Raw genomic sequence first — 46,824 nt, forward strand, 5'->3', positions numbered from 1 at the left:
GTAAATAGAAAGCGCTTTACTGAGGAGTGGTGGGCTTAACCGATGACCAATGGAGATTATTTCAACTTGCTTTCAGGTCAGTATTACCCATATTCTGACTTTAGGGATGATGGTATAAAATGTTTAAAAATTGATAATATAAGCTATGGAAAAATAATTTGGGAAAATATTACATTTTTACCAAATACCTATTTGACCCTATTTAAGGATCTGGTTTTGAACGAAGGAGACATGGTAATTGCGTTAAATAGACCAATTACAAACGGACGACTAAAAATTGGATTGTTAAAAGAATCTGATACCCCGGCGCTTCTGTATCAAAGAGTTGGTAAGTTTATTTCTAAAAATGATAAAGCTGATAAAAAATTTATTTTTTTACTGTTTAACGGCGCTTATTTTAAAGATAGTATTTTAAAATCTCTTGTTGGGTCTGATCAACCATACATTCGAAATTCACAATTACTGAAAACCCAAATACCTCTTCCGCCCCTCCCCGAACAGCGCAGGATCGCCACCATTCTCTCCTCAGTGGATGCTGCAATCCAGGAGACCGACACCATCATCGCCCAGGCAGAGCAATTGAAACAGGAGATGATGCAGGAACTGTTCACCGGAAAGAAACGTCTGCCAGGTTTTTTTGAGGAGTGGTCTAGCAAAAAAATGTTAGATATAGGTATTACTTATAGTGGCCTAACAGGCAAGAAAAAGAGCGATTTTTTAGATGGTCAATATCCATATATTCCATTTCTAAATGTGCTGAAAGGGCCCGTAATCGATACAACGATGTTTGACTTCGTTAATATTGGGTCTGATGAATCACAAAATCGAGTAAGAAAAGGCGATCTCTTATTTAATGGTTCATCTGAGACTCCTGAAGAGGTAGGTATGTGCTCTGTCTTATTAGAAGATGTGCACGATCTTTATCTTAACAGCTTCTGTTTTGGCTTCAGACTTTCGGATGAAGTTGCAGCAAGCCCTTTGTTCCTGACTTACTGGTTCAGAAGCCCCTATGGAAGAAAAGCACTATATCCTCTTGCTCAAGGTGTAACTCGATACAATATAGCAAAAAACAGCTTTATGCAGTTAGACATCCCTTACCCTTCTCATGATGAACAACAAGCCATTGCAGCTATCCTCTCGACCGTGGACAAGAAACTCGAAGCCGAGAGAGATCACCGCGCCCGGCTGGAGACGGTAAAGCGGGGGCTGATGCAGGACCTGCTTACAGGCAGGGTGAGGGTGGAGGTGAACGGCCATGAGTGACCAGAAGGAGCTGATCGAGGTCGAAGACCCTGCGGTGTCGGTTCTGACCGAGCACCTCGGCTGGACCGAGATTGCGGCGGCTGATGCGAAACTGATGAAGGACTCGCTCCGGCAGCCTATACTCGTCTCGCTTTTCCTCGAAGCGGTGAAGAGGATCAACCCCTGGATTACCGAGGAGAACGCCCAGAGGGTCGTCCAATCGGTCGTCCAACTCCAGGCGACATCGGTCCTGGAGGCGAACGAGAAGATCCAGACGATGCTGGAGCTCTCCACCGTCGTCTTGCAGGACATGAACGACGGGATGGGCCAAAAGAGCCAGGACGTCTTTTTCATCGACTACCAGCACCCCGAAAACAACTCGTTCTCCGTCGTCCGGCAGTTCCAGGTCAAGCATTACAGGGAGAGGATACCCGATATCGTCCTCTTCATAAACGGCCTTCCCATCGTCGTCATCGAGTGCAAGAGCCCCGACCTTCAAAATCCTATGGGAGATGGGATTGATCAGATCTTCAGATACCAGGAGATGAAAGACGAGTACAAGAACCTCGGAATCCCCCAGCTCTTCAACACCGTCCAGATCGTCGCCTCAACCCACAGAGATCGGATGCAGTACGCCACCAACTACACCCCACGCCGCCACTGGTCGGAGTGGAGGGACCCCTACCCCCTCACCGTCGCCGAGGTGGAGGAGAGGCTCGGCAGAACGGCGACGCCTCAGGACCTCTTCCTCTTCGGCGTCTGCTCGAAGGAGAACCTCCTCGACCTCATCCAGAACTTCATCGTCTACGAGCGAGAAGGAGGAAAGGTGGTCAAGAAGCTGGCCAAGTACCTCCAGTTCCGAACCGTCAACAAGATCATCGAGAAGGTGACGGCCGAGGAGAGGGAGGGCGGTGTCGTCTGGCACTGGATGGGCAGCGGCAAAAGCCTCTCCATGCTCTGGACGGCGGTAAAACTCCGCCGCCTCCTCGAAAATCCCACCATCCTCGTGGTCACCGATCGGACCGACCTCGACTCCCAGATCCACGGAACCTTCAAACGTTGCGGCTTTTCAACCCCCATCAAGGCGGAGTCCGCAAAGAAGCTCCAGGAACACTTGACCGAGAATGCCGGAAAGACCGTCATGACTACGCTCCAGAAGTTCCAGGATGCTGCAGACGTTTATCCGACCTTGAGCGAAGACGAGAAGATCTTCGTCCTCGTCGACGAGGCCCACCGAAGCCAGTATCGAACCCTGGCCGGTAATATGCGAAAAGCCCTTCCCAACGCCTGCTTTTTGGCCTTCACCGGAACCCCCATCTTCAAAAAGGATCGGGACACCTTCAATACCTTCGGCCCATACATCGACCGATACGATCACAACCAGTCCGTTAAAGAGGGGATCACCGTACCAATCTTCTATGAAGGGCGGATGCCAGAACTTCAGATCACCGGAAAATCCATCGATCAGCTCTTGAGACGTATCTTCCCGGACGAGACCGATGAAGTGCTTGAGCTGATAAATAAGAAGTACGCGACCCTGGACACCATCGCCGAGTCCCGACCCCTGATCAAGGAGATCGCCCTCAACATCATCGACCACTACGAGAAACACATTCTCCCCGACGGCTTCAAGGCCCAGATCGTCGCTACAAGTCGCCTTGCCGCCATCCGATATAAGGAGATCCTCGACGAACTCAACGCCCCCTCGAGCGAAGTTTTGATCAGCGTCGGGCACGACGACGGAAACTTGTACCAGCCCTTCCGCCGGTCCAAAACCGAAGAAGAGGATCTCAAAGAGCGGTTTAAAAAAGAAAAAGATCCCAAGATTCTGATAGTCTGCGATATGCTCCTGGCGGGATTTGACGCGCCGGTCGAGCAGGTGATGTACCTTCATAAGCCTCTCAAGGAACACAACCTCCTCCAGGCCATGGGCCGGGTCAACCGCAAAAGCTCCAAAAAAGAATACGGCCTTGTCGTCGACTACTGGGGCGTCGCCGACGAGCTTCAGAAAACTCTCCGGATGTACAGCGAAGACGGCATCGAGAACTTGGTCCATACTGACTACCGAAAAGAGGTCCTCCCGAGGCTCCAGGCAGCCCACAGCGCCGCCATTAACTTCTTCCGAGAGGTACCGCCCCAAAAAGACAGGGAATCTTACAACGAGGCCTGCGTCCAGTACCTTGAACCTGAAGACAGAAGGGTCGCCCTCGACCAGCGTTTCAAGCTCTTCGCCCGTTACATGGACATGCTCCTCCCCGATCCTCGGGCTTTGAAGTACGTCCGGGATCTCAAATGGCTCGGCTACATCCGGGCTCGGGTCAGGAATCGATATAGGGATGGCGCGCCCCTCCCCGATGACTGCAGTGATAAGGTAAGAAAGCTGATCGAGGACTACCTCAAGGTCGAAGGGATAAACCAGATTCTGGAGCAGATATCAATCCATTCAGAGGAGTTCGACGAAGAGGTGAGCAAGCTGATCTCGCCAGAGGCCAAGGCCAGCGAGATCGAGCACGCCATAAAACACGAGATCAACATCAAGCTGGACGAAAACCCGGTTTTCTACGAATCTCTCCGCGAGCGGCTCGAACGGATCATCGAAGACTACAGACAGAGAAGAATCGATGAGGCGGAAAGATTGCGAGCCCTCCAGGAGATCCTCGAAGAGGCTAGATCTCCGGAGAAGCACGCAGAACGGCTGGGAGTGGATCCGGAAGTTGCTCCCTTCTACGAGCTGATACTCGCAAAATCTGACGCCGAAGCCGACCATCTTAAACCCGCGGCGCAGAAGATTCATTCAGCCCTCAAAGAGCGCGCCGTCGTGGACTGGCAGCAGAAGGAAGACACAAAGCGGGATATGAGGCGAAAGATCAAACGCATCCTCCGAGAGGTCGGCTATCCCCCTGAAGAGATTCAGGATACGACCGTCCGGATCATGGACCTCGCCGCCCGGAGGTTTGCCGGATGAACGCCTCCGACTGCATCAGGTTCGGGACGACAACGATAAGCTACGAGATCACCCGCAGCGACCGGCGAAAAAACGCCGCCATCGCTGTTTACCCAGACAAACGGGTCGAGGTCGCAGCTCCGCCCACCCTCAACCAAGAAGATATCCAAGACCTCGTGAGAAAGAAGGCTCAATGGGTGGTGGAAAAGCTCGAATGGTTCGACCATATTGGCCAGCTTGAAACCTCCAAAGAGTACGTAAGCGGTGAGACTTTTCTCTATCTCGGGCGGCAGTACCGGCTGAAGATTCGATTGGACGGAGACGAGCCGGTGGCAAAGCTCAAAGGCAGATACTTCGAGGTCTGCCTCCCAGAAAAGACACCAGAAGACGCAAAAAACGATGTCGTTAAAAAGGCGCTTTGGCAGTGGTACCTCGATCACGCCGAGAAGAAGATCGGCGAGGTAATAGAAGCCTACGCAAGACGGCTGCGTATCGATCCTCCTCAGTTCAAGGTGAAATACCAGGAAAAACGGTGGGGGAGCTGCCCAAAAGACGATCTGCTCCACATAAACATGCGAACGGTTATGGCTCCAATGAGCCAGGTCGAGTACGTAGTCGCCCACGAGCTCTGCCACCTGAAATACAAGAATCATTCGTCAGATTTCTGGCAGCTACTTCGCCTCATTATGCCAGATTACGAAGTCAGAAAAGAGAGTCTCAAGAACGACGGTTGGAAGTACTCGCTCTAACGGCGAACTTTCCCATCTGAACGTCTCGAAGGTAATAATGGCAAAGGCGAACTCGTCCTTCATTATTAATTGATATATTTTTATACCTAAACCGATAAATATCACCTCCGCCAATAAATATTCCAGCCAAAAGGCTGCAGACTATCGGTTTTTGCCGGGCCTTTTGATCAGACTTTTGGGGGGCTCAACTCCTTCTTCGTCGGGTCGCGGAGCAGGGGCGCCATCAACCGGGGCGACGCCGACTACACCCCGATCTTCCTCTCGGAGGTCCCAGCCCTCTTCCGAAAAGGGGCGATCCCCATCGACGTCGCCCTCGTCCAGACCTCGCCGCCCGACGACCACGGCCTGATGAACGAGGAGAGCGACATCGACATCCTGATCGAGTTCGAGGGAAGAAGGAGCCTCCTCGATCTCGCCCACCTCAAAAACGAGCTGGAAGACGCCACGAACAGGCGGGTGGACGTTCTCACCTACAGGTCGCTTCATCCTCGGCTGAGAGATCGAATCCTGGCCGAGCAGGTCCCAATATTAGGGCTAATCGAGGACCATTCTGAGAGGACCGAGGCCGTTCTGCAAAACTTGCCTTTCATCGCATGACCAAGGTATTTAAGATCTCAACGCAAAATAGTCGAGAGATGAAGGCCAAGTTCAACGTCCTCGTCGAACGGGACGAGGACGGATACTACGTCGCCACTGTCCCCTTCCTCCCCGGATGCCATACCCAGGCGAAGAGCCTGGATGAGCTCATCGAGCGGGCGAAAGAGGCGATAGAGCTGTACCTCGAAGTGGAGAAAGATATCGTGGCTGGGGAATTTGTGGGGGTACAGGTTGTCGAAGCTGAGACCGGTTGAGGCGGATAAGGTCGTCAAGGCCCTGAGCAAACTGGGCTTTGAAATCGCAAGACAAAAAGGGCAGCCATCTGGTGATGAAGCACCCAGACGGCAGGGTCACCGTGGTACCTATCCACGGGGGAGAAGAGCTGGGCAGAGGCATACTTAGGCAGATTGCCCACGATATCAAGATCGGAAAGGACGAGTTTGTAAAGATTTTAGATGAAATTTAAAATCGAACTCCTATGGTTCGAGTTCTTCACCTTAAGCTTAAGGTCCCGCTTTTATTCCTCAGACTTGTTCTTCGTGATTAATTAAGATGTTTTTATACCAACATCAATAAATATAACCTTCGCCAGTAATATTATTTCGGGCAGAAAGCCTTGTGCATCCGATTTCGGCCGAGGCCTTCATTCAGATCACAGGAGGCCGCGGGCGTTGGCGCTCTATCCGGACGATAATTGCTCAGATTTGAAGGCGATGAAGAAGAGGAGGAAGAAGAACTTCTGGCCGGAGAACGCCATCTTCGAGAAGATCCACCCCGGCGACCGGATCTTCGTGGGGACCGGACCGTCGAGCCTCAGTACCTGGAGGGAGCCCTGAAGCGCTGCGTCGAAAAGAAGCACAACTCCCTTTTCGGCGCCGAGATGATCCACCTATGGACCCTGGGGATCGCGCCCTGCACCGAGGAGAAGTTTCAGGAGAACTTCAGGCACAACTCCTGGTTCGTCGGGTCCCGAAGCAGAGGGGCCATCAACCGGGGGACGCCGACTACGCCCCGATCTTCTTATCAGGAGCCCCAGCCCTCTGGCTTCCGTCAAAAAACAAATATCTAGAGCGCTATTCATACTCTCCCATCCACCCTCAGCCCCAGCACTTCCCTCGCCCCGCCGTACACGTCCTCCGCGATCAGAGCGCAGCCCAGGGCCGCATCGCAGCTTGCAAGCGGCAGAACCTCGCCCCCAAGAAGCTGCGAGACCCTGCCCGCGATCCGGGAGGCGGGGTCTCCCGCCAGGTACAGCGCCGGTTTGGCCGCACCATGGTCCCGGAGGAGGACGGCCATGGCGGCGAGCTCCATGGCGGCATAGAGGGCGAGAGCCTCGAAGGCCGCCTCCTTCTCTTCTTCTGTACAGCCCTTGATGGTGAGACCGCGCTTTCGGAGGATCCCGCCCCGGGTGAAGGCCTCGTTGGCGGTCATCTTTCCGGCATCGACATTTCGGATCGCGGCGACGTCCAGGGGACCGTGGAGAAGGCCGGGGGCGAAGATGGGGGCGTCGATGGCCCCGGCTATGCGCCCATCGGCGACGCCGATGGTGACCACGTTGGAGCTGGCGTCCGAGATTATGAAGTCCTTTTCGCCATCCTTGAAGACCTTGTAGGCGAGGCCCACCTTCTCGGGGCTTGTGCCGTGGGAGAAGACCTTCATCCTCGGGTCGATATCGGAGCGGTCGTGAATTCCGGGCAGGAGGATGGCGGGCCATCCCGATTCTCTTACTGCATCGAAGACCTTCGTCCCGCCTCCGACGTGAAGCCCGGCCCCCTCCTGGCTTATGACGCCCCGGTTCTCGGCGTCCTCGATTCTGACGATCTCGGTCAGGCCGTCGCCCATGGAGTAGCAGAGGGCGATGAGATCGACCTCCCCGCCGGCGGAGAGATCGAAGGCCTCCCTGATCCGATCGATGATCTCCGATGGGTCGAGCCCTCCCGCCTCCTCCCTGGGGATGACGCGGCACTTTCCTTCGGAGTCTGCAAACCTTATCGCCCTCGTCCCGTGATCCACGCCCAGAAACACCTCAGACCCGCCCCCGCCTACGTTTCCGCTTCCGTCTCCGTCTCTTCATCCAGGATCTTCACGATCTCCTCCGCCAGCCTCAGGCTGTCCTCCTCGTCCCTCATCACGGTGTCCAGCCTGACCGAGTGGCCCTGGTAGTCGCTCTCGGGGCTCACCACCAAAAGGTCGACGCAGCCCAGGAGGTCTGCGACCCCCTGGTCGCTGACCGGATATCCCCAGGCCCGCATGAATTTGGCGGCGGGGCCGCTGAGAGGCTTTCCGCCCACCAGGGGACTTATGGCGACGACCCGGATTTTCTTCTTCCCCTTCTCCCCTTTTCCCTCCCCCGACCTTTTTCTTTTCCCCTCATTCAGGAGATTCCGAATCCCCCTCAAGGCCAGGATCGGCCCGATGCTGGAGACGGGGTTGCTTGGCCCGATCAGGACCGGCTCGCCGTCTTCCTTCGCCTTTTCCAGGGCGGCGAGAAATTCGAGAGCCGGGTGGGCGTCCTCCATCCCCCGGAAGCGGACGGCTTTGACCTCCGGTCGGCCGCCCCGGCCGACCCAAAACTCCTGAAGGTGCATCTCCCCCTCCGGGGTCGAGACCATGGTAGATACGGGATCGTCGGTCATGGGAAGGACTTTTTCCTCAATTTTCAGGACCTTGCAGAGCCTTTCGGTCGCCATGCTCAACGTCAGCCCCTCCCGGAGGAGCTCGGATCGGAATATGTGGACCGCCCGGTCGATGTCGCCTATGGCCAGGAGTTCTCGGAAGCCGAGGCGGCTGAGAAAGTCGTGGGTCTCAAAAGAGTCGTCTTCGATCCCCCACCACTTAGACCGGTCGATCATCCCCGCCAGGGTGTAGAGTACGGTGTCCAGGTCCGGGGAGACCAGGTTTCCCGAGACCCAGAGGTCGTCGGCGGTGTTGGCGACCACAGTCAGCTCCGACCAGGGGAGGACCTTCTTCAGCCCCAAGAGGAGCTTGGGCGTTCCGGTTCCGCCGCTGAGGACTATCAGTCTATCCGCCTCCCTGCGCCGCTGACGCTCCCGATCCCGCTCGCCGGATCAGGCGGCGGAGTCGAGGATGATCATCCCGGTCTTGAGATCCTCGCACTCTTCGGCGGTGAGCTTTGTTGAGACCGCCTTCCCGGAGACGATGGCGCTGTTTCCCAGGGGGTCTTCCAGGATTATGGTGAGGGGCCCCTCGCCCTCCATCGCCCTCTCGATCCGCCCCAGGATTGCCTCGCCCCTCCGGACGTTCTCCTCGACCCCGGCGTCCCGGGCAGATCGGGTGGCGAAGGCGACGATCCCCTTCACCTTCGAAAGGACGCCCTCGACGTTGGATATGTAGGCCTCGGAGGATGGTCCCGGCTCGACATCTATCCCCAGCTCCGGAAGCCTGATCGTCCCGCTGGTGGACCTGATCACCCTCGCGTTCAGGTCCTCGAGCTCCTCAATGGTGATGGTGTACCTGACCGGCTCGCCCTGGCTGAGGAGGATCGTGTCCGAGATCTTGAAGCCGCAACGCTCGCAGACGCCGGCGATGATCATCGCCTCGCCGAAGTGGGGGATATCCTTCGTCTCCCAGTCGAAGGTGATCTCGGCGGTGCAGACGGGGCAGCTGGAGGTCGTTTTCGTCTTCAATCCTCGGCCCCCAGAACGTTCTCCCGGTCTATCCTCATCATCTTGGGCACTACGATCACCAGGTTGTCGCCGAGCCCTGCGATGTCGCCGCTCAGATCCTCCACGGCCGCCTTCAGCTCGCCGATCGCCTCGTCCAGGAGGGCCTTCTCCCGTCTCAGGGGGGAGATGTCCACCAGGACCAGGTTTCCCCTCTTTATCTCCATCTTTATCTCGGGCAGAACGTCCAGGTCGTTCAGCTCTGCCATCTTCACCAGAATCTCCGAGGCCCCCCCTGCGGAGACCTCCTCGAACTGCCCCAGGTCTATGTTCACGTAATCCTCATCGCCAGACCTGCCCATCAACTTGTCCAAGATGCCCATATCTCGCCCTCTGCAAAGAGGTATGCTGCTCCTCGATCTTAATCTATCTATCCGGATCTCTCTATATTGACGTATCCGATTTTCAAGGCTCCATCTTCAAAAGCCCAAACCCCGCCCCGCCCATCAGCAGCATGAAGGCCAGAACCGCAACGACGAAGCCCGCCGGACGGAGGGGCTCGGGTGCCGCCGTCTGCACCAGGATCATGAGCGCGATCATCAGAAAGACGAGTCCGCAGCTTATGCCTATCTCCATAGACTTCTTGCTCATACCGCACCAGCTCTGCGCTGATCTGAGATATTATTTGCGATTCTGACCTTCGCCTCAATCTCGATCCTTCTCCTCTCTCGCCAGGCCGTCGGGTCCAGCCAACCTTTCAACCAGCGATCGGGTCTTCTTCCCGTACCATCCGAGGTCTATGTACCGGGGGTAGACCGGGAGCCTCTCTCTCAGCTCAAAGCCCGAAAGCCGGGACTCCATCTCTTGGGGGGTGGGCCACCTTCTCTCGGGGTTGATCCAGTCCACCGTCACCGGGCTGATCCCGCCCAGGTCGTCGGCTCCGGCTCTAACCAGGGGGAGGGGGTCTGCCAGGTTCGGGGGAACTTGGACCGCGACCGAAGGCGGTAGGATCGATCTCGCCATCCTCACCGTCTCCGCCAGGATCTCGGGATCGGGCGGGGCGATATGAGACATGGCCGTCCCCGGCTTGGGGTCGAAGGGCTGGACGATCACCTCCTGGATGTGGCCGTGAACCTCGTGGATCTCCTTCAAATCCTGGAGCGATTCTATCCGATCCGACCTGGTCTCGCCGATCCCCACCAGAATCCCCGTGGTGAAGGGTATCTTCAGCTCTCCTGCGGCCGCTATCGCCAAAAGCCTCAACTCGGGCTTCTTTCCGGGGGAGGATCGGTGAGCTTCCACCTCGGCCGTCGTCTCGAGCATCAGGCCCATGCTGGCGTTGTAGGGCGCAAGCCTTCTCATCTCCTCCTTTGAGAGGAGGCCCGCGTTGGTGTGGGGGAGGAGGTCCCTATCCAGGGCCAGCTCAGAGAGCTCGATGAGATGGTCTAGGAGGTCATCTTTTCCGATCTTTTTGAGGAGGTCGCCGAAGCCGGGAACCTCTCCGGGGGCCTCGCCGAGGGAGAAGAGGGCCTCGGTGCAGCCCGCCGACGCCGCCCGGTCCAGAAGCTCGGTCGCCTCTTTGAGGCCGATGATCTTGCCCTCATCCAGCCGATATCCGCAGTATAGGCACCGATTCCTGCAGACGTTGGTGACGGGGATGAAGACGTTCCGGGAGTAGGTCAAAAACTTTCTCATAACTGAGACACGACAATACAAAAAATAATTCAAAAGTTTAGTGCAAAAGGCGCTTCAGCGCCTCAGCTCCACCAACTTCAGCTTGTTTCCGAGCTCGCACTCCTCGGGGGCTTCGCCCACCAACTCCACGATGGTGCAACGGTCTCCCGACTTCAGGCCGACGGGGTGGCAGAGCTCGTACATGGTGCAGTCGTACTCGTCACATTTGGGCGGCTCGAGAACGGCCTTGGACCCTGCGAAGGCCTTCCTGGCGTCGATGGCCGCGATGATGGGGCTTTCTGTCACCTCCACCGCCCGGACTCCAGCCTCGTGGATGGGGCATTCGTGGATCAGCTCCCCACGAATCCCCAGGATCCTGTACCTCCTCCCAGACTCGAGATTGGTGCAAGTGTTTCTGAGCTTGCAGGTCTCGCATTCAGGCGATGGCGAGTTGAATATGAACTCCATCCCTATTGTCGCGAGCTTGGTTCCTATCAGGGTGATCTGTGTAGCTGCTTCGGACATGGTATTCGCCTCAGGTAGATAATTATATTATTTTTGTTTTTTTGGCGGCCGCTGTCGCCGCCTCTCTGGTGAGGCCCGATCCAAGGATGGTGTACCGCTCCGGGCGGATCGTGTGGGCTATGGTGAGGGCCTCGATCACCGCCTGATCGTCGAGGCCGATTTCAGCGGCAGAGGTGGGCGCCCCCACCTCTTTCAGGGCGGTTCTAATCATCTTCCAGTCGCCGCCGTGGAGGTACATCATGACGATGGTTCCCAGGCCGCAGAGCTCCCCATGTAGGGCTCTTCCAGGATCGATCTTGTTTATGGCGTGAGCGAACTTGTGCTCTGAGCCGCTGGCGGGTCGCGAGGAGCCCGCGATGCTCATGGCAACGCCGCTGGATATGAGGGCCTTGACGACGACTCTCGCCGACTCTTCGAGGCCGGGCTTGAGATCCGGGGCGGTCTCGACGATCATCCTCGCCGTCATCTCCGATAGGGCCGAGGCGTACTCGCTGTATTCCTCGCCCCGGAGCCTATGGGCGAGCTTCCAGTCCCTTATGGCGGTGTAGTTCGAGATTATGTCGCCGCACCCAGCTGCGAGAAGCCTCTCGGGGGCCGTTGAGATTATTGCGGTGTCGGCTATGATCCCCAGAGGGGCCTGGGCCGATACGGAGGTGGTCTCACCGTCGATGGTGAGGGAGGCCTGGGCAGAGCATATCCCGTCGTGGGAAGCGGCGGTGGGGATGGAGACGAAGTGGACCCCCGCCCTGACTGAGGCAAGCTTGGCGACGTCTATCGACCTTCCGCCGCCGACGCCTATGAGAAAGCCCGCATCGATCTCCGCCGCGAGCCGTTCTGCCCTCTCCACCTCTTCAAGTTTTGAAAATTTTGTGATCATGAGGCTCGTTTCAAAGCCGCGATCTTCCATCCGCTGAGAGATCTCTTCCCCTACCATCTCCGAGGTCTTGGGGCCCGTCACGATTAGGGAGCTGCCTTTCAGTTTGAGGTCTCTGCAGACGTCGGCCGCCTCCAATGCCACGCCGCTGCCGACCACCACCAGTCGTGGAAGCTCCATCCATTTGGATCTGCTCAACGGTCTCACCAGCTAGGACAAATTTCGTACCTCTACGAATATAAACGCTCCCTCGAGACCCCTCCGCCCCGGGCCCGGTCGGAGCCAGAGGGGGAGGCTCGACAAAATATAAGAAGAATTTCGATCAGTCCTTCCGCAGGCTTTTCAGGACGGAGAGGACCCTCTCACGGTACCGATTCACCTCGGCGCTCGTCCTGACCCGGGGCCTTGGAACCTCGATCTCTATGATCTCATTGATCTGGCCGGGGCGGGCGGACATGATCACCACCCGGTCGGCGAGGTAGATCGCCTCGTCGACGCTGTGGGTGACGAAGACTACGGTCTTCTGCTGCTCCTGCCAGATCCGCAAGAGCTCCGCCTGCATGACGTTTCGGGTCTGGGCGTCGAGGGCGCCGAAGGGCTCGTCCATGAAGAGCGCCCGGGGGTTGTTCACCAGGGCCCTCACGATCGCGACCCTCTGCTTCATCCCGCCCGAGAGCTCGTGAGGGTAGCTGGTCTCAAAGCCCTCCAGGCCCACCGTCTTCAGGTACCTTCTGGCCTTCTCGAACCGCTCCTCCCTGGAGACGCCGCGAAGCTCCAGGCCGAAGGCGACGTTGTCCAGGATCGTCCTCCAGGGGAAGAGGGAGTACTCCTGAAATACCATCCCCCTCTGGGGCCCCGGACCCTCGATCGGCTCGCCGTCGAGGAGGACCGCTCCGCTGGTGGGCCTCTCCAGGCCGGCCATGATCCGCAGAAGGGTCGTCTTGCCGCAGCCCGATGGGCCCAGGAGGCACATGAACTCCTTGTCTCCCACCGAGAGTTTGACGTCGTGGAGGGCCTCAACTCGCTTTCCCTTCACCGAGAAGCTCTTCGAGAGGCCCTTTATCTCCAGCAGAGCGGTCATAGGGTGGGAAAGTTGGATGGAAAAGTTATAGGCTTTTCTGTCGTTACGATAAAACCCCTCTTATCTGCCCATCTACACCCTCCAGGCGCCGAAGCGCCGACCTCACCCCTCCACTTCGCCCTCGATACCCAGAATGAAGCTCCTCAACGGCACCTCCTTTCCCGCCATCTTCAGCGCCTGCCGGACGAACGCCTCCAGATTCGAGCAGCAGGGAACCTCCATCTCCAGGACGGTTATATCCTCGATCTCGTGGGCGGCGAGGATCGCGGCCAGCCGCTCGACGAAGCTCTCCCTCTCGTCGAGCTTGGGGCAGCCGATGAGGGTCGTCCTCCCCCGGATGAAGTCTCTGTGGACCGCTGGGGACGCGAAGGCGGTGCAGTCGGCGGCGATCAGGAGGCGAGCGCCGTCGAAGTAGGGGGCGTCGACGTGAGCGAGCCTCATCTGGATCGGCCAGTTGGAGAGCTCCGGTTGGTCCGTGCCTGATGTTTTTTCATCCTCGACCTCGATCCCGGCCGACGGGCCCGAAACCCGAGCGCGCCTTCCGGCGAGCTTCGAGGAGCCGAGCCTTCCTGCGCCCGTCCCCCTCAGCGCCACAGGGCAACCGCCGCTTTGCACCTCGTCCCCGGCCTGGTGAGATTCTTTCAACGATTCGACGGCCTCCTTGACGGCCAGCTCATCGAACTCCTCCGCCTCCCGCTCCTCGACTGAGAGGGCGCCCGTCGGACAGTTGCCGATGCAGGCGCCAAGGCCGTCGCAGAAGCTCTCCCGGACGACCTTCGCCTTTCCGTCTCTGATCTCGATGGCGTTCTCGGGACAGGCGAGGACGCAGTTTCCGCACCCGTCGCATAGGAATTCGTCGATCTTTATGATCTTCCTTATGACCACCTTCAACCACCCCCAACCGACGTCAGTATTCGGCTCACCAGATTCATCTCCACAAGTATATACGTCGACGATTCAAATATGCTTCGAAGAATGCTTCGAAGAAGATTTCGATAGCTTTCGTGGAGGCTGAAAAGATGAAGATCGTCGAGGTGGATAAGGCCGAGAGGACGCCAAACCCTCACGGGGTCGATGCGAGGAAGATGAGCGATAATGAATGGGCCCAGGTGATTCACATCACTTTGGAACCTGGTGAATCCCTGAAAAAGCACGTCACCCCCGTCGACGTCGTCTTCTACGTCCTGGAGGGACGGGGGTTGGTGGAGATCGGAGATGAGAGGAGGGAGGTCGGAGCCGACGCCCTGGTGGAGAGTCCCGCCAAAATTCCCCACCGCTGGGCGAACGAGAGCGACGGTCGACTACGGGTCCTCGTCGTCAAGACGCCGAGGCCCGCCGAGCCCACCAGGATTCTCTGAGACAGGTGCCCTCTGGTTTTGGAGGAGGTCGTCGAGGAGTTCGTTGGGGCATATCAGATTCTCACAGCTTAAGTTCCAAAGGCCGATCCCGCAGAGCTCGATCTCTCTTACCTGCCGGGCCCATCGCCCGAGCCTCTGAGCTCAAACTTTGGAGGTGGCGACTCCCGCCCGAAACGACGGAGGTGTATCCCTCAGCATGGCGGGAGGACGATCTCTGCACTGCTCTCCACCAGCTCGCCGAGGGAGTTGGTCCCCGATACTGTGACGCTCTTCTTCAGAGGAGCGGAGAGGTCCTCCTCGGTGATCGTGCCGTTGGCGGTGATGTTCAGCCACCCTCTGGGGGGGAGGGTCAAGTTGATGGCGATCGGCCCGCCGTCGAGCGAGTCGGTCAGATTGAGCCCGAAGATGGGAAGATCGCCGACGTTCTCGATTTTATAAATGTAAGTGACGACCTCCCCCTCCCTGGCGCACTGCTGGAGGGGGACGACGGTCAGGTTGAGGCCAAGGGGGCCGATCAGCTCGACGGTGACGATGGATTCGGCGGCGGCGAGGTTGCCCCGGTAATCGACGCCCGTTACCTGGACCGAGTCGTTGAGAGGGCCGGGGAGGTCCTCCACCAGGACGGCGAAGCTGGCGGCGGCCGAGGCCACCTCTCCGGGGTTGAGGTCGCTCTTGCTCAGGGCCACGGGTCCGACCCTCGAATCGACGAGGGTGAGCCCCTGGATCGGAAGGTTCCCGGTGTTGGCGACCTCGTAGTTCCGGGTCACCAGGGCACCGACCTCGGCGGAGCTCACCGTTGGGCTGACGGCGAGGGTGATGGCGGGCCTGCGGTCGGTGAGCCCGCCGAAGCTGATCATCTTATCGATCTCGAATTTTCCGGTGAACCTCTGATGAGAGCTGACGTCGGTGGAGAAGGGCTGGTGCATGGTGGAGCTCGTCGTATAGGTGCCGTTGAAGCTCAGCTTGGTATCGCTTCCGACGAGCTGGGCGTCTCCTGAGCCGACGTGGGTGGTCTCCTCCTTCTCGATCTCGGTGGCGCTGAAGGCCTCCTCGATGGAGGTCCTGGTCCCGCTCAATAGAGACCTACTCTCGACCCGCTTCAGCCCCACCAGGGGCACATCTCCTGAGTAGGAGAGCCTGCTGGTCCTGGCCGGTTCGCCATCCCCGAGCTTCGATAATCCTTTTGCGCCGCCCATATCGAAGCTGCCGTTTCCGGCCATGGAGTTATAGTACTCGAAGTCGTCCATCCTGTTCACGACCGATCGACTGATATCGACGGCCCCGGTTCCGCTAACCCATCCGCCGGCCGGACCGGATGCCAATAACAGGCCTACTCCCAATAAAACGAAGATCAGACCCCTTCCCTTCATGATTCATTCTCCTTCCTCGATCCCTTAAGATGGTGGCGGTGGCAGGATCTGCCGGTCGGAAAGTCGCTTCTATCCCGTCAAAAGAGACCGAGAAAAAAATGGTGGGCGATCGATCGAAAAGGCGAGATCGATCCTGCGATATGCCCGCTACATCCCGCCGTAGAGGTAGACGGTGGTGGCGGGCTCGAACCTCAGGACGTAGGTTCCGCGCCGCTCGTAGAACTTGGGCTTTCCGTAGAACCACTCGCCGTCCCAGACCTTGATGGTGTGCCACTGGTCGCCGACGACTTTGAGCTTGTACATCCCGTCGAGGGAGTCGCCTCCTTGACCCTCGGTCCCGACGTAGTTCTCGTCGACGTAGACGTCATAGCCCCTCATGTTCTGGGACTCCAGGGTTACGCTGACGTCTCCTGAGGTCGGCGTGGGGGTGGGCTTGGGGGTCTGAGAGAAGGGCTCTGGCGGGGGGACCTCAATCCCCGCGATCGCGTCCGGAGTCCATTCTGGGCCCACGTCGATGATGACGACGTTGCTGGGCAGGTTGTTTGCCACGAAGAAGAGCGCGTACCTCCCCTGCTCTGCGGCGTAGAAGCTCAGCCTGTTGTAGGCTCCAAGGCCGCACTCGGTGACTTGGGCGCTTCCCGCGGGCGATATCTCGTAGAGCTTGGCCGTCCCCCCGGCGGGTGTGGCCGCGACTAGCTGAAGCCACGTTCTTGCGGGACAGGCCGCATACCTGGTCCAGGCCGTCTCGCCCTCGATCCAGAGGGCGTTGGACCCGGCGTACATCCCTGAGGAGATGTACTCCGAGTAGGGGACGGTCTGCCAGCCGAAGCTGAGGACGTTGGGTTCGTTTCCAGTTATCGTGAAGCCGACCGGACCCTCGTCGAGCGGGGGGACCTCCTCTTCTGTTAAGTAGTACTGCAGGTACTGAGAGTAGGTTACGCCCGAGCTGGTCGTGAAGCTGTAGGTGGTGGAGGTGCCTGAACCGCCATAAAAGCTCCCCAGGCCGCGGTTCAGGTAGTCCTCGCCCCAGATCTCTTCGATATCGTCATCGTCGGGTCCTTCGGCGGCCTGAGCGAAGCCCAGGCAAATGAATATGGCAAATAACGTTATTGCCCCACTCTTTGGTCTCATGATTAACACCTGTGAGCCGAGATGCTCTGGCGGATGGTAAATATTTTGGTGGGGAATATCCATCCTGATCTCATGCCGAAGGCCCCAACTACTCCCTCCCCCCGGCGAGGGGTCGAGGAGAGGTATCGGAAGGAGGATCTCATCGCCTGGAACCGGGAGTACCGGGAGAAGGGGAGGGTCTGGCGGGGCGCGCCGCCACAGCTTCCCGACCTTCCGTCGGGCTCGAGGGTCCTGGAGCTGGGGTGCGGAAACGGCAAGACCCTGGCTGCGATGCTTAGGCGGCCCTGGAGGGTTGCGGCCCTGGATATATCGCCCCTGGCGGTGAGGCTCGGGGGGGAGGTTGCCGTCTCTCTGCAAGATGCGCCCTCAGAATCCGACCTCCTGGCGGCGGACGCGGTCCTGCTCCCCTTCCGAGACTCTGCATTCGATGCCGTCTTCGCCTTCCACGTCATCGGCCACCTCCGCGAAGAGGGCCGCCTGCAAGCGGCGGAGGAGGCGGCCCGGGTGCTGAAGTCGGGAGGTCGCCTCTTCTTCCTCGAGTTCGGAGTCGAGGACATGAGGGCAGACAAGGGCCTGGAGGTGGAGGCCCGGACCTTCCGGCGGGGCGGAGGAGTATCGACCCACTACTTCACCGAGGGCGAGGTCCTGGAGCTGTTCGACGCGCTCAGGCCGGTCTCGATCAGGACCGATCGGCGAATCATCCGGATCAGGGGCAGAGATCACCTCCGCTCGGAGGTGGGGGCGCAGTTCATTAAGGTCGAAGGTTAAAGGAGGCATCATGGCGCGTTCCCTCTCCGAGATAAGAGCGAAGGCGGACCGGAGCGATGCGATCGTCCTCACCGCCCAGGAGGTGCGGGAGATCCTGGACGAAGGCGAGAAGCTGACCCTCGAAGACGTGGACGTGGTGACCTCTGCCACGAGAGCGGTGATGAGCGGGACCTACGCCGTCCTCTCCTTCCCCGCGGCACCGCCGGCCACCTTCCTCCGGGCAAGGAGGGCCCGGCTGAACGGCGTTCCTGCCGAGGTCGGGCCCTGCCCCAACGAGCGCCTTGGCATCCTCGACCTGATCGTCTTCGGAACCGCTCACAGCAGAGACGATTCGAAGTACGGCGGAGGCCACCTCTTCCGGGACCTGGTCGAGGGAAAGGACGTTCAGGTGGAGGTCGAGACCGACTCTGGAAAGGCTTTCGAGGTCGACCTGACCCTTTCAGAGATGCCCTCGGCGAGGCTCTTTGGAACCCGCCACTCTTTCAAGAACTACTCCGCCTTCGTGAACCCGGGGGAGGAGAGGGTCGCCACCATCTTCCACGCCGCCCTCTTCGAGCCCTGCTGGAACGGGGCCTCGGTCTCCGGCTGCGGCCACTTAAACCCGGTCCAAAACGACCCCTTCCTGGAGACGATCGGGGTCGGGACCAGGGTTCTCATAAACGGGGCCGAGGGGTTTGTTCTGGGGAGGGGCACCCGAAGCTCTCCAGAAAAGCCGAACCTATCGGGATTTGCGGATATGCACGGGATGGACCCCGAGTACATGGGGGGCTTCAATACCTCCTCTGGCCCCGAGTGCGTCACCTCCTGGGCGGTCCCCATCCCCGTTCTGAGCGAGAGGGTCCTGGAGAGCGTAGCCGTCCCCGACCGGTCGATACCCCTCCCGGTGATGGATGTGGTCGAAAGGAAGGAGGTGGGAAGGACCACCTACGGCGACGTCTGGGAGGATGTGGACCTCGAGGTCGGCTTCAGCCCCGAGACCTGCAAGAGGTGCACCCAGTGCATCCCCGAGGCGATCTGCCCCACGGGGGCGATAGGCTTTCGGGACTGGAGGCCGACCCTCGATCCGAAGAGGTGCTTCAACTGCGGCCTGTGCACCACCTCCTGCATCGGTGATGTCTTCAGGGCCCACCTGGGCTCTCTTCGCTTCGGCGGCCGCGAGGTTCCCATCGTGGTGCGGCAGTCCGACCGGCTCAGGGCGGAGAGGCTCGCAGAAGAGCTGAAGAGTAGGATTCTGGAGGGTAGCTTCAAGATGACGGAGATGGCGGAGCGGATCTCGCCATGAACCTCTCCATGATCTCTTCGGGGGAGAGATCGATCACCGGAACCTCCGCGTTTCCGCTTTCCACCTTCACCACCAGAACGCCCCTTCCCGCAAGGCCAACTCGAACCTCAGCGGGCGTGGCGGCGAGATCGACCTCTGATACACCGGCCCCCTCCGCCATCCGGGCCAGGTCCGCCCTCCGAGAGGTGCAGGTGGGCTGAGATCCCGTGGAGCCGTAGCATCCGTTGTCGAGGATCACGAGAAGGTAGTTTTCTGGGGCCCGGTCGGCGATGGTGGCGAGACTCCCCAGGTTCATCAGGACCGCTCCGTCGCCGTCGATGGCGATCACCCTTTTGTCCGGTCGGGCCAGGGCGAGGCCCAGCCCGATGGAGGAGGCGAGGCCCATCGACCCCAGCATGTAAAAGTTTTCGGGGCGGTCGCCGACGGCGCACAATTCTCGGGAGGGAAAGCCGATGTTTCCCACCAGGAGGGCGTCCTGGGCTTCGGCCTCCCGAGCGATGATGGATATCGCTTCGATCCGCTTCAAGGTCGAATGCTCCTCAGATCTTTATTCTGTCTATGGAAACGTTTTGGACGAAGCCAGAGTGACCGAAATCCCGGCCATAGCGGCCACCTTCGCCCTATAACCCGCCATCATCTCGACCCTGCCGGAGACGTGGGCGGCCAATCTAATCATCGAGAGAAATATCCGCGCTTCGGATATAAAGCCGTTAGGAATACGGGCTGAAGCTTTGAGCCTCTGCCCAGATCCAATCCCTCACCCCTCTAAAACACCAAGAACAGATCCTCCCGTCCTCCTTTCCACCAGCTGCCTATAAACAACCTTTGACGCAACCTATTAGTACATCTTGACTTCAACCTTTGAATCGAGGATCGATCCCTCAGGAAGCTGAATATGAAGTTTCTCTTCGGACCCGTACCCTCCCGCAGGCTCGGCCTCTCCCTGGGTGTCGACCTCCTCCCATTCAAGACCTGCACCCTGGACTGCACCTACTGTCAGCTGGGCAGGACCACCTGCCTCACCCTCGACCGGGAGAGGCGCGTTCCCCCCGAAGGTGTTCTGGCGGAGATCAGGTCCCGCTCGGAGGACGAGTTCGACTATCTAACCCTGGCCGGCTCCGGCGAGCCCCTCCTTCACCAGGGCCTCGACGAGATCATCCGGGGCGCGAGGGAGGCGATCGACCGGCCCGTCGCCGTCCTGACGAACGGCACCCTCTTCTTCCGCCAGGACGTCCGACAGGAGGTGATGGATGCAGACCTGATCGTCCCCTCCCTGGACGCCGCCACCCAGACCACCTTCGAGAGGGTGAACCGGCCCCACCCCGACCTTTTGATCGAGGAGATCATCGAGGGGCTGGTCCGCCTCCGGGAGGAGTTCGAGGGCGAGATCTGGCTGGAGGTGATGCTGGTCAAAGACATAAACGACTCCGAGGCAACCCTCATCGCCGAGGCTGCCGAGAGGATCGATCCCGACCGGGTCCAGCTCAACACCGTGGTCAGACCCCCGGCCGAGCCGGTCCAGCCACTATCTCAGGCGGAGATGGAGGAGATGCTCGAGATCTTCTCCGGCGCTGAGGTGATCGCCGAGTGGGAGAGGGACCTATCGAAGAGGACCGAGGTCTTGATCATCGACCTCCTCTCGCGGAGGCCCTGCACCCTGGAGGAGCTGGAGGAGCTCTCGGGCCTTCATCGAAACGAGATATTGAAGTACCTGGAGGTCCTGGAGGGCGAGGAGAGGATATCCAGGCTCAGATACGGAGGCCTCCTCTACTTCCAGGCCCAGGAAGGATGATATCACAGTCGAAGCGGTGATAGACCAGACCGATCCACGCCAATATGGGCAGATCGGATAAGAAGATCAGATTGCGATAGGCAGATCACAATTTCTCAGAATTTCATGATGGTGTTCATATGGAAGAATGCGATGGCAAGTGCGAATCCTGTGCGACGAAAGGTACCTGCACAGACCCGAGAAAGGAGATGGCCGAGCAGCTCGCTGTGGTCTCTCGGAGGATGGCGAGAATAAAATTCAAGATAATGGTCGCCAGCGGGAAGGGCGGCGTCGGCAAGAGCACCGTCTCCGTCAACCTGGCCCGAGCCCTCCAGTCCAGAGGCTATACGGTGGGGGTCCTGGACGCCGACATCACGGGCCCAAGTATTGCAAAGCTCTTGGGCGTCGAGAGGTCGAGGCTTGCGGGCGGTCCCCAGGGGATCGACCCCGTAGACTCCAAGGGGCTGAAGCTGATCTCCATGGCCTTCGCCCTCTCGGGCACCGACTCCGCCGTCGTCTGGAGGGGGCCCATGAAGATGGCGGCGATAAAGCAGTTCATGTCCGACGTCAACTGGGGCGATCTGGACTTCCTGATAATCGACCTTCCTCCGGGGACGAGCGACGAGCCACTCAGCGTCGTCCAGCTCCTCCCTGACCTCTCCGGGGCGGTCATCGTCACCACGCCCCAGGAGGTGGCCCTCCTCGACTCCCGTAAGGCGGTGAACATGGTGAAGTCGATGAAGGTGCCGCTTTTGGGGATCGTCGAGAATATGAGCGGGCTTCGTTGCCCTCACTGCGGCGAGGTCCTGGAGATATTCAAGACCGGCGGGGGGAAGAGGGCGGCAGAGGAGCTCGGCGTTCCCTTCCTGGGGGCTGTGCCCCTGGACCCAGAGGTCGCACCCCTGGGCGACAGCGGGATCGCCTTCGTGGAGGAGGAGACTGCGGCCAAGGAGAGCTTCGAGAAGGTGGTGGACAACCTCCTCCAGGAGCTGGAGAAGGCGCAGAGGTCAAATTCAGGTTGAGGAGAACGGCGAGAGCGGGAAAAGAGAAAAGGGTGGGACAGAGGCGAGGCCAGCCTCCCTCCCTTTTCAGGGCCAAAGGCCGAAATAGAAGTTCATCGCCAGAACCCCAGCCCCCACCGCCGAGCTGAAAGCGATCACCGTCTTGGGATCCAGCTTAATCGCCGTCTCGTCCGCCTCGAAGTACCTCATGAGGCCGGCAGAGGACATCAGTCCGCTGCCTTCAGACTTCTTCTTCGCCATGAGCCTCACCTATTCTCAGGACCTCTTCAAGTAGGTTTCGGCCCCCGGGCCCATCCGTCCCTCTCCGCGAAGGGGTAGTAGTCGGCGGTCGCATTCCCGATCGCCCTCGGCCTGTCCTGACAGGGGTTGCCCCGGCAGGAATGGTCGGACCAGTAGTTTCCGCCCTTCAGAGCGCCCCAGTCCCAGAGGTTCTCGCCGTCGTCCTCCGCCTGAATCTCGTTTTCGATCAGGTTGTTCCTGTAGACGATGCATCCACTCGATCTGCTGACGGAGATCCCAACACCGTTTCTGACGACCGAATTTTCGGTGATCTCGGTCTCGTTGGAGGAGAGGAGGGCTATCCCGGCACCCTGGTTCGCCTCGGCGGCGTTCGAGATGAGCTTGTTGGAGCTCGATCCTCTGAGCAGAAGGCCGTCCCTATCGTTCCTGCAGAGGGTGTTCTCGCCGATCAGGTTCTTGCTCGACTCCACCAGCATAATCCCGCCGTACCTGTTATCACAGGCCCTGTTGCCTCTGATCTCGTTCTCGTCGGACCACCGGACCAGCATTCCGTAGCAGTCGGATACGACGCTGTCCAGGATACTGCATCCTCGGGATAGGTATACGAAGAGGGCGTCGTTTGAGACCGAGCAGCCCTCCACGGTGCAGTTGTCGCAAGATGCGAGGGTGACGTGGCTGAGCTCCCGACCCGAGACAACCTCGTCCGACCGGCCGTAGAGGTAGAGGATCGGTCTTCCGTCGATCTGGTTCGACTCGAGGATCTGGTTGTCGAAGCTCTCCTCGGTCGAGCCGTCGACGGAGAGGCCAAGTCGCCCGTCGTTCAGGAGGTTCCTCTCCAATCGATTGGCAGGGGAGTCGGTGATCACGATCCCCGAATTGAAGCCTTCAATCTCGTTATCGGCGAGGACGTTGCCCGAGGACGCCTCCGAGATCATGAACCCGGCGTCGACTTTCTCAAGGCGGTTTTGGACGATGCTGTTCTCGGCCGAGGAGAAGAGGGCTATCCCGTTCGTCGAGTTCACGATTGCGTTATTCTGGATCTGGTTCTTCGCAGCGGCGTAGAGAGCGATGGCGGTGGTGGCGTTCTCAATGGCGCACCCCCGGATCAGATTTTCCTCTGAGGATATCTCGATGAGGACTCCGTGTCTGCAGTCGACGATCTCGTTTCCGTCGAGTTCGTTCTCCCTGCTTTCCGAGACGATATGAACCCCCTGAGCGCAACCCTTAGCCTCGCTCTCCGAGATGCTGTTCCTGGCGGCGGCGTTGAGCAGTATTCCCGCTCCCGGAGTTCGCTCTGAGCCCATGCACCCCTCGGCGACGTTCGACCTTATCGCGTTCTCGCTGGAGGAGAGAAGGACGATCCCACAGTACCCCCCCTCCTCCCGGTTCATCTCGAGGATGTTGCCGCTTGTGGCGTTCAGAAAGATTCCGTGAACGTTGTCCACCAGGACATTCTTTCTGATCTCGTTAGATCTGGACTCGACGTAGATCCCGGGACCGGCAAAGTCTGAGATGGTGAGCCCCTCGATCTTGCAGCCGTCCGCCAGAACCTCTATCCCTATATCGCTTCCGTCACCGACCAGGTTGACGGCCCCCTCCTCACCTCGGGGCGGCATAAGGGTGAGGCTCTTGTTCAAGACGATCTGCTCCCGGTAAGTTCCGGGCTTTACGTATATCGTATCTCCGTCGGCTGCTATGGCCACGGCTTCGCCTATGGAGTGGTACTGGGCGAAGCCGTCGTCGTCCACGATGTACATCCTGGCGTCAGCTCCGGCGAAGAGGCCCGCAGAGAGGGCGATAAAGACCGCTAACGTCAATCTCAGCATACGTCCACCTCGGCATAGGACCCTCCAATCCGTAATACGTCTTTCCATCAAAGATGGGCGTTGCAAAAATCTTATCTACGGTTCCGGTCATAACCCAGAGACTGGTGATCGGGTTTGACAAAAGCGGCATCTCACAAGCACTGCATCGTCTGCGGCAAGACCATCGAGGAGACGGAGACCTTCTGCGACGAGGTCTGCGAGTCGAAGTACAAATCCGCCCAGAGACGCCAGACCCTCTTCTTCCTGGTCTTCATAGGGCTTCTGATCCTGATGCTCATCGTTCCCGTGATCTTGAAGACGCCCCAGGGTTGAGAGAAATAATGAGGTCGGTGACGGTCGTTCTTCTCATCTTGTTTCTCCTCGCCTCCCCCATATCCGCAGAGCGGGGAAGGGAGTACATCCGGGTCCAGGAGGTGACGATGTCTCTAGAGGACGGCGACGCCGTATTCGACGTCGAGTTCGGCCTGGATCCCTTCGCGAAGCTCTACGTCCTCGCCCTGGGAACGAAGTACATCGAGCCGGAGCTGGTCGGCCTATTCTCCGATTTCGATAACGTGACGGTGAAGAGGACCGAGCCCTCCAGGGCGGTCCTCGTCTCGAAGGGGGCCGGCGAGTTCAAAAGCGGATACTACCTGTACGATTCGAGAGAGCTGAGCCACCAGGTACCAAAGCTCAACATCGTCTATCCCCAGCGGCTCACCCGGACCTTCTACGACGTCTCAGCCACCCCGAGCGTCTTCTCCGAGGCTTTGGAAGATTAGGGGCGTCCTTTTTGCCCGAGATCCTGCCCCCGGCCAGGGGCAGGGTGAAGCAGACTGCACAGCCTCTGCCGGGCGCCGACTCGATCCAGATCCTCCCGCCGTGGACCTCGATGATCCTCTTGACGATGGCGAGCCCCGCGCCGGTTCCGTTGCCGTTTCTGTCCACCTGGCGGAAGAGGCCGAAGACCTTCTCCTGCTCGTCGGGCTCGATCCCGGGGTCGTTGTCCCGGACGAAGAATGCAGCCTCGCCGTCCTCGCCTCTCCGAAAACCGATATCGATCCTCGGCCGGAGCCCGTCGGCCGCGTACTTTGCACAGTTCCCTATCAGGTTGACCAGCGCCTCCACCAGCCTCATCCGGTCGACATAGACCGCCGGAAAGCCCCTCCTCCAACGAGACCTCGATCCCTCGTGACCTGACCGCCTCCTCCGTAAAGTCCAGGGCCTCGAGGGCGATCTCTGCGAAGGACGTCTCTTCGGGCTGGTTGACGACATTTTCGATCCTGGAAAGCTCCATGATCATGGGGTCGTCGTCCACCATCAGAACCAGAATCATTAGTCTCCTCCGCCGACCTCCAGCTGATCGTTACGACGTCCTAAACTATCTTATTTGTAAGTTCCGATATGGTCTCACAGGTCTGGGCCTATCCTCCTGCGGGGATAGAGAAAAGGAGATATCATAATAGGGCCGTCCAAACTACCAGCATGAACCTGCAACCTGTGACATTCACCCCCATAGGCGTCGTCCACTGCGACTTCGGCGAGCCCTCCGACCCCAAGACCATGAGAAATGCCCTATCCACCATCGAGATCGACGAGAAGTACCAGGAAGGGCTGAAGGGCATCGAGAAGTTCCGCCACCTCTTCGTCATCTACCACATCCACCGCGCCCTGGGCTACGACCTTCTGGTCCATCCCATGGGAGACGAGTCGATCCCCAAGAGGGGCCTCTTCGCCACCAGAACCCCGAGGAGGCCTAACCCCATCGGCCTCACGGTGGTGGAAGTCCTGAACGTCGAGGGGAACAAGATCACAGTCACCGGCCTTGACGCCTTGGACGCTAGCCCCGTCCTGGACATAAAACCCTACGAGGAGCACTTCGACTCCCCTACAGGAGTCGAGGCGGAGAAGGACCCCAATTATCGGCCGAGGGAGGGCTGAAAGGGCTTCCTCCGGCCCGGGTTTTCGTATTGATGCCAGAAAAATATTAATATTGGCCCGACCTGATAAAGCTCAGAGGTGAAAATTTGAGATTTGTAACCCTTCTTGCATTGGCGTTGTTGGCGACCGCCGTCGCTGCCTACGCCTCCGATGAGCAGGCCGCAGAGATCGAGTACACCGTCCAGCTGGCCTCCGACGAGGCCCTCGGGACATTCCTCGTCGACGGCGAGGGGATGACCCTATATCGCTTCGCCAGCGACGTCCCGGGGAGCGGCGCCAGCGCATGTTACGGCGGCTGCGCCGAGCTCTGGCCCGTCTTCTTCGCCGAGGAGATAGCTGTTCCTGCAGAGCTGGACGTCACTGACTTCAACGGCATCGAGAGGGAGGACGGCTCGATCCAGACCACCTACAGAGGATGGCCGCTCTACTATTACGTTGAGGACGAGGCACCCGGCGACTTTAAGGGGCAGAACGCAGGCGGCGTCTGGTTCGTCGTCAGCCCCGATGATCTTCCCTCTGAATGAGGGGCCCCTTCGGAGCCACCTCATCCTTGAGTCGGCTCGGCGCCCTCTCGGAACCCTTAAACGTTGAACGGCGGTAAGGGTCTCTGGTGATAAAATTGAAGATCACAGCCGTTTTGGCCCTGGCCATAGCCTCGGCGGTCATCGTCGCCATCGGAGAGGCAACCCCCGCCAAAACCATCGATCTCGCCTCCAAAGAGGGGCTCGGCGAGTACCTGGTAGATCAGGATGGTATGACCCTCTACTACTTCGCCGAAGACGTCCCCGAGAGCGAAAATAGCAGCTGCGGCGACACCTGCATCCAGTACTGGCCGCCTTTTCACACCGGGCAGATCATAATACCCCTGAGGCTCAGCTCCTTCGACTTTGACACCATCTACCGCGATGACGGCGCAGCTCAGACCACCTACAGAGGATGGCCGCTCTACTACTACATCAACGACTACAACCCCGGCGACGTCAGGGGCCAGGGGATGGGGGATGTGTGGTTCGCTGCGGGCCCCGATCTGATGCCCTGAGTTGGAGGCCATCTTTTTTTCGACCTTTTTGTCCGATGGACGATGATATGGCGTAGAGACGGTCGATCCATTTTGAAGGGGAGGACGAAGGATCCGGAAGGATCCCGGATGGAGCGATACTGGGAGGTGGACCTTCTCCGGGGCATCGCCTTGGTGATGATGATAGCCTTTCACGCCCTCTACGATCTGGACCATTTCTCGGGCCCCGATCTCGTCGATCTCCACTCGGGGATCTGGCCCCTCTTCGCGAAGGTCACGGCTTCGATCTTCCTCCTCCTGGTGGGGATCTCCCTTCATATCAGCTCTGCCAGAACTCGGATTCGAGGGGACGATCCCTTGGTTCGATATCTCCGCCGGGGGGGCTGTATCTTCTCCTGGGGGATGGCGATCACCCTCTCGACGCTCCTCCTCTTGGGAGAGGGGTTTGTCGTCTTCGGCATCCTCCACCTGATCGGAGTCTCCATCATCATCTCTCGCCCTCTCCTGAGGAGGCCCCTTCTCGCCCTCTTTCTGGGATCGACGGCGATATTCGCCGGCCTTTTGCTCCGTCAGATCTCCTTCGATACTCCCTGGCTCCTCTGGCTCGGCCTCGTTCCCAGCCACTTCTTCTCCGTCGACTATTTCCCCATCCTGCCCTGGTTTGGGGTCGTCGCAATGGGGATCTTCCTTGGAGGTCTCCTCTACCCGAAAGGAACGAGAAGGATCTCCCTTCCAGACCTCTCCACCAGACCTTTTGCAAAGCAGATCTGCCTTCTGGGGAGAAATTCTCTCGCGATTTATCTTTTGCACCAGCCGATCCTCATAATCTCCATGCAGCTTCTCGGGGTCATCGAAGTCGGGGAGGGTCTAGCCCTCCACCTGCCTTGAGAACCGGATCGAGGAGCTTGGGGACAGAAGACCGAATAGATATGTGGAGGAATAGCTGGAGGGAACTGTAGAAATAACATGAAAAAGTATAAAAATTTTGTGTGAGGTGCAAGAGGCGCCTCACACCAGTCTCTTGCTCACTGCTTGGAGAGCTTGGGGGTTAGCGCCGCAAGATAGATCGCGGCCAGGGCCACGACGACGTATACCAACCTCTCGAGGATGGGCATCCATCCCAGGAGAATCTCCACCAGGTTGTACCCGAAGGCGTAAAGCCCCCAATTGAGCCCTCCCACTATCACCAGCACTATAGCCAACAGATCCAGGGGACCTAGATTAGCCAATCTGATCACCTCCAGATTAACAATTCGTCGAGGTGTTTAATATACCTTTTGTATTTTTGGATCTTATGAGGATACGAGTTACCCGGTCCACCAGAAGAGAATCGGGCCGAAACTTTATAGATCATCGACCCGAGAACAGAGAGCTGGCCAAAATATGAAGCTCAGAGTTCTGGTGGACAACAACACCCTCATCGACCGCTACTTCCGGGGCGAGCCCGCAGTATCCTACTTCATTGAGGAGGGGCCGAAGAAGATCCTCTTCGACGTGGGGTACTCTGACCTCTTCATCGAGAACGCCCGCCAGATGGGGATCGACCTGTTGGACCTGGACTTCGTGATCCTCTCTCACGGCCATCTCGACCACACCTGGGGTCTTGGCCCCCTGGTCAGACTTCTCACCGAGGCGAAGATCGAGGGGATCGACCACAAGAGACCGAAGCTGGTGGCCCATCCGGAGGCATTTCTTCCGCGAAAGATCCCTGGCCTCGGAGAGATTGGGCCGCTCCTCTCCAGAGAGGGGCTCTCCCGCACCTTCGATATGGCGTTGAGCCGGGGCCCGGCGTGGATCACAGATCGGCTCGTCTTCCTGGGGGAGATAGAACGCGATAACGACTTTGAGGCCCAGATGCCCTTGGGGAAGAGCTCGACCGAATATGGCGAGAGGGATGACTTCTTGATCGACGACTCGGCCCTGGCCTATCGATCGGCCGGGGGGCTGGTGATCGTCTCGGGCTGTTCCCACGCCGGTATCTGCAACATCCTCGAGCAGGCGATGCGGATCTGTGGCGAGAGGAGGGTCGTCGACGTCGTCGGAGGGCTCCACCTCCTGGACCCTCCGGAGAGGCAGATGATGGAGACTCTGAGATACTTCGAGAGGGTCAGGCCCCGCCATGTTCACGCCTGCCACTGCACCGACCTCGCCTCAAAGGTCGCCCTGGCAGGAGTTGCAGACCTCAAAGAGGTGGGCGTGGGGCTGGATCTCGAGTACGATTAAAATGAATAGGGGCCGCAGAAGGTCCGACGGCCCCGTCTCTCCTCTTCTCTCGACCCGAAAAGAGGTCAGAAGTTCAGGGGATCGCCGAAGCCCATCTCCCCACTGAAGCCGAACTCCAGTCCCTCGAACTTGAAGGCGTCCTCATCGAAGCCGATCTCGTCCTCGAAGAGGTCGGGAATATCGAGGATCGAGCTCTGCTGCTCTTTAACTTCGCCTCCAACCTCCGTCGGACCAGGTGCTTCCTCCTCCGGCATCTCCGCCGTCGGTCCCAGGGTCACAGCTTCGGGGATGATGAAGGGCGTCTCGGGATCGCCCAGGAGGTTGATTCCGTAGTAGCAGTACCTCATGTTCTCGCCCCCGCCACCGCCGGCGTTGACGGCGCCGATGAACCTCTCCTTGGATAGCTGGTTTATGAGGCCGATGTTGGTGACGGGCTCGCCGGACTCGTTCCACCTGGTGGTGTTGAAGATCTCCTCCCAGAAGGCCTGATCGAACCTCTGAGACGGGCTGTTGTCGATGTCGCTCAGATCGATTAGACCGTACCTGGAGTTGCCTATGAAGGCGAAGGCTCCGCCCGGCGCAGTGACGAAATGCTCCAGCACGCAGTCGTGGGGAAGGTAAACCCCCTCGGGGTCCCTGTTGTCGAAGGACGCGGCGTAGCCGGCCTGGGAATAACCGAAGAAGTACTTCTCGTTGGTGAGGGCGTCGGCGTGGTTGTAGCCCATCTTCATGACGTAGGCCACGATGTCGCAGAAGTTGGAGGTCCCGATGTGGTTTATGGCGTGGATGTAGTCTCCGTTGATCTCATCCATCAGCACTTTTCTGGACCAATCATTCTGGTTGCAGTTGCAGTCGTCTGAGGTGGTGTTCCTGTCGTAGAGGGTATGGACCCCGAACCCCTCCGGAATCAGTTCTGCTATCCGATCTTTGTAGCTTGCGCCCCACCAATAGGCTACAGGTGTGGCAGGCTGGTCCTCGGGGTCGCCCTCATCGAATTTGGGATAGACCATGGGCTCCAGGTACTGGCCGACCATCCATATGCCCCTGAGGTAGCGGTCTTCGGAGCTGGTGGACTCGTAGGCTATCGTCTTTCGGACGAAGTTGGACAGCTCCTCGTGGTTGTCCACCGGTGCCCTTCCGACGTAGACCTCGGCCAGTAGGTCCACCTTCTTATTTATGGGGTCGACGTCTTCACCGTCTTTGGGCTCGCCGTAGATCCCGTTTCCGTTGCTGTCGTAGCTGCCGTCGAGGCAGGCGTAGTAGAGGTCTGAAAGGACATCAGGTGGCTTGCAGGGCCCGCAACAGGTGGCAGGGTCTGGCTCGTAGGCCCAAGCCCAAAGCCCCCTCGCGGGGACGATGGCGTCCCAGGTCTCGCCACCCACCCTATCTCCGTCACCGTCTCCGCCCAGGAGGACGTATCTGATGTTGTTCTTCCCGTAGGCGTCTTTTATGAAATCGCGGATCGCCTCCTGGTCTTCCTGGCGAGCGCTCCGCCTGTAGTTGGCGTAGATATCCTCTACGGTGACTATCGTCGCATTGACCCCTTTTTTGGTCTTCCAGGCGGCCAGGGCCTGGAAGTTGTAGGGACCGGAAGCGTTTTTCAGGTGCTCATTGGTGATGATGACGTACTCGTAATCTCCCTCCAGCAGAAGCGACTTGTTCTCCGTCGGCGCGAGATCCGAGACGTAGGTTATCATCTTCTCGGGGTTGTCGACGATCATGTTGACCTCCTCCCGATCCTCGGGAAGCCCTCTGAAATGGCTGAGGTCCAAAGTCTCTGCGGGTGATGTTGTAACCTCGACGTCGAAGGCCCCGAAGCTGTAGGCGTCACCGGTCTTTGGGATGTACTTTATCGGGTAGAGGTCGACGTAAAGAATACTGTAGCCGTGCTTATTCTGAACTCCGAGGACCGAGTAGGCCTCTTGTGGATAGAAGTCCGTCGATTCGTAGACCGCCTCGTCTCGGAAGAGGAACGTAGGGTTGGTCCAGTTATTCTGAGGTCGGCAGCTGGTGCAGTTTTTGGTGAAGCCTATGGGAACGGAGGTCTGGCCGGGCCTTATCGAGACCCTGCCGAGATACCTCTCGTTGCCGGGGATCACCTCGACTTCCCGGACCTCGCTGCCGTAGGGTATCAATATCCTGGCCGTCCTGAAGGGCAATACCGGCTCTCCGGGGACGATCATGCTCTCCAGCCCCGGAATCGTCACCGAGTCGTAAACCTCCTCGAGCCCTTCGGGGCCTGCCAGCGTCACCGCGCCCCTCTCCACCGTCGGCTCATCGAGGAGGTACTGCAGCGTGATCTTGCTCATGCTACCGGGATCGGCCTGGGCCAGAGCTGATGAAAAGATCGCCGAGCTCAAAGATAGGCCCACCAGGCAGATCAAGCAGACTGAAATAATTTTTTTCATAATTCTCCCTCATATCTCAGGACCATGCGGGTCGGGCGTCGGCTCTGACCTCCTCCAGAATAGGCATCTATCGGAGGATCTGACGCTCTCGTCTCCAGATCGACCCTCCAGAAAGCCGATCCCCTCCTCTGATCGAACTGTGGCACGGTCCCCCCTTCATTGCTTATAAATGTATATTGATCTTGAAAAACTATTTAACTGTTTCCCACGCCTCAAAAAAGTCCCTTGATAGGACGTCGTGGGATGGGGGTATAGAAAAGAGTGACGACCCGAGAAGGCGCGGATAGGTCCGGATACGACGGGTGAGGGGCCAAAGAGCGCCATCGGCCCCAAAAAAAGAAGCTGAGAGGAGAGGATACGGCCCTCAGCCCCTCTTCCTCCTCCTGAAGATGTAAGCTCCTGCGGCCACGACGAGGATCAGGGCGACGACCCCGGGAAGGGTGTAGGATCGGTCAGCTGGGTTCACGTTCACCGGGATCTTCATGCTCTCGGAGATGACGGTCTCGCCCAGGAGGTCCGTGTACTTGATCTCGCTGTTGATGCTGTAGGGCTTGGCTGTGGCGTCCGAGTCGACGTCGATCTTGAACTTCACCCTCCTCTCCTCGCCGGGAGCGAGGGAGCCGATGTAGGCCTGATCGTCGGTGGAAGAGAAGGGCTTGAAGACGGAGAGCCTCGCTATGGCGTCGGAGGCCTCCTCCTCGCCGATGTTCTTGTACGTCACCTCGATGATCCCGTCCTTCTCCCCCGCGGAGAGCTCGGCCTCAACCTCGGCGATCTCGAAGTCCGACTCCCTCTTGACGAATACGGGGATCGTTATCGTCGTGTTCGCCCTCTCGTACCAGAAAGAGGACTGGAAGCCCCGGAGGCCGACCTTGGAGTCCAGCTCGTTGGCGTCCACCTCGGCATTGTACTGATAGTCGTAAGAGAGGCGAAGCTGCAGAGGATACTCACCGGCGGGGGCGTGGCTTGATATTTTTATGGAGAACTTCATCGGATCTCTCGACTTCTCCCCCGACCTCAGGGCCTCGATCAGCTGGTCGCCGGACTTCACCTCGATGAGGCCCGATGAGGACAGGAGGGTTCCTATGATCCCCAGGGCCGTCGTCCTCTCCCGCTCGTAGTCGAACTCCCGGTCCGCCAGAGCCTGCTCCATCAAGGTATCCGCCTTCTTGTCGGCCTTAAAGCCCATGATTCTGCCGTAGTTGGTGAGGTCGACGTAGAGGGTGACGGTATCGCCCCGCTTGAACTCGTTCGTCCCCGCGAGGCTTGCGTCCAGCTGCGGCGACCCGAAGGCCGTCCAGTAATTATCCAGCGATACCGATGGTATGTAGTTCTCGGAGGCCCCGGCCGGCGTGGGGCCAAAGAGGGCGATGAACAGAAACGCGGCCAAAAGGCCGAGATCGACTATCTTTCTCAATCCTTCAACCTCCTGAGGGAGATGATGAGCAAGCTTGCGGCTCTGGCTTTTACTTCGGCTTTGTGGCCTCTCCAGTACTCGAGCCTGATCAGAAGCACTGGAAATACGGTGAAGGTGGCGAAGAGGGCGAATACGACCGAGAGGACGGTTATTATACCGAAGCTGCTGGTCATGGGGAAGGGGGAGGCTATGAGGGCGGAGAAGCCGAAGACGGTGGTGAGCCCCGAGGCTACTATGGCAGCCCCGATGCTTCCCGTCGCAGTGAAGAGCGCCTCCATGGCGTCATCGGTCTTCTCCCTCTCCTCGTAGAACCGCTCCATCGTCAGAATCGCGTACTCAGAGCCCACCCCCAGGATCAGCGCCCCCAACGTGGCGGTCATGGGGTTGTACTTCATCCCCGTGGTGTACATCACCCCGCCCATCCAGCCGATGACGATGAACATCGGAATTACCGGCATCGTCGCCTTCAACAGGTCTCTGTAAATCGCCAATAGGATGAAGAAGATCAGGACGAGGCCAATGAGGGTCATCCGCATCCTTCCGGTGGTTAGGGCGCCGATGACGGTGTTCATCACCGCCATCTCTCCCGTCTGAATCACCGATACTCCGGGCGGCGGCTCAAACCAGATCAGATCCTTGTCAACCTCGTTTTGGAGCCGCTCGGCACCCACCTGGCCCAGGTTGTCGAAGGCCTGGCCTATATCCAGGATGATCTGGGCGGTGTCGTGGCCGTCGATGTACTGATACTTGGCCTCTTCGGGTATTCTATCTAGGACCGCCACCACCCCGGATCTCTCCTCTGGAATCGTCCCCCCGTTGTAGCCCTTGATGATGGTGGCGAGGCTCGTGGCGCCGTAGACCTTGTCCCTCGACTCCACGACGTAATCTCCGAACTCGTCCATCCATCTCAGGGTCGCCGGATCGATCACGTCCCCCTGGACTATGATGTTCAGCTGGTCCTCGCCACCGAATATGTTATGCATATGTCGGAACTGGCTGAGGGGCGGCAGGTCCTGGGGTATGAACTCCATCATGTCCGTTTCTATGGGAACTTTCGTGTCAGCGTAAAGGCCTGCGCAGGAGAGGAGGACCGCCGCCGCCAGCACGATCTGCCACCTGTGAATGACGAAGGCCGCCGACTTCACGACCAGGGGGCCTATGGGGGACTTTTTCTCCTTCCTCTTATCGCCGTTCCGGCCGATTCTATTGCTCCGCCCTCGCTCCATCTGGTAGAGGACGGTAACCCCCACGAAGAGAGAGGAGAGGTAGCACATGATGATCCCGATCAGGCAGAGGAGGCCGAAGTCCCTGATCATGGGAACGGCTGACGAGAATAGGGAGAAGAAGCCCGCCCCGGTTATGATCAGGGCGATCAGGACAGCGGGGGCGGTGTGGGCCACCGTCTCTATGGCGGCATCGGCGATCGATCCACCCCGCTGGAACTCCTCCTCGATCCGGTTCTGAAACTGGATGGCGTAATCTATCCCCAGGCCGATGAGGATGGGGAAGGCCGCCATGGAGACCATGGTCAGAGGCACCTTTAGAAATCCCATCATCCCGAAGGTCCAGATGATCCCCAGAAAGACGATGGGCAGCGGCAGAAGGGGAAGGTGAACGTGCCTGAAGACGAGGAATAGGGCCACCACCATCAAGAGGCCGGAGATCATGAGGAGCGTTCCCATGGAGGTGTTCATCTCCCGCTCGATATCGTCGCCGAGGGCGATCTCGCCGGTGACGATGGTGTCTGCCCCTGCGGGAAACTCCGCCATCTCCACCGCGGAGTAAGCTTCCGGAAGGATGGCATCCATAGTCTCCATGGGTATGCTGGTCGGAAGATCGATGGAGATCAGGGTATGTCCCCGGTCCGGGAGGATCGCGTTCATCATGCCAGGGTTCGCCTCTTCAAGCCCATCCAGGATCTCGTCTACCCTTGCCTGACTATCGGGGACTTTTCGGAGGCCCGTCTCCTGGGCTTCGGCGTCCATCACCATCTCGGCTATGCTGACCGTTCCCAGGACGTTCTCCACCGTCTCCATCTGCCGGGTCAACCGTTCCATCGCCTTCAGGGCCTCGGGGGTTGTGACCGCATCCCCCTCCACCAGGACCACGATCGACTCCGTCCCGAACCTATCGTTGAAGAGGTGGTCGAACTCCACGTAGAGCCTGGAGTTCTCGTCGACGAAGGTCTCCGTCTCCGTCTCCATGGTGATCGTCTGGGCGAAGTGGATCGATGCCACCGTGAAGAGCGCCGCCATCGTCAGGATGATTATCGGGTTTGCCTCGATCCATCTTCCCAGCCTCTCTCCCCTGCTCGTGATCTTCACCTTCAGAATTTCGGTTTTCCATTCGGAATATTCCGAAACTTCGAGGCTTTCGGATTATACGAAATGTACTTAAAGCTTATGGCAGAACTCCTCTCGATGAGACGGGAAGATTTCCCAGCCGAGGAGGCGGCGAAGAGGTGCATGATAGACGCCAGCGTTCAGATGGCCAATATGCTGGGGCATAGCGACGCCGCCGGCGCCCTCATCGGATCGCTGTTTATGGCCGACGGCCCCCTCTCCATGGACGAGCTGGTGGAGGTGACGGGGTACAGCAAGTCCACCGTCAGCACCAACATGACCCCCCTGGAGAATCAGGGGATCGTCCGGAGGATCAGAAAGCCGGGGGATAAGAGAAACTACTACGTAGCCATGCGGAGCATAGATGAGACCTTCAAGGCCGAGAACGAGAAGATCAGGCAGATCATGCAGATCCACATCGCCGCCATCGACGAGGCCGAAAAGATCCTGGAGGAAGGCGAGGATAGCGCTGAGGCAGAGCGGCTCCACCGCCTCTTCAGCTCCATGAGGGAGGAGTGCTTCAAGGCTCGGAGGTTGATCGATCTGGTGAGCCCCTTCACCATAGACGATCTGATCGAGATCCTGGAGCGAGAGGTCGAGATCCGAGAGGCGGGCAGGAGTTGACCGGGAGGAGGCGGATAGGGAGAGAGACCGCTTTCGAGGAGGCTGGAGACTTCGAATCCGGCTCCCCCTACGAGAGCAGGCGGACGGAGGGGGTTGAGACCCTCCTCGGCGATCCGAAGTCCGCCATTCTGAAGCTATCTGCCCCGATGGTCGTATCGATGCTCCTCTTCTCCCTCTACAACATCGTCGACGCCTTCTGGGTGGCGGGGCTGGGAAGCGACGCCCTCGCCGCCATAGGGTTCGTCTTTCCCCTCTTCTTCGTCGTCCTGGGGATCGCCAACGGTCTCGGAGTCGGCGGAGGGTCGGCGATATCCCGCAGGATCGGGGCGGGGGACAAGACCGGCGCCGATCTCGTCGCCCAGCATACGATGGTGATCATGGCCGCCTTCTCCATCGTCTTCACCCTGGCCCTCACCATCTCGTCGGAACGTCTCTTCGTCCTCCTGGGGGCGGGCTCCGCTGCGACCCTGGCGGCGGATTACTCGAAGGTCATCTTCTCTGGCACCCTATTCATCCTCTTCTCCAACGTCGCCTACGCCATCCTGAGGGGCGAGGGCGATGCAAAGAGGGCGATGTACGCCATGGGGGTGGCGAGCCTACTCAACATCCTCCTCGATCCCATCCTCATCTACACCTTGGACTGGGGGATCAGAGGCGCCGCGGCGGCGACGGTCCTCTCCATAGCCGTCTCATCGGCGGTGATGCTCCGCTGGATGGTCATAAAAAAGGATACCTTCGTCTCCCTACATCTGGGGGGCTTTTCGCGCGATGGTGCCGTCGCCCGCGAGATCCTGCGGGTGGCGGTTCCGGCCAGCTTCGAGTTCGTATCCATCGCCCTCATGGGGATAGCGATCAACTTGATCATAGTCGCGGTCTCCTCCACCGACGGTGTGGCCGTCTGTTCCGTCGGGATGAGGGTGGTGAACATCGGGATGACCCCATTGATCGCCATGAGCACGGCGGTGATCTCGGTCTCCGGGGCGGCCTTCGGCGCCAGGGCCTTTCAGAAGATCGAAGCTGCCCACCTCTACTCGGTGAAGGCGGGCCTTCTCGTCGCCCTCCTCCTCTCGGGGGCGACCTATTTTTTTGCGCCCGCTATCGCCGCAGTCTTCTCCCGCACCGAGGCCTCTGCGGGCCTTGCTTCGGAGATCGTCACCTTTCTCCACGTGATGGCCTTCTTCTACCCCGCGATACCCCTGGGGATCTTCGCCGCCGCCGTCTTTCAGGGGGTGGGGAGGGGCAGGTCTGCCCTGGCCATCTCGGTTTTGCGGACGGTCGTCCTCAACCTGCTGCTGGTGACCCTCTTTGCGATGGTGCTCGGCTGGGGACTTCCCGGGGTCTGGTGGGGGATGGTGGCAGGAAACCTCCTGGGAGACGCCGTCGGTTATATCTGGGTGAGGAGCTACGTCGGAAAGCTCGTAAAAGGGGTGGGGTTTTGACGGAAGCTGGATGGATGCGACGGGAAACCTTGAATCTTGGGATCTACTTATGAACTCGGATAAAAGGCTCTTCGACGTCCTCTTCGTATCGGTCTTCGCCGCCATGCTCGGCCTGGGCATAGTCGGCCCCTTGCTTCCCATCTACGCCGAGAACCTGGGGGCTTCGGGGCTCTGGGTGGGGATGATCTTCTCGGGGTTTGCGGCCGCCCGGGCGATATTCATGCCCGTCGTCGGGAGGCTCTCCGACGAGTCAGGAAGAAAGAAGTTCATCGTCGCCGGCCTCTTCGCTTACGCCGTCCTCTCCCTGGGCTACGTGACGGCCGGGAGCGTCTACTCCCTCACCGCCGTCCGGTTCCTCCACGGCATAGCCTCAGCGATGGTGGTCCCCATCGCCATGGCCTACATCGGCGACCTTTCAAAGAGGGGGGAGGAGGGGACGTACATGGCGAGGTTTCAGGTCTCCTTCTTCCTGGGACTGGGGTCCGGCCCCCTCCTGGGCGGGGTGCTGAACGACGCCTTCGGCTTCTCGTCGGCTTTTTATGCCATGGCTGGCCTCTCAGCCCTCTCCTTTCTGGTGATCGTCCTCTTCCTCCCAGAGTCGGAGGGCCGATCCTCTTCGGCGAGGGGGAGAATCTCCTTTCGGGCCGTCTTAGGCCAGCCCGCCGTCCCGGCGATCATCGCCTTCACCGCCCTGAACGCCATAGTTCGCGGCGCGCTTCTGGTCTTCATGCCCCTCTTCGCCCCCGGGATCTCGGTACCTCCCGGCGAGGTGGGACTGATCCTCACCGTCTCCATCTTCTTGATGGCGATCTTTCAGGTGCCCCTGGGGAGGATGGCGGACCGGGGATCTGCCACCAGGATGATCCTCGCGGGCTCGATCGTATCCGCCGGAAGCCTGGCTCTGATCCCAAAGGGCAGCTCCTTTTGGGACCTCTTCCTCGTCGCCTCCGCCAACGGCCTCGGCAGCGCCCTGATGATGCCTGCTTTGATGGCCCTCACCGTGAAGATCGGAAAAAAGATCGGGATGGGCACGTCCATGGGGGCCTACAACACCGCCATGAGTCTGGGGATGATCACGGCGCCCCTTCTGGGTGGGGTGGTGATGGATGCATTCTCGATAAACGCCGTCTTCATCCTGGGAGGAGCGGTCGGCATCGGGGCCACAGTCGCCGCCTACATTACCACCCGCAGGGCGTTGGGCACCGTCGACTCCGATGGATCCTTCTGAGGGAAAGCCCGGACTCTCAAATCTCCTTTGAGGCCGACAGCGTGGCGAGATCCGTCTCTTTGGGGATGGTGAATCTGAAGACGCTTCCCTCGCCTGGGACCGATTCGGCCCAGATCTTCCCCCCGCAGGTCTCGACGATCTTCTTGACGGTGGCGAGGCCTATCCCCGACCCCTCGCCGGACCTCTCAAGCCTCGTGAAGGGGTCGAATATCCTGTCGTGATATCTCATATCGAAGCCGATGCCGTTGTCCCTGACCCAGAACTCGTACTTGCCACCTCGATCGATGCATCCCACCTCGATCTCGACACCATCTTTCGAATATTTCAGGCTGTTCTCCAGAAGGTTGGAGAAGATCTGCTTTATCCTGCTCCTCTCGCAGCTGATCACCGGAAAGTCCCCTTCCAGGGAGAGGTCCGCGGACTTGTCTTTTGCGAGAGGTCTTATCTCCTCAAAGGCCTCGAGGATCAGCTTTTCCAGGTCGACCTTCTCGGGCGGCGATATGATCCTCCCTATCCGGGAGTAGTCCAGGAGGTCCAGGATCAGCCGATCCATATTGGTGGCGATCTTCCCGATCCGGTCGAGGTACCTTCTGCCGGTCTCGTCGAGCCTCTCGCCGTAATCCTCCTGGAGGGCGAGGGCGAACCCCTGGATCCCTCTGATGGGCGCTCTCAGATCGTGGGAGATGGTGTAGGCGAAGCTCTCCAGCTCCCGGTTGAGGGCCTTGAGCCTCGTCTCGTACTCGATGGTCTGAGATATATCTCTCGCCACCGCGATCGTCGCCATGTGATCTCCATCGCTGCTGGTGACCGGGGCGAAGCTGATGGAGGCCGGGAAGGTGGACCCGTCCTTTCTAATGCAGGTAACCCGTCTTCGGCCGCCGTTTCCTTCGTTCTCCGGAACGTCCTCTTCCTCGAAGTCCAGGATGAAGTCTCTGTAGATCCTGCCGCGGGCCTCCTCCAGCCTGAAGCCGAACATCTCGAGGAGGGCCGGGTTGGCGAATAGAAGGTGGTTGGTCTTGCCGAAGATGGCGATGCCGTCGTTGGAGGACTCGATGGCGTCCATGAAGAGGAGCATCTGCTCCTCCAGCCAGCGATCGTAGGATATGTCGTGGCCGAAGGCGATCACCCTCTCGATCTCGCCGATCTGGCCCCTGACCACGCTCCACCCCCACTGGACCGCCATCGCGTCGCCGGTCCGAGTGATGACGGCGGCCTCCGTCTGTTCAGGGGGCTTCCCCTCGAAGATCGATGATACGTGGACTCTGAATGCTTCTCGATCGGTATCGGAGATGAGATGATCGAAGAAGTTGGTGCCGATCACCTCTTTTGCAGAGAGGCCGGTCACCTTCTCTGCCCCTCGGTTGAAGAGGGTGATCCTCCCCTGGGGATCGAGTCCGACTATGAAGAGGTCTGCGCCCTCGATTATGCCCCTGGAGAACTCCCGCTCGGAGCGGATCTCCTCCTCCATCTTCGCGTACTCGGTCATATCCTGGGCGGTGATCACGACTCCGATCCCGTTTCCGTCGCTGTCTTCGAGCTTTATGCCGCTCCAGGAGATGACCTTCTCCTCGCCGGACCGAAGATGCATCCTCGCCCTCTGACCTTCAGTGGTTCTGCCGATATCGATCTCGTCCAAAGCCCTGAGAAAATCGGACCTCTCTTCGTCGTCAGGGAAGAGGTCGGTCCAGATCTCTTTATCTCCCATAACCTCCTGAGCGGAGTATCCTGAGACCTTCTCGGCAGCCCGGTTCCAGAGGAATATCCGACGTCTCCTATCGATCACGAAGATCATGGGGCTTCCGATCTCGACCAGCTTCTCGCTCAGGTCCGCCAGCTGTTTGATATTCTCCTCCACTCGCTTTCGCTCGGTTATGTCGACGAGGGTGCCCCTCAGACCGACGGGCCTGCCGTCGCGGATGATCGGGCGGGAGTAGACGATCAGGTGGAAGGTCGTCCCCTCTTTTTTGAGGCCGGTGTACTCGTAACTGAAGACTCGATCTTCGTTCAAACTCATCCGGAAATTTTCCATCATATTCTCTCGGTCTTCATAGGCGAATACCTGAAAGATGTTGACGCCCTCCTCCAGGTCGTCGCGATCGTACCCGAATAGATCGAAGGCGGTTTGGTTGGCGAAGGTGACCTTGCCCTGAAGGTCGCATTCGAAGATCGGCTGGGGCAGAGCGTCCGCCATCTCCCTGAACCGTCGCTCGCTCTCCGCCAGGGCCATCTCCATCTTTTTGCGATCCGTTATGTCGAGAGCGATCCCTTCAACGGCGGTCACGGCGTCGTCTTCATCCCGGCTGATCCAGACGTTGCTGGCAAGCCATCGGACCTCGCCCGGCAAGGTGAGGACCCTGAACTCCTGATAGAAGCTCTTGGATCCATCCTCGATCTGCCGTTTTAGTTCGGAGATCACAGTCCCGAGATCTTCAGGATGGACCAGGTCTCCATCAAACGAAACGGCTCCGGAATAAAAGTCCTCGGGTTTGTATCCCAATTGGTTGACGTTCTCTGATACGAACTCGACCGGCCTCCCCAAAGGAAGGTTTTGGACAAAGGCGATGGCAGGGCTGCGGTTGACAATCCGCTCCAGCTCTTTTTGCTTCTCTGAAGCCTCGAGGATCGCCTCTTCCATCTCCTTGCGCCAGGCGATCTCCTGCATCGTCCCTGCCACCTTCGCGGGTTTCCCCGCGGCGTCCCTCTTCACCACCAGCCCCTGATGGTGGACCCATATCAGATCCCCGTCTCTGGAGTTCGTCCTGTAGTCCACGCTGAGGCGGTGGGTCTCTCCCGCGAAGAGATCCCTGAGCTGCGCCTCAACAGCAGGCAGGTCATCGGGGTGGATTGCTCTCTTCCAGGCCTTTATGTCGCTCTTTTCGCATGGCGGTAGTCCGATTATCTCGGCGTACCGGTCGTTGTGGGTCATCTCCTCCGTCTTTATGTTCCAGTTCCAGACGGCGAGGTCTGCCCCCTCAATGGCCAGGTTGAGCCTCTCTTCGCTCTCCTTGAGGGCCCTTTCGACCTTCTTCTGCTCCGTTACGTCCACCATGATCCCGTTGAGCCCCTTCAGCTCGTCGCCCTCGATGACCGGCCTTCCATAGGTTCGAACGACGTGAGCGATGCCGCTTTTGTCGATGAATCTATATTCGTTGGTTTTAGATCTGCCGTCGAGGGCTCTCTTCAACTTGGTTTCAAGGAGGCCGATGTCGTCGGGGTGGAGAAACTGGTAGACGCTCTGGCCCAGGATCTCATCGACCGAGTAACCGAATACCCTCTCGACGGCGGGGCTGATGTAAGTGATCTTGCCCAGGGGATCGACGATGTAGATCACACCGTCGAGGTTCTCCACCAGAGTCCGGTACCTCTCCATAGACCTTCGCAGCGTCTCTTCTGTCGCCAACAGCTCTTCGTCTCTTTTTTGGAGCGTCTTCGCCGATCGATGGATCTCTTTCAGGCTGGCCGAGAGCTCTTCGAGGCTCGAGACCAGATCTTCTCCAGGCAAGCCCGCTCCTCGGCAGAGCTCTCTGGTCAGACCTTGCGCTTTCTCGATCTCATCTTCCAGGATTTTGTAGCTCATATCGTCAACAACTCCGCCGAAGGTTCCAACTTTTCCTGGCCAATCCCCGATCTCCATCTCGGAAACATCGAAGACCTTCCGAGATTCAGGGTTCGAGATCGCTTCCGATCCTGATCTCTATCCTTCGATCTGGACTAAGTTCGATATAAAAATTTGTATGATGGCCGCCCGTCGATCCGTCATCCATTTGGGCGGATCGTCAGATCCTGGTCCTCTCCCTTCCCGCAAAGAGCTTGCGTGCGATCTCCTCGAGGCCCAGCTCCACTTCCATCACCCGGATCTCCCCGGCCTTCGCCCTGGTCATCGGCCTTTTTGGCGCGGCGCTGCAGCTTCCGGCGCCCGCCGTCGCCCGATATGTGCCGATCTTTCGGGCGAGGTCGACGATCTCGGACTTGTCCATGGCGATGAGGGGATGGTAGATCGGAAGGTCGATCCCCGACTGCTCTGCCATGATGTTCGCCGGGGTCTGGGAGGCGACCTGGCCCAGGGAGTAGCCGGTCACAACGCCACAGGCCTCCTCCTCTTCCATCACCAGGCGGGCTATCCTGTACATCAGCCGCCGGCAGAGGAGGCAGGTGGCCCGAGGCTCGGCATCGCTTATCCTCGAGAGCCCCTCACCCATCGGAACCTGGATGAAGTTCACCTTCCTTCCGGCGGTCCACCGCCTCAGGGCCTGGGCCGACTTTTTGGCCTGGGGGAGGGCGTCGACGTAAGGCCTCGCGTCAAAATAGAGGAGCGAGGTCGGACAGCCCCGGCGCATCATCATCCAGGCGGCTACCGGTGAGTCAATCCCCCCTGATAGGAGAGCGAGCATCCGCGGCTGGGTGCCGAGGGGAAGACCCCCCACGCCCTTGACGACGTCTGTGAAGACCAGGACCTTCTTCTCCCTTGCCTCGACGAAGATCTCGAGCTCTGGATCGCTGAGGTCCACCTTCGCCCCTGTCCTCTCCTGGACGGCGCCGCCGACCTCCACGGCTATCTCGGTGCTCGATATCTCGCCACCGCCCCGCCGCGACCTTATGGCGAAGGACTCAGGACGCCGCTCGACAGCGATCTGTGAGGCGACCTTCTTGATCGCCTCGAGGTCGGGCTCACAAGTCCAGACCGGGCTGGTCGAGACGACTCCAAAAACGTCGGCTATAATCGCAGTCGCCCTGGGGTCGGAGGCTAGGACGAAGATCCTGCCCCTCTCCAGAGACAACTGGTGATCTATCCCCGCCTCCTTCAGATCGAAGACTATGTTGGAGGCCAGGATCCTCTCCCAACTCTTCCTGGTCCAGGCGTCCTTGAGGGCGATCTCGCCGTACCTGACCAGGACCGAGTCTGGTGAGGGCATATCGACCTTTACCTGGTCGCTATGGCCTTCGCGGACCGCGCTATCTTCCTTCTCCTCGCCCCAGAAGAGGTGTACTTCTGCATGGGACCTGGGTTCTTGTGAGAAGCCTCGGAGTTGGCAACCTGTCTGATCTGTCCCTTTCTTCCTTTAATCTTGGTCCATTCAACGCTTCCTGTCTTTCCCATAAGCCGTAACTATCCGGACCGATCTTAAATAGGTTTCGAGGGAAGGGGGCACAGGCCGGTCGGGCACTCTTCCAGTGGGGGTGCCAGAAGGGATCTTCGAGGTAACTCTTTTAACGGGACCTGCCATCAATCCAACCGTGAACCGCGAGATGGCCCTCCCCAGAATTCAGGTAAGCAAGTCCACAGCTCTCGTTATCTTTGGTCTTGGGATATATCTCGCCTACCTCCGGCGGCTGGGCTTCGGCGAGGTCGCCGAGAGCCTGGACGGCGTGAGCCTGGCGATATTCTCGGCGGCCCTAGTCCTATCCCTCCTCATGGTAGCCTTCAACGCCCTCTCCTGGAAGAGGGTGGCCGAGGAGCTGGACCGCGGGGCGTCTTTAAAAGAACTATTCCTGATCTACCTATCCAGCATCTTCCTCAACAACCTCATCCCCTCGGGGAGCTTCTCTGGAGAGACCGCCAGGATCTACTTTCTGGACAAGGTCGGCAGAAGATCTCGATTCGACGCGAGCTTCGCATCCGTCGCCGCCAGCAGGATCATCACCTCTGTTCCTTTCCTCCTCGGCATGGTCCTGAGCCTTCCCTATCTGGTATTCCGATCTTCGGCTCCGAGCTGGGCCCTCACCACCTGTTTTATCATGATGATCTTCTCGGTCTCGGCGGGCTTCGCCCTCGTCGGGATCTGCTTTGAAGAGCGGTTGCTGAAGAGGATGGTCGGCACCGCCATCGGCCCCCTGGAGAGGATCTTTCATCGGGAGCTTGATCGCGAGGTCTGCTACGATGCGGCCTCTGGATTTCAGAGATGTATGCACCTTTTGGGCCAGAAGAGGGGAGCCGTCCTCGAAAGCCTCCTCTGGGCCTTCGCCGGCTGGCTCTGCCTCGAGATGGTGGCCCTAGCAGCCTTCAAGTCTCTTGGGGTCGACGTATCCCCCCTCGCCATCTTCGCCGTCTACTCGGTGATCATCGTCTTTCAGACTCTGCCTCTGGGCCTTCCCGGAGGCGTGGGCCTGGTGGAGATACTGATGACCGCCCTCTTCTCCGCCGTCGGGATACCCATCTACGATGCCGCCGCCGTCACCATCCTCATTCGCCTCGTCCAGCTCTGGTTTCTCGCCCTCCTCGGCGGCATATCGACGGTCCATCTGATGAGACGGATCGAGAGGAATCGCAATGACAGAGCGTCTTCGTATAGCACCTCCTGACGCCGAGATCTGAAATAAAGTTAAATACCATCAAGGCGTCAAGGCCACCCTAGCGGGACAGTAGGGTAGCCTGGTCGATCCTCGAGCGTTTGGGACGCTTGGACTGCGGTTCAAATCCGCGCTGTCCCACCAATATTATACAAGTTTCTAAATGGCCGCATCTCACATCTCTCAGAGACTTATTGCATATCATAATCTTCACCTCTCTTCGAGGCCAAAACCAGCCTCGATTTATGAAATCTAATATATACAATTCATATCACGGGACACTCCGGGCCCACGGTCCCGGCTCCCTGGCAAGGGAGAGGAGGGAAATTGAAACGGTATATCTCACCAGAGAGCTTTCGGGGCGGGCCCGGAGATCACGAGTCTTGGTCCCTCATCCCTCCGCCCGGAGGGCCTCGATGGGGTCGAGCATGGCGGCCTTGTTGGCGGGATAGATCCCGGCGATGGTGGTGATCAGAACGCCGAAGATGAGGCCGAAGGCGACGGACGTGAGGGTCACCTCGCCGACCCGATAGCCCTTCTCCGGGGCGGCGATCTCTACCAGGGACAAGGGACTTCTCCTGGATCTCCGGCGGGCTGGCCGTTTTGAGCCGTCCCCGGGTGGGGAGCCAGAAAGGTCAGCCTGTAGCTCGACGTATCGCCATCCTCCTTCAGCGTCAGGCTCCCCTCCCCCACCTGGACCCCGTTATCATCGCAGGTTTCGATGGTGAGGTGACCCGTCAACCGACCTTCGGCGCTCCACGACCTGGAGCCAAAATCCGCCAGGTCGGCATCGAGGACGGAGCAGCTGCCTTCTGAGGTCTGGTTGATGTTGATCAGGATGTATCGTTCGTCGCCCAGGATCATGCCACCCCTTTTGGTCGTCTTCCCCCCAGACATCGAGATCTCCTCTCGTATCTCATCGAGGCTCCTGTTCTCTTTCAGCAGATCTCTGGCCAGGGCAGGGGGGATCTGTTTGGTATCTATCAGCCATATGTGCAGGAAGCAAGTCTCGCCCCTCTCCAGGGCGACCCCCTCCGCCCGGAAAGGACCCCCTGGCGGACGTCCATTCCCCAGAGATCCATATTCGAGGCGAGGTCCCCCTGCCCCAGCATCTGGCGGGAGGGGTTCGAAAAGATCCGCCTCCGAAAAGGGAACTACCCCCGGGGCCGGACCTTCTTCGAAGGGGGAGGAGAGGGCCGTGGTCATGAAGGAGATCATCATCGCCAAGAGGACGGAGTTCTTTGCGATCTTCACGATAGATCAGCCCTGGGAAGGCGCTTCCAGGTGGACCGTGTACCTGCCGCAGAGGATCCCCTGGCGTATCACCAGGAGACCTCGAGCAGACCCCATCCCCTCTTTAGTCTCTATGCGCCCGACCACGTCGCCCGCTGCCTCAGAACGCCAGATCCCGTCTCGCGCTTCCCGAATCTCGGCGAGGTCGGCCGAAAGGACGGTCTCGGAGTCCCGGGATCTGAGATCTAAGTCCACCAGCCGGAAGCATTGCCCGTCAAGCCTCATCTTACCCCGATATATGAAGGAGGGGTTCGCCTCCTCTTCGATCAGCATCTTGATCTCCTCCAGGCTCTTTCTGTTCTGCAGGAGGTCTTTGATCTGGGCGGGGCTGAGAAGTCTCAGCCCTTCGATCTCGATCCTGAGGGGACGGGCCGAGTTGGAGGACGACCCCGCAGGTCCCAGGGCAAAGCCGCTCTTGACCAAGACGGTCTTTATGGGAGCGGCAGTCGAGCCGATCGGAGATTTTGAAATGGTAATATTTTTCATCATCTAATCTGATCGTCAAATCCTCCCCTACCCTGCTGCATTCCGGCACCGTCCACTCCGA

General features: G+C 59.0%; 50 protein-coding genes, 1 tRNA gene and 1 pseudogene. 26 read left to right on the forward strand and 26 right to left on the reverse strand.

Features of this window, described 5'->3' with window-relative positions:
• Positions 1–42 precede the first annotated feature (42 nt).
• From ACP5EL_RS00575 to ACP5EL_RS00615, 9 genes and pseudogenes are all read left to right on the forward strand, one after another.
• Positions 43–1,263: a restriction endonuclease subunit S gene (locus ACP5EL_RS00575; RefSeq protein WP_428400484.1), complete on the forward strand. Its 1,221-nt coding sequence runs from the start codon at positions 43–45 to the stop codon at positions 1,261–1,263.
• Complete coding sequence (locus ACP5EL_RS00580; RefSeq protein WP_428400485.1) at positions 1,256–4,207, forward strand: type I restriction endonuclease subunit R; 2,952 nt, start codon at positions 1,256–1,258, stop codon at positions 4,205–4,207. Before ACP5EL_RS00575 ends, ACP5EL_RS00580 begins: the two co-directional genes overlap by 8 nt.
• Positions 4,204–4,935, forward strand: a complete 732-nt coding sequence (locus ACP5EL_RS00585; protein ID WP_428400486.1) for a M48 family metallopeptidase — start codon at positions 4,204–4,206, stop codon at positions 4,933–4,935. The genes ACP5EL_RS00580 and ACP5EL_RS00585 overlap by 4 nt, the downstream gene beginning before the upstream one ends.
• Before the next feature lie 117 nt (positions 4,936–5,052).
• Positions 5,053–5,277, forward strand: a pseudogene (locus tag ACP5EL_RS00590) (hypothetical protein); the annotation flags it as partial.
• A gap of 6 nt (positions 5,278–5,283) precedes the next feature.
• Positions 5,284–5,532: a nucleotidyltransferase family protein gene (locus ACP5EL_RS00595; protein WP_428400487.1), complete on the forward strand. Its 249-nt coding sequence runs from the start codon at positions 5,284–5,286 to the stop codon at positions 5,530–5,532.
• A gap of 38 nt (positions 5,533–5,570) precedes the next feature.
• Entirely contained in the window at positions 5,571–5,786 is a 216-nt protein-coding gene (locus tag ACP5EL_RS00600; RefSeq protein ID WP_428400489.1) for a type II toxin-antitoxin system HicB family antitoxin, read from the forward strand.
• A 74-nt stretch (positions 5,787–5,860) separates the two neighbouring features.
• Complete coding sequence (locus ACP5EL_RS00605) at positions 5,861–5,998, forward strand: type II toxin-antitoxin system HicA family toxin (RefSeq protein WP_428400490.1); 138 nt, start codon at positions 5,861–5,863, stop codon at positions 5,996–5,998.
• 205 nt (positions 5,999–6,203) lie between these two features.
• Positions 6,204–6,368 (forward strand): hypothetical protein, encoded by a 165-nt coding sequence (locus ACP5EL_RS00610; protein ID WP_428400491.1) that lies wholly within the window; start codon positions 6,204–6,206, stop codon positions 6,366–6,368.
• A 44-nt stretch (positions 6,369–6,412) separates the two neighbouring features.
• Positions 6,413–6,601 carry a hypothetical protein gene (locus tag ACP5EL_RS00615; RefSeq protein ID WP_428400492.1) on the forward strand — a complete coding sequence of 63 codons (189 nt, stop codon included), beginning with the start codon at positions 6,413–6,415 and terminating at the stop codon, positions 6,599–6,601.
• A gap of 8 nt (positions 6,602–6,609) precedes the next feature.
• Here ACP5EL_RS00615 and ACP5EL_RS00620 read toward each other — a convergent pair whose 3' ends face one another.
• The 10 genes from ACP5EL_RS00620 to ACP5EL_RS00665 all read right to left on the reverse strand — a co-directional run bounded on the left by ACP5EL_RS00620 (position 6,610) and on the right by ACP5EL_RS00665 (position 14,194).
• A complete protein-coding gene (locus ACP5EL_RS00620) occupies positions 6,610–7,557 on the reverse strand; it encodes a methanogenesis marker 12 protein (protein WP_428400493.1) in 948 nt (315 codons plus the stop codon).
• A 17-nt stretch (positions 7,558–7,574) separates the two neighbouring features.
• On the reverse strand, positions 7,575–8,552 hold the full coding sequence (cofD, locus tag ACP5EL_RS00625) for a 2-phospho-L-lactate transferase (protein WP_428400537.1): 978 nt from the start codon (positions 8,550–8,552) through the stop codon (positions 7,575–7,577).
• Positions 8,553–8,600: 48 nt separating this feature from the next.
• The gene (locus ACP5EL_RS00630; protein WP_428400494.1) at positions 8,601–9,179 is read right to left on the reverse strand and encodes a ZPR1 zinc finger domain-containing protein; all 579 of its coding nucleotides are present in this window, start codon (positions 9,177–9,179) and stop codon (positions 8,601–8,603) included.
• A complete protein-coding gene (locus ACP5EL_RS00635) occupies positions 9,176–9,538 on the reverse strand; it encodes a cell division protein SepF (RefSeq protein WP_428400495.1) in 363 nt (120 codons plus the stop codon). Before ACP5EL_RS00635 ends, ACP5EL_RS00630 begins: the two co-directional genes overlap by 4 nt.
• 82 nt (positions 9,539–9,620) lie before the next feature.
• Positions 9,621–9,806 carry a hypothetical protein gene (locus ACP5EL_RS00640; RefSeq protein WP_428400496.1) on the reverse strand — a complete coding sequence of 62 codons (186 nt, stop codon included), beginning with the start codon at positions 9,804–9,806 and terminating at the stop codon, positions 9,621–9,623.
• Between the two features lie 54 nt (positions 9,807–9,860).
• Positions 9,861–10,850 (reverse strand): 7,8-didemethyl-8-hydroxy-5-deazariboflavin synthase subunit CofG, encoded by a 990-nt coding sequence (gene cofG / locus ACP5EL_RS00645; protein WP_428400497.1) that lies wholly within the window; start codon positions 10,848–10,850, stop codon positions 9,861–9,863.
• Positions 10,851–10,904: 54 nt separating this feature from the next.
• Complete coding sequence (locus tag ACP5EL_RS00650; protein WP_428400498.1) at positions 10,905–11,354, reverse strand: UPF0179 family protein; 450 nt, start codon at positions 11,352–11,354, stop codon at positions 10,905–10,907.
• 22 nt (positions 11,355–11,376) lie between these two features.
• On the reverse strand, positions 11,377–12,408 hold the full coding sequence (locus ACP5EL_RS00655) for an NAD(P)-dependent glycerol-1-phosphate dehydrogenase (RefSeq protein WP_428400538.1): 1,032 nt from the start codon (positions 12,406–12,408) through the stop codon (positions 11,377–11,379).
• A 142-nt stretch (positions 12,409–12,550) separates the two neighbouring features.
• On the reverse strand, positions 12,551–13,309 hold the full coding sequence (locus ACP5EL_RS00660; RefSeq protein ID WP_428400499.1) for an ABC transporter ATP-binding protein: 759 nt from the start codon (positions 13,307–13,309) through the stop codon (positions 12,551–12,553).
• Positions 13,310–13,411: 102 nt separating this feature from the next.
• Positions 13,412–14,194, reverse strand: a complete 783-nt coding sequence (locus ACP5EL_RS00665) for an ATP-binding protein (RefSeq protein WP_428400539.1) — start codon at positions 14,192–14,194, stop codon at positions 13,412–13,414.
• Positions 14,195–14,328: 134 nt separating this feature from the next.
• Between ACP5EL_RS00665 and ACP5EL_RS00670 the strand changes: the two genes are divergently transcribed.
• A complete protein-coding gene (locus tag ACP5EL_RS00670; protein ID WP_428400500.1) occupies positions 14,329–14,667 on the forward strand; it encodes a cupin domain-containing protein in 339 nt (112 codons plus the stop codon).
• 191 nt (positions 14,668–14,858) lie between these two features.
• Here ACP5EL_RS00670 and ACP5EL_RS00675 read toward each other — a convergent pair whose 3' ends face one another.
• Positions 14,859–16,037, reverse strand: a complete 1,179-nt coding sequence (locus tag ACP5EL_RS00675; RefSeq protein WP_428400501.1) for a DUF7507 domain-containing protein — start codon at positions 16,035–16,037, stop codon at positions 14,859–14,861.
• A 147-nt stretch (positions 16,038–16,184) separates the two neighbouring features.
• The gene (locus tag ACP5EL_RS00680; protein ID WP_428400502.1) at positions 16,185–17,168 is read right to left on the reverse strand and encodes a hypothetical protein; all 984 of its coding nucleotides are present in this window, start codon (positions 17,166–17,168) and stop codon (positions 16,185–16,187) included.
• Between the two features lie 72 nt (positions 17,169–17,240).
• On the opposite strand from ACP5EL_RS00680, the gene ACP5EL_RS00685 reads away from it, so the two are divergent.
• Positions 17,241–17,936 (forward strand): class I SAM-dependent methyltransferase, encoded by a 696-nt coding sequence (locus tag ACP5EL_RS00685; RefSeq protein ID WP_428400503.1) that lies wholly within the window; start codon positions 17,241–17,243, stop codon positions 17,934–17,936.
• A 10-nt stretch (positions 17,937–17,946) separates the two neighbouring features.
• A complete protein-coding gene (locus ACP5EL_RS00690; protein WP_428400505.1) occupies positions 17,947–19,218 on the forward strand; it encodes a methanogenesis marker 16 metalloprotein in 1,272 nt (423 codons plus the stop codon).
• Here the strand turns inward: ACP5EL_RS00690 and comE are convergent.
• Positions 19,181–19,744 carry a sulfopyruvate decarboxylase subunit beta gene (gene comE, locus ACP5EL_RS00695; protein ID WP_428400506.1) on the reverse strand — a complete coding sequence of 188 codons (564 nt, stop codon included), beginning with the start codon at positions 19,742–19,744 and terminating at the stop codon, positions 19,181–19,183. The two genes, ACP5EL_RS00690 and comE, sit on opposite strands and share 38 nt — an antisense overlap.
• A gap of 369 nt (positions 19,745–20,113) precedes the next feature.
• Here comE and ACP5EL_RS00700 point away from each other — a divergent pair, with 369 nt between their 5' ends.
• Entirely contained in the window at positions 20,114–21,010 is an 897-nt protein-coding gene (locus ACP5EL_RS00700; protein WP_428400507.1) for a radical SAM protein, read from the forward strand.
• A 119-nt stretch (positions 21,011–21,129) separates the two neighbouring features.
• Positions 21,130–22,011: an Mrp/NBP35 family ATP-binding protein gene (locus ACP5EL_RS00705; RefSeq protein ID WP_428400508.1), complete on the forward strand. Its 882-nt coding sequence runs from the start codon at positions 21,130–21,132 to the stop codon at positions 22,009–22,011.
• Positions 22,012–22,077: 66 nt separating this feature from the next.
• On the opposite strand, the gene ACP5EL_RS00710 is transcribed toward ACP5EL_RS00705, so the two are convergent.
• Both ACP5EL_RS00710 and ACP5EL_RS00715 read right to left on the reverse strand, forming a co-directional pair.
• Positions 22,078–22,251 carry a preprotein translocase subunit Sec61beta gene (locus ACP5EL_RS00710; protein WP_428400540.1) on the reverse strand — a complete coding sequence of 58 codons (174 nt, stop codon included), beginning with the start codon at positions 22,249–22,251 and terminating at the stop codon, positions 22,078–22,080.
• A gap of 26 nt (positions 22,252–22,277) precedes the next feature.
• Complete coding sequence (locus tag ACP5EL_RS00715; protein ID WP_428400509.1) at positions 22,278–24,077, reverse strand: right-handed parallel beta-helix repeat-containing protein; 1,800 nt, start codon at positions 24,075–24,077, stop codon at positions 22,278–22,280.
• 114 nt (positions 24,078–24,191) lie between these two features.
• On the opposite strand from ACP5EL_RS00715, the gene ACP5EL_RS00720 reads away from it, so the two are divergent.
• Both ACP5EL_RS00720 and ACP5EL_RS00725 read left to right on the forward strand, forming a co-directional pair.
• Entirely contained in the window at positions 24,192–24,389 is a 198-nt protein-coding gene (locus tag ACP5EL_RS00720) for a DUF2116 family Zn-ribbon domain-containing protein (protein WP_428400510.1), read from the forward strand.
• Positions 24,386–24,838, forward strand: a complete 453-nt coding sequence (locus ACP5EL_RS00725; RefSeq protein WP_428400511.1) for a hypothetical protein — start codon at positions 24,386–24,388, stop codon at positions 24,836–24,838. The genes ACP5EL_RS00720 and ACP5EL_RS00725 overlap by 4 nt, the downstream gene beginning before the upstream one ends.
• On the opposite strand, the gene ACP5EL_RS00730 is transcribed toward ACP5EL_RS00725, so the two are convergent.
• Positions 24,774–25,193 (reverse strand): sensor histidine kinase, encoded by a 420-nt coding sequence (locus tag ACP5EL_RS00730; RefSeq protein ID WP_428400512.1) that lies wholly within the window; start codon positions 25,191–25,193, stop codon positions 24,774–24,776. The genes ACP5EL_RS00725 and ACP5EL_RS00730 overlap by 65 nt on opposite strands.
• A gap of 348 nt (positions 25,194–25,541) precedes the next feature.
• Between ACP5EL_RS00730 and tsaA the strand changes: the two genes are divergently transcribed.
• The 4 genes from tsaA to ACP5EL_RS00750 all read left to right on the forward strand — a co-directional run bounded on the left by tsaA (position 25,542) and on the right by ACP5EL_RS00750 (position 27,903).
• Complete coding sequence (tsaA, locus tag ACP5EL_RS00735; protein ID WP_428400513.1) at positions 25,542–25,997, forward strand: tRNA (N6-threonylcarbamoyladenosine(37)-N6)-methyltransferase TrmO; 456 nt, start codon at positions 25,542–25,544, stop codon at positions 25,995–25,997.
• A 116-nt stretch (positions 25,998–26,113) separates the two neighbouring features.
• Positions 26,114–26,521, forward strand: a complete 408-nt coding sequence (locus ACP5EL_RS00740) for a COG4315 family predicted lipoprotein (RefSeq protein WP_428400514.1) — start codon at positions 26,114–26,116, stop codon at positions 26,519–26,521.
• An 86-nt stretch (positions 26,522–26,607) separates the two neighbouring features.
• On the forward strand, positions 26,608–27,036 hold the full coding sequence (locus tag ACP5EL_RS00745) for a COG4315 family predicted lipoprotein (RefSeq protein WP_428400515.1): 429 nt from the start codon (positions 26,608–26,610) through the stop codon (positions 27,034–27,036).
• Between the two features lie 108 nt (positions 27,037–27,144).
• Positions 27,145–27,903 (forward strand): heparan-alpha-glucosaminide N-acetyltransferase, encoded by a 759-nt coding sequence (locus ACP5EL_RS00750; RefSeq protein WP_428400516.1) that lies wholly within the window; start codon positions 27,145–27,147, stop codon positions 27,901–27,903.
• Positions 27,904–28,040: 137 nt separating this feature from the next.
• Here the strand turns inward: ACP5EL_RS00750 and ACP5EL_RS00755 are convergent, their stop codons facing one another.
• Complete coding sequence (locus tag ACP5EL_RS00755) at positions 28,041–28,253, reverse strand: DUF378 domain-containing protein (RefSeq protein WP_428400517.1); 213 nt, start codon at positions 28,251–28,253, stop codon at positions 28,041–28,043.
• Positions 28,254–28,398: 145 nt separating this feature from the next.
• Here ACP5EL_RS00755 and ACP5EL_RS00760 point away from each other — a divergent pair, with 145 nt between their 5' ends.
• The gene (locus tag ACP5EL_RS00760; protein WP_428400518.1) at positions 28,399–29,238 is read left to right on the forward strand and encodes an MBL fold metallo-hydrolase; all 840 of its coding nucleotides are present in this window, start codon (positions 28,399–28,401) and stop codon (positions 29,236–29,238) included.
• Between the two features lie 65 nt (positions 29,239–29,303).
• Here ACP5EL_RS00760 and ACP5EL_RS00765 read toward each other — a convergent pair whose 3' ends face one another.
• The 3 genes from ACP5EL_RS00765 to ACP5EL_RS00775 form a co-directional block, all read right to left on the reverse strand.
• Positions 29,304–31,547, reverse strand: a complete 2,244-nt coding sequence (locus tag ACP5EL_RS00765; RefSeq protein ID WP_428400519.1) for a C25 family cysteine peptidase — start codon at positions 31,545–31,547, stop codon at positions 29,304–29,306.
• Positions 31,548–32,010: 463 nt separating this feature from the next.
• Positions 32,011–33,063, reverse strand: a complete 1,053-nt coding sequence (locus ACP5EL_RS00770) for a COG1361 S-layer family protein (protein WP_428400520.1) — start codon at positions 33,061–33,063, stop codon at positions 32,011–32,013.
• A complete protein-coding gene (locus ACP5EL_RS00775; protein ID WP_428400521.1) occupies positions 33,060–35,387 on the reverse strand; it encodes a hydrophobe/amphiphile efflux-3 (HAE3) family transporter in 2,328 nt (775 codons plus the stop codon). The genes ACP5EL_RS00770 and ACP5EL_RS00775 overlap by 4 nt, the downstream gene beginning before the upstream one ends.
• A 96-nt stretch (positions 35,388–35,483) precedes the next feature.
• On the opposite strand from ACP5EL_RS00775, the gene ACP5EL_RS00780 reads away from it, so the two are divergent.
• The 3 genes from ACP5EL_RS00780 to ACP5EL_RS00790 are packed head-to-tail and all read left to right on the forward strand — an operon-like array spanning position 35,484 to position 38,696.
• On the forward strand, positions 35,484–36,029 hold the full coding sequence (locus tag ACP5EL_RS00780; protein WP_428400522.1) for a GbsR/MarR family transcriptional regulator: 546 nt from the start codon (positions 35,484–35,486) through the stop codon (positions 36,027–36,029).
• Positions 36,026–37,468 carry an MATE family efflux transporter gene (locus ACP5EL_RS00785; protein WP_428400523.1) on the forward strand — a complete coding sequence of 481 codons (1,443 nt, stop codon included), beginning with the start codon at positions 36,026–36,028 and terminating at the stop codon, positions 37,466–37,468. The genes ACP5EL_RS00780 and ACP5EL_RS00785 overlap by 4 nt, the downstream gene beginning before the upstream one ends.
• A gap of 49 nt (positions 37,469–37,517) precedes the next feature.
• Positions 37,518–38,696: an MFS transporter gene (locus tag ACP5EL_RS00790; protein WP_428400524.1), complete on the forward strand. Its 1,179-nt coding sequence runs from the start codon at positions 37,518–37,520 to the stop codon at positions 38,694–38,696.
• 16 nt (positions 38,697–38,712) lie between these two features.
• Here ACP5EL_RS00790 and ACP5EL_RS00795 read toward each other — a convergent pair whose 3' ends face one another.
• From ACP5EL_RS00795 to ACP5EL_RS00805, 3 genes are all read right to left on the reverse strand, one after another.
• Positions 38,713–42,330, reverse strand: a complete 3,618-nt coding sequence (locus ACP5EL_RS00795; protein ID WP_428400525.1) for a PAS domain S-box protein — start codon at positions 42,328–42,330, stop codon at positions 38,713–38,715.
• 142 nt (positions 42,331–42,472) lie between these two features.
• A complete protein-coding gene (gene thiI / locus ACP5EL_RS00800) occupies positions 42,473–43,609 on the reverse strand; it encodes a tRNA uracil 4-sulfurtransferase ThiI (RefSeq protein ID WP_428400526.1) in 1,137 nt (378 codons plus the stop codon).
• Positions 43,610–43,617: 8 nt separating this feature from the next.
• Entirely contained in the window at positions 43,618–43,794 is a 177-nt protein-coding gene (locus tag ACP5EL_RS00805; RefSeq protein WP_428400527.1) for a DUF5350 domain-containing protein, read from the reverse strand.
• A 137-nt stretch (positions 43,795–43,931) separates the two neighbouring features.
• On the opposite strand from ACP5EL_RS00805, the gene ACP5EL_RS00810 reads away from it, so the two are divergent.
• Together ACP5EL_RS00810 and ACP5EL_RS00815 are read left to right on the forward strand one after the other, a co-directional pair.
• On the forward strand, positions 43,932–44,996 hold the full coding sequence (locus ACP5EL_RS00810; RefSeq protein WP_428400528.1) for a lysylphosphatidylglycerol synthase transmembrane domain-containing protein: 1,065 nt from the start codon (positions 43,932–43,934) through the stop codon (positions 44,994–44,996).
• A gap of 54 nt (positions 44,997–45,050) precedes the next feature.
• A tRNA-Pro gene (locus tag ACP5EL_RS00815) sits at positions 45,051–45,128 on the forward strand.
• Positions 45,129–45,375: 247 nt separating this feature from the next.
• Here the strand turns inward: ACP5EL_RS00815 and ACP5EL_RS00820 are convergent.
• The 3 genes from ACP5EL_RS00820 to ACP5EL_RS00830 are packed head-to-tail and all read right to left on the reverse strand — an operon-like array spanning position 45,376 to position 46,766.
• The gene (locus ACP5EL_RS00820) at positions 45,376–45,552 is read right to left on the reverse strand and encodes an ABC transporter permease (RefSeq protein WP_428400529.1); all 177 of its coding nucleotides are present in this window, start codon (positions 45,550–45,552) and stop codon (positions 45,376–45,378) included.
• The gene (locus ACP5EL_RS00825; protein ID WP_428400530.1) at positions 45,540–46,238 is read right to left on the reverse strand and encodes a hypothetical protein; all 699 of its coding nucleotides are present in this window, start codon (positions 46,236–46,238) and stop codon (positions 45,540–45,542) included. Before ACP5EL_RS00825 ends, ACP5EL_RS00820 begins: the two co-directional genes overlap by 13 nt.
• Positions 46,239–46,244: 6 nt before the next feature.
• Positions 46,245–46,766 (reverse strand): hypothetical protein, encoded by a 522-nt coding sequence (locus tag ACP5EL_RS00830; RefSeq protein WP_428400531.1) that lies wholly within the window; start codon positions 46,764–46,766, stop codon positions 46,245–46,247.
• Positions 46,767–46,824: the final 58 nt, after the last annotated feature.

The organism is Methanocrinis sp. (assembly GCF_049974945.1).
GTDB lineage: Archaea > Halobacteriota > Methanosarcinia > Methanotrichales > Methanotrichaceae > Methanocrinis.

Coding starts and splice junctions, on each gene's coding strand:
- ACP5EL_RS00575 (WP_428400484.1), top strand. CDS start 43: ATGACCAATGGAGATTATTTCAACTTGCTTTCAGGTCAGTATTACCCA.
- ACP5EL_RS00580 (WP_428400485.1), top strand. CDS start 1,256: ATGAGTGACCAGAAGGAGCTGATCGAGGTCGAAGACCCTGCGGTGTCG.
- ACP5EL_RS00585 (WP_428400486.1), top strand. CDS start 4,204: ATGAACGCCTCCGACTGCATCAGGTTCGGGACGACAACGATAAGCTAC.
- ACP5EL_RS00595 (WP_428400487.1), top strand. CDS start 5,284: ATGAACGAGGAGAGCGACATCGACATCCTGATCGAGTTCGAGGGAAGA.
- ACP5EL_RS00600 (WP_428400489.1), top strand. CDS start 5,571: ATGAAGGCCAAGTTCAACGTCCTCGTCGAACGGGACGAGGACGGATAC.
- ACP5EL_RS00605 (WP_428400490.1), top strand. CDS start 5,861: ATGAAGCACCCAGACGGCAGGGTCACCGTGGTACCTATCCACGGGGGA.
- ACP5EL_RS00615 (WP_428400492.1), top strand. CDS start 6,413: ATGATCCACCTATGGACCCTGGGGATCGCGCCCTGCACCGAGGAGAAG.
- ACP5EL_RS00635 (WP_428400495.1), bottom strand. CDS start 9,538: ATGGGCATCTTGGACAAGTTGATGGGCAGGTCTGGCGATGAGGATTAC.
- ACP5EL_RS00640 (WP_428400496.1), bottom strand. CDS start 9,806: ATGAGCAAGAAGTCTATGGAGATAGGCATAAGCTGCGGACTCGTCTTT.
- cofG (WP_428400497.1), bottom strand. CDS start 10,850: ATGAGAAAGTTTTTGACCTACTCCCGGAACGTCTTCATCCCCGTCACC.
- ACP5EL_RS00650 (WP_428400498.1), bottom strand. CDS start 11,354: ATGTCCGAAGCAGCTACACAGATCACCCTGATAGGAACCAAGCTCGCG.
- ACP5EL_RS00655 (WP_428400538.1), bottom strand. CDS start 12,408: ATGGAGCTTCCACGACTGGTGGTGGTCGGCAGCGGCGTGGCATTGGAG.
- ACP5EL_RS00660 (WP_428400499.1), bottom strand. CDS start 13,309: ATGACCGCTCTGCTGGAGATAAAGGGCCTCTCGAAGAGCTTCTCGGTG.
- ACP5EL_RS00670 (WP_428400500.1), top strand. CDS start 14,329: ATGAAGATCGTCGAGGTGGATAAGGCCGAGAGGACGCCAAACCCTCAC.
- ACP5EL_RS00675 (WP_428400501.1), bottom strand. CDS start 16,037: ATGAAGGGAAGGGGTCTGATCTTCGTTTTATTGGGAGTAGGCCTGTTA.
- ACP5EL_RS00680 (WP_428400502.1), bottom strand. CDS start 17,168: ATGAGACCAAAGAGTGGGGCAATAACGTTATTTGCCATATTCATTTGC.
- ACP5EL_RS00685 (WP_428400503.1), top strand. CDS start 17,241: ATGCCGAAGGCCCCAACTACTCCCTCCCCCCGGCGAGGGGTCGAGGAG.
- ACP5EL_RS00690 (WP_428400505.1), top strand. CDS start 17,947: ATGGCGCGTTCCCTCTCCGAGATAAGAGCGAAGGCGGACCGGAGCGAT.
- ACP5EL_RS00700 (WP_428400507.1), top strand. CDS start 20,114: ATGAAGTTTCTCTTCGGACCCGTACCCTCCCGCAGGCTCGGCCTCTCC.
- ACP5EL_RS00705 (WP_428400508.1), top strand. CDS start 21,130: ATGGAAGAATGCGATGGCAAGTGCGAATCCTGTGCGACGAAAGGTACC.
- ACP5EL_RS00710 (WP_428400540.1), bottom strand. CDS start 22,251: ATGGCGAAGAAGAAGTCTGAAGGCAGCGGACTGATGTCCTCTGCCGGC.
- ACP5EL_RS00715 (WP_428400509.1), bottom strand. CDS start 24,077: ATGCTGAGATTGACGTTAGCGGTCTTTATCGCCCTCTCTGCGGGCCTC.
- ACP5EL_RS00730 (WP_428400512.1), bottom strand. CDS start 25,193: ATGAGGCTGGTGGAGGCGCTGGTCAACCTGATAGGGAACTGTGCAAAG.
- tsaA (WP_428400513.1), top strand. CDS start 25,542: ATGAACCTGCAACCTGTGACATTCACCCCCATAGGCGTCGTCCACTGC.
- ACP5EL_RS00750 (WP_428400516.1), top strand. CDS start 27,145: ATGGAGCGATACTGGGAGGTGGACCTTCTCCGGGGCATCGCCTTGGTG.
- ACP5EL_RS00760 (WP_428400518.1), top strand. CDS start 28,399: ATGAAGCTCAGAGTTCTGGTGGACAACAACACCCTCATCGACCGCTAC.
- ACP5EL_RS00765 (WP_428400519.1), bottom strand. CDS start 31,547: ATGAGCAAGATCACGCTGCAGTACCTCCTCGATGAGCCGACGGTGGAG.
- ACP5EL_RS00780 (WP_428400522.1), top strand. CDS start 35,484: ATGAGACGGGAAGATTTCCCAGCCGAGGAGGCGGCGAAGAGGTGCATG.
- ACP5EL_RS00790 (WP_428400524.1), top strand. CDS start 37,518: ATGAACTCGGATAAAAGGCTCTTCGACGTCCTCTTCGTATCGGTCTTC.
- ACP5EL_RS00795 (WP_428400525.1), bottom strand. CDS start 42,330: ATGGAGATCGGGGATTGGCCAGGAAAAGTTGGAACCTTCGGCGGAGTT.
- thiI (WP_428400526.1), bottom strand. CDS start 43,609: ATGCCCTCACCAGACTCGGTCCTGGTCAGGTACGGCGAGATCGCCCTC.
- ACP5EL_RS00805 (WP_428400527.1), bottom strand. CDS start 43,794: ATGGGAAAGACAGGAAGCGTTGAATGGACCAAGATTAAAGGAAGAAAG.
- ACP5EL_RS00830 (WP_428400531.1), bottom strand. CDS start 46,766: ATGATGAAAAATATTACCATTTCAAAATCTCCGATCGGCTCGACTGCC.